The following is a 57,671-nucleotide window of genomic DNA, read 5'->3' as shown; positions in this document are numbered from 1 at the left end:
TGTCAGCAGATACTCATTGAGGCTGCGCACCAGGGCCTCACTATTGGTCAGACAGATATCGCGATACATCTCGGGGCTACCGGCAGCCAGGCGCGTCATGTCGCGGAAGCCGCTGGAAGCTAGCAAGGCGGCATCGCCCCAGGATGGAGCCTCGGCGGCGGTTGTCATGAGAGCGATGGCGGCCACAAAAGGCAGATGGCTGACATAGGCGACCTGGCCATCGTGCTCCGCCGGTTCAAGGAAACGAATGCGGGCTCCCAAGGCTTCCACGAAGCTGGCGACCTTGTTGACAGCACTCGGGCGGGTCCGCGCCGTTGGCGTTAGACAATAGATACGTCCCTGGAAGAGGCCAGCATCGGCAGCCTCGACTCCGCTAACCTCTTTACCAGTCATCGGGTGCCCACCAACGAACGAGACATTCTCTGGCAAGAACTCCTCCGCCCAGCTAATGACCTGGGCCTTCGTGCTCGCCACATCAGTAATGACGGTTCCGGGAGTCACGCAGCTGGCCAACTGCTGCAGGAGGGCCCGCATCGCCCCCACGGGGGTCGCCAGCACTACCAGCTCGGCGCCGCGCACGGCATCGGCCAGCGAGTCATAGGCTTGATCAATGGCTCCCACCTTGCGGGCTTGCTCACAAACCCCACGCCCCAGGTCATAACCGGTCACCTCTTGGGCCGCTTTTGCCCGATGGAGAGCCAGACCGATCGAGCCGCCGATCAATCCTAATCCGACAATTGCTACGCGCTGAAACATGGAGTATCCTCACATTAGTGCAGCCAATGATAACGATCGATGAGTACACAAAGCCAAAGCTACGGGAGCGACGGCGAAGTCGACAGGAGAGCCGCTCGACGGGCCTGCTCGTCCGCTCGCCAAACTAAAAGTAGGGCAAGCTCTCCAGCCAGGCCACTCCATCCGGGCCAATAGCGGCCCCCAACATGGCAGTGACCTCATCGCTGAGTAAAGCGCGCTGCTCCTTCCGATACTCGCGCAGAAAGCGCGGCAAGACCTCGGGGCCAGCGCGCTTCAGGAGGTCGAGGGCAAAGCGCTCTAGCAGTAGATCAAAGCACAGATAATCTTCAGCCGAGGTCTCCTCATCCCAGCTGAAACTGCGAATGGTGACCGGCGTCTTCCCATCTTCTTCCGCCAGGAAAATCTCTGCATACAGCTCATGCAGATCACGATTAACCACGTCGTGCTGACCGTCGAGGCGATGGGAGAGCCAGAGGGCAGCAAACTGCAGTTGCCATTCATCAGCCCAGAGCGGATAGTCCTCCGGCCAGGGACGCGGGTCCTGCTCCAAAAAAGCATAGGCCAGCTCGTGGTACAGGAGGAAGGTCAGCTTCTCGGCTGCCGGCTCGCCAATGATGGGGTCAAGCTGCGTCGGCACGACCAATGAGGGCGGCTCTGTCGCATTGGTAAAATAGGGCAGCCGGGTCTGCGCTTTCCCCAGATCCTCATCATGAGGCACCTTCTCCCAGTCAGCCGGCGCGACCAGGATGATCTCCAGCTCCGGCAGCGGCAGTTTAAGCAAACGGCCTAGCTCTTCCGCTGCCTGATTGAGTTTCAGCAGGAGATGCTGCGCTTGCTGCTCATACCCCCGCGGATAGTAGAGCAGAAAGCTATCCAGCAGTGTCCGATAACGCTCATAGGGGAACGACATGATCTTCTTTCTTCTCGTTGTAGTCTCATACCAGGCCAGGGACCCTGTGGTTTCAGGCTCCTGGTTAGACCAGCCAGCAGAATGCTACAACTGCTGCCCCGCTGCCGTGAGATAAGTGTGGCCGACCAAGAGCGGGCAGAGCGCTCTCTCCTTCCTACTCTACTCGCTCCGACCTGGCTCGGGTCCCGCCCCGGAGGGCGCTGGCTCTATCCCTCCCGGCAAAAGCCGCTCATCTCTTTCTTCGCGGGCAGAGCGCTGCAGCTCCTCAATAGTCCTCTCTTGACGGAAGCGCCGATAGAACCAACGGTAGAGCTGTTGGAGACGCCGGGGCGTGAGCTGCTTGCCGCTGTCATAGTACTCCAGCGCTACCTGACCAATGGCCCATGTTCCAGCAGCCGCAATAGCACCAGCTACCAGGTCCCCCCCCACAGGCACCGCTTTGGCCACCTGCTCTGCCAGGTAGCGCAGACCCGCCCCCCCTACCATTGTCAGGATCAGCTCGCGCGCATGACGCATCGCTTCGCTGGAGGAGATCGGTTCCCCATAGAGAGCGGCCAGGCGCAGCACCAGACGCACCTGCGTTCCCAGGATAATGGGAATATCAATGAAAGGCACCGGCTCCAGGCCAGCGGCCAGGCTGAGGAGCGTGGCGTTGCGAATAATGCGCTGGGCCGCACTGCGTCGAAAAGCTGGTAGCTCTCGCCCAATAACCAGGGCGGCCTCGGGACTGGCCTCGATGATGGCCGGAATCAGCTCTTCAGCAATATTCTGGCCGTTCTGGGCCGAGATCGGAATAACCCCAGCTACACCCAGACGTACGGCAATCTCAGTCGCCAGGCGATCGCCATCTAAGCCAGCCGGTAAGGCATCAATCTTGTTCACTGCGATGACCGCGGGCTTGTTTAAAGCTTTCACTTCGTTGTATAGCTCACGGTCCTCTGCCTGAAGCCCCCGTACGCCATCCAGCAAGAGCACAATCACGCTTGCCTGCTCCAGCGCCCCCCTGGTAATCTCGGGAAGATGGCCGGGAGTATCGATGAGGGTGAACGGACCAAATTCGGCAGGCACCAGCGCGCGAGTGGTCCCGGCATCGGGAGATACCAGGGAAATGTTCTTCCCCATGATCTTGTTGAAGAGGGTGCTTTTGCCAGAGTTGGGCCGCCCGACAATGACCACTGTGTTGCTGAGACCGGCCATCACTTCCTCATGAGCCTGCTTCCAATTGACTGCTCGCATGAAAGCTTGCATGAGCGCCAGATTGGCTGGCAGATTTTTGAGAACGCTGAGGCCTAGCTCGCGCACGCTCTTCGGGCGCTCGCTTTTGCGAAAGGCTCGCGGGAGCAATTGCTCCACAATATTCTTTTTGGTCGTTTCCTCACTCGCTGAGGAGATGGGCTTTTTCTGGGCCACGCGCGTCGTCCTTCCCTGTGCTATTTGTGCCTCGATGAAAGAAAAACTGCGACCTCAACAATGCCGCTTTTCGTAACCATTATAGCTCTTGTGCTCAGGTGAGGCAACCGCCAGGCCCCACACAGACCACAGTTATTAGCTCAGCCGATCCGCCAATTGTCTCGCTTCAGCGTCTGCTCGCTTGCTCAGCGCGGCCTGGCGATCCTCGCTCCCCTTCAGCTGTGGCATCCTCCGCGCCATACCCCTCTACCTTCCCGCCTCTTCTCTTACTACCACGCAGATGGCAGAGATAGAGAGACGATCGCTGGCCCACCCCCGCCTTCAGTTAGCTGCTACCTTCTGACCTTTCCGTCCCCCGTCCCGTATCCTCCAGCAGATCGTTCCCTCTGCTAAGGGAACAGCTACCAGGGCCAGCTGTCAGGTCGGAGGGCGAGGCGGAAAAGGCTAGTAAGAACTTTCACTCTCCTGTTTCGACCTGCCACTCTTCCGCGGCTTCGGCTTCCTCTTGGAGCGGAAGTACGACCTCCTCGGCCAGGCGCGCGACGATGTCCGGGGGATAGGGAGGGCGCAGATTGAGAATCAGGTGCGTGGCCCCAGCCTCGACGAAGGTTCGGGCAGCCGCGCGAAGCGCCGCCAGCGGGCGGGCCGGATCAACAGGGAGCTGGATCGAGCGTTCGATCTCCTGGGGATTGCGCCCGATGGCGGCACAATGCGCATCCAGCACGGCTTGCTTGTGGCGAAATTCGTCTACATCACTGCCGTTATAGTTCCAGATTGAGGCATAGCGCGCGACAACGCGTAGCGTCAAGCGCTCGCCGCTGCCGCCAATGACAAAGGGCGGATGGGGCTTCTGCTGCGGTTTCGGCTCACACGGAGCCTCATGCAAGCGGTAGTAGTTGCCCTCGAAGGTAACGCGCGGCTCTGTCCAGAGGCGCTTGATCACCTCACAGGCCTCGCCCAGGCGCCGAATACGCTCGCCCGTGGAGTAGAAAGGCAGGCCATAGGCCCGGTGCTCGCGCTCAAACCAGGCGGCTCCCAGGCCAAAGTCAAGCCGTCCCCCCGAGATCAGATCAAGCGTCGCTCCCATCTTGGCCAGCACGGCGGGATGGCGGTAGGTGTTGCCGGCTACCATCAGGCCAAGGCGCAATCGCTGCGTCTGCGCCGCCAGGGCCGCCAGTACAGTCCAGCCCTCCAGGATGGGACCTTGACTCTGCTCCTCCGACCCTAGTGGAATAAAATGATCGAAGAGCCAGGCATGCTCAAAGGCCGGTTGTGCATCCGCTTCCTGCCAGACCCGTCGGATCTCTTCATAGCTCACAAACTGCTGCGCCGTTTTGAGGCCAAAGCGCAGCCGTGCCCTTCTTGCTGCCATTGCTGTCTGCTTCTTTCTACCTCGCGCTTGCTTGATGTGCGCTTACTCTGCGGCTCAGACGCGCTCCAGTGGAATAAAGCCGAGTGTGCGCAGAGCATTATTCATTACCTGCGCCGTGGTGCGCACAATCCAGGCGCGGAAGGCCTTGACGCGCTGGTCCTCCTCCTTGACGATGGGAGGCGTATGCTCATAGAAATCACTGAAGTGAGCGGCCAGGTCATAGGCATAGGCGGCCAGCAGATTGGGCGCCAGATGGCTGGTCGCCTCCGCCAGGCGACGCGGATAGGCATCGATATGGCGCAACAACTCCCACTCGCTCTGCTCCAGGACCGGCGGCAACTCCTCCAGGCGCTCAGGGACCTCGTAGCCGCTCTCTTGCAGGCGGCGCAGAATGCTATTGGCGCGCGCATAGGCATACTGGAGATAGACCCCGGTGTCTCCCGTTGGTCGGAGCGCTTCCTCCATATCAAGGGCGATCACCTGCTGCAGGCTAAAACGGATCATAAAGTAGCGGATCGCCGAGGCCCCTAGAATGGCCGCGGTCTCGTCGGGCAGGTCCGGCTTGACCTCCTTCATACGGGCAATAGCCGCATTGATCAGGTCGTCGGCCTTGATCTCGATGCCCTTGCGCCCCGACATCGGATAGAACTCGCGCCCATCGGAGATGTCCACTCCCAGACTTGCTGCGGTCGCAGCGGAGAGGGTGACAATCTCGTAGGCAAGGTGCGTCGAGTTGCTGGCCTGCTCCTCATAGCCGAGGCGGCGCAGGCTCTCGTAGACTACTTGCTGGGCATAGGACTGGCGTACATCGATGACGTTAATAACGCGCTGGGCATGGCCGAAACGGAGCGGATCGCCCTCCTGACTCGCCTCCCCCTGAAGTCCCGGGGTGCGCATAGTCCAGAGCAGGCGCCCATCGTGCTGGCGCCCCCACGGCACAAAGGTGAAGTGTACATCAAAGGCCGGATCATCGGTCAGGCCAAACTTCCAGAGCTGGTACGCGATATCCTTGGCGGTGTAGGTCGCCGTTCCATCGCTCTTGACCAGCACTTTGTCCAGCGTATGCTCACTCTCCTCGTCCTGCGACTCACCTTCGCCAAACGGCAGAATCCAACAACCGGCCAGCTTGCCGCTCTCAGGGCGCCGCAGCAGGCCGCGGTTTTTCAGGACCTCGAAGGTTCTCTTCCAGAGGCCACTATGGAGAATGGCCGACTCCCAGGTGAGCAGGTCATAGGAGATATTCAGTCGGGACATGGTCTTGAGGTGAGCCTGCACAATGCGCTGGGAGAGATCGGCGGCCAGGGCTGCGTAATCCGCTCCCTCCTCTGGCCGACCGGCCTCGGCCTCACTGCCGTGCTCAATAGCCCGCAGCACTGCACGACGCCGCTCCAGTAGCTCCGGCTGCTCGTCGTAAGCTTTGCCCACAGCAACGTAGACCCGGGAGCAGTAGTAGTCAAACGGCTCGCCTGGCAAAGGCTCATCACCCTCAGGGAGATGGAGCCGACCTTCCTTGAGGAGGGTGAAGCCGACAACGACGTCGGCCACCTGAACTCCGGTATCGTCGATGTAGTTCTGGGCTTCAACCTGGTAGCCCTGGGTCCGCAGCATACGTACCAGGGTATCTCCTAAGCATGAGTTCCGCAGGTGGCCAACGTGGGCCGCTTTGTTGCTGTTGATATTCGTATGCTCGACCACTACCTTGGTGCCCACCCCTGTCTCGCTCTGCCCAAAGTCAGGGCCAGCCTCTAGCACACGTACCATGATGTCACGACTCACCAACGGGCGGTTCAGACGAAAGTTGAGATAGCCCGGGCGCGTGGCCGTGACCTCCTGCAGCGTCGGCAGGTTCAGCGAACGCAGATAGTCGGCCAGGGCCTCGGCGATGACCAGCGGTGGCCGCCCCAGGCGATTCTTCGCGGCCCATGACATGAGTGGAACGGAGTAGTCCCCAAAGCTGGCCTGGGCGGAGAAGCCCAGGTCGATGGGGAGTTCCTCAACAGGATAATCGATTTGCTCACGGGCCAGGTAGCTCCTCGCCGCTTCTCTAACCAGTGCGCTGAGATACTCATGGAGATCTCTCGGTGCCGCTTCGGCGGTTTCCTGTGCCTCTGTGCTTGTTGTCATACGGCCTCACTAAACAATCCGCAACACGGACGAATGCAGTTGAGTGATTCTAGAGTGAAACGTTTGCGTTACACTATAGCGTAGCTCTCTCGCCCGGTCAAGGCCCGGGGGACCAGTCCACCTTCTTCTGCCTTGCCCTTCCAAAGACAGGCAGAGAGTGTAACCAAGAGGGGGGACAAGGAACACGAGTAGACTGCACTGCCCAGGAAGAGGGGGAAGAAGGGGAGACGGCCAGGGAGTACCCCGTTTGGGCCAGAAACAAAGGGGCGTGACAGGTGGCTGGCCTGTCACGCCGCTACCACTCTTGTCTCTGCTGCGGCGATGAGATGAACCTTGCCTTATAAGCCCTCTATCATTAACGAGTTAGCCAGCTCAGGCCATTGGCCCAACCGGCAGGCGGAACGGCCCCTGACCGCTCTCCAGAATCCCTGCCCAGGAGCGATACCAGGCCAGCAGAGCGGTCACGATGCCAAGCCAGCCAGCAACGTTGGTGATCACCGAGTTGCCGCTGAACTCAGCAATGCCCAGTACCACAAAGGTCAGGAAGAGGAAGAAGAGAACGGCCATCAGGGCTATATCGGTGCGCAGGGCGCTCAGGAAGAAGAGCAGGGTGATCAACCCCCAGGCCAGCATGAACCAGCCCAGGATCGGACCAGTCACCAGCAGCTTCTGCCAGACGGTAAAGCCAAAGGCCAACCAGAAAGCACCGTAGGTCGAGAAGGCCGTGGCTCCAAGGGTGTTGCGGTTGCGGAATTCCCACATGCCCGCTAGCAACTGCGCCAGGCCACCATAGAAGAATGCCAGACCAAGAACATCATTGATACCATTGCTGGAGACAAGACCGGCATTGACAACACTAAGGACAAATGTGGTCAAGGCAAATGCGGCCAGGCCAAGTGGAGCGGGATTGGCAACTGCGGCGGCAGCGGGTTCGCTGCGCTCTGCTGCAATCTGGGCCATTGACGTTCCCACCTTTCTGTCGAGATATTAATGATCAGGCACGGTGTGCCTCGCTTACCGGCTCGGGCACTCAGCTCTCTGCTAGCTTCGCTGCCCGGACCTGCACTCTCCACAGGCGACTCTGCCTGCTACCTACCAGGTAGGAGGTCGCCACCACCAGATGTCGCAAACACCTTCTATCTGCCCTCGCACCCGCTCAGGTGCGCCCTCACCCACAGCTTCCATAACAAGGCATATGCCTATTTATGGATGAGATTGGCGCCCAGCACCTCCCTTTCTGCAGTTGGCTATTGCTCAGTAATTATGACCGCATCAGAGGAGTGGTGTACGTGATTATTATAACACATTTCGCGGGCTGTCGGAATGTGGTTCTACGGCTTTCTAAGGGCCAAACTGGCTCTAGCAGGCTCCTTTACAGGCTCGCCCTCGCAACAAGGGTCAGGAGCATGCCACGCAAGGAGAGACAAATAGAGGAAGTCGCCCGCCAGGCTCGCCCAGGTCGTTGGCCAGAGCAATCACCTCACTCGCCTGGCCTTCTACTTCCAGGGAAACTGTCCGCCTGGGCACTCGCCTGCCAATGTGGTACACTGGCAACAGAACGCGCGCCAGGGCAGGCTCTCTCTTCGACCGCGGCCTGCGCCTCTGTCGCCATCGCATGCTAGTGCATATATGTTGCTTTCCTTTCACCATCAAAGATGAGGTGATTCGATGCCGCAAGATATCTTTATTATCGCAGGAGCACGCACACCGGTCGGTGTTTTGCAAGGCTCCCTCTCGGAGATCAGCGCTATCGATCTGGGCGTGGTCGCCGCCAAAGAGGCGTTGCGACGGAGCAAGGTCGAGCCGGCACTGGTCGACCAGGTAGTGATGGGCAACGTGCTGCAGACAAGCAAGGACGCTATCTATTTTGCCCGTCATATCGCTTTGAAGGCTGGCCTCCCGATCGAGGTGCCAGCTTTGACGGTCAATCGCTTGTGCGGTTCGGGTCTGCAGGCTATCGTGAGTGCGGCTCAGCTCCTCCTGCTTGGCGAGGGACAGATCGCACTGGCCGGCGGAGCGGAGAATATGACCCAGGCTCCCCATGTGATTCGCGGCGCCCGCTTTGGGTTTAAGCTGGGTCAGGCCCCGCAGCTGGAAGATAGCTTGTGGGAGGCCTTGATCGATACATATATCGGCTGCGGGATGGCCATTACGGCGGAGAACCTGGCCGAGCGCTATGGGTTGACGCGCGAGGAGGTCGATGCCTACGCGCTGCGCAGTCAGGTGGCTGCACGTCGCGCTCAGCAAGCTGGCTGGCTGGCAGAGGAGATTGTACCGGTGACGGTGCGCGATCGTAAGGGCAATGCGGTGGAGTTCAGCCAGGATGAGGGCATTCGCGATACCTCGCTGGAGGCTCTCGCTAAGCTGCCCGCACGCTTCCGCGAGGGCGGTGTGGTAACTGCTGGCAATGCCAGCGGAATTAACGATGCGGGCGCCTGTGTGGTCCTGGCTACTGAGGAGGCGGTGAGGCGCCACAATCTGCAGCCGATGGCTCGCCTGGTCTCTTGGAGTGTAGTGGGCGTGCCTCCTGAGATTATGGGCATCGGCCCGGCGCCGGCGATTCGTCAGGCGCTCAAGCGGGCAGATCTGCGCCTGGAGGATATGGACCGTATCGAGGTCAATGAGGCTTTTGCCGCCCAGTACCTGGCGGTGGAGAGGGAGCTGGACTTGCCGCGTGAGAAGACCAATGTGAACGGTGGGGGCATTTCAATTGGCCATCCGCTGGCCGCCAGCGGGGCCCGTTTGACAATTACCTTGCTGCATGAGCTGCGTCGCCACCATTTGAAATACGGGGTGGCCTCGCTCTGTATTGGTGGCGGCCAGGGCATTGCCGCTGTTTTCGAGAATGTCGCTTAGCAGTGGGGGAGAGGCGCCCTGGCACGGCATGGCTCTGCACTGCCGCCTTACGCTCTGACACGGGCGAGATGAGATGGAATCAGAGTCTCTGGCTCCCGGCCCCTATGGGAGAGCCAGGAGCCAGAGACAAATCTTTCTTCGTTGGCTTTTTGTAAGAGTGGAGGATGTTCAATAGGCTTCACTCTAGCAAGCCTCCAGCATGGGGGAGAGAGCAGACATGCCCGAGTCTCATCATGGCTTCTTCGCCGACGATTCGTCTTCTGCTGGGACTTCCTGGACTCCTCCTTCGGCAGCTGAGTCACAAGCTGAGGCTGAGCCGGGATCATCTCCTGCAATAGTGGAAGAGCCGCAGCTTGTCCCTCTGCCCGGCGCTTCGCAGGTGCCATTTCCCTGGCTGCGCTGATGGGAAGAGGCTCGCGCTCGCCGTTGGCTGTTGGGCAGCGCCTTGGACCTATTGCTGCTGATACTGCTGCTAGCCGTGCTTCTTCCTCTACTGCGGGCGGCCTTCCTACTTGGAGCGAGCGCTCCGCCCAGCACTGCAACTCTTGAGTCGGCTGCCCTTCTGACGAGCGACCAAAATCTTCTGCTGACAGTCAGCAGCGATACGCTCTACGCCTTCTCCAGTAAGGGCATACTCTCCGTCGTACAGGCCCACGATGGACGTCTCTTTTGGCGCTACACCCTGCCGGTTGCGGCTTCCCAGTTCCTGCCTTCTTCGCCTTTCGTGGCCAATGGAGGGGTCTATATTAGCGACCCCTGCTTTGCTGCTTCGCCAGCAGTGACCCCACGTGCCAGCCTTCCTTGTCTCCCAGGCTCTGGAGAGAGAACAATTGTAGCGGCTATACGTGCCAGCGATGGCCATCTGCTCTGGCAAGGGACAGAGGAAGGTCGCCTTTTCGCGAATACGCTCATTGATGGGAAACGCTATCTGGTCTACTCGTTGACCTCAGCAGCGCTGATCAAGGCCTTGGAGGCCAAGACAGGACAGGTTCTTTTTGCGCTGACTGATGTGGCCAAGACCGCGCCCGGCAATACCTATGGCGGCGCTGTGACTCTCTTCCTGCTATCCTGGCCCAGGAGTACAATGGCATGTTCTATCTAGCTCTGGAGCGTCAGGATCAGCCGCAGGCCCAGCTTATGGCAGTCTCTGTCAGCAATGGTCAACCGCTCTGGCAACAGCGCTACCCTGGCCAGGGGTTGATGAGCGTTCAGCCGAACGGTACGATGTTGTCGGTACGATGTTGTATGCTGCGGTGAATAATAACGCGGTGCTGGCTCTCGATGGCACTACTGGTCAGTTTCGCTGGCAAACCCGTTTTGCTGACACTATCAGAGATCTTGCCCTGGCGCCGACCAATCCACTGCAGCTCTATGTCAGTACTTCTAGCGGACAGCTGGCAGCCCTCGATAGCAGCAGCGGCTACTTGCACTGGTTGCGTTCGCTGGCTGAGTAGCATCTGGTCCATAGGGAGAATTGTATGCACTACGGATTAGCATTACCTTTATCCGGTATCAATGGCTCTATTGAGCGCCTGGTTGACTACGCCTGTGCCGCCGAGGCTGCCGGCTGGGACGGCGTCTTTTTGGAGGATTACCTGGTCTACTGGGAGAGAGCACAGGTAACGTTTGATCCCTGGCTGGTACTGACAGCGATCGCTATGCACACCAGTCGGATACGCCTGGGAATCACGGTGGTGCCGCTCCCAGTGCGCCAGCCTTGGAAAGTGGCTCGCGAGGCGGTGACGCTCGATCATCTCTCCCAGGGCCGGCTGATCCTGGGCTGCGGATTGGGCGACCTGCAAGATTCCTATTTTGGAGAGAACAGCGATCTGAAGCAGCGAGGGGCTATGTTGGACGAAGGGCTGACGGTTCTGGCGGGCCTGCTCAGCGGACAGCCTTTCTCTTACCAGGGGACTTACTACCAGGTGCGCCCTCTTACTTTTAGACCAGCTCCATTCCAGCAACCACACATCCCGATCTGGATCGGCGGTTTCTGGCCACGCCGCGCCCCAGCCCGCCGAGCTGCGCGCTGGGACGGTTTCTGTCCAGCTAAGTTGGCTGGCGATGGAGAGGATGGCCTGCTGACGCCAGGCGATGTCACGGCCATCCGGCGTTTCTTGCTCGCTGAACGTGGCAGCCTGGAAGGGTTCGACCTCGTGGTAGGTGGCAGCAGCCCCCAGAACCCAGTAGCGGCCCGGCGGCAGGTCCTGCAGTTTGCCGAGGCCGGGGCAACCTGGTGGGTAGAATTCATCTTGCCTTCAGCGAAGGAGGCAGCAGAGACCTTGCATCGCATTCAACAAGGGCCACCACGCTGAACCCCCCGTCACTGCCAGCACCCTGCTCCGCCTCTGAGGCTGCTAGTCGCCGGAGCGCAGGCATGGCGGGATAGAAGCCTAGTCAGCCCGTCGGGGCTGAACCGGTCGCCAGACTCTCCTTCAGAAATGCGTGAAGCCTCGCACAAGCAGGGCCAGCACCAGCAAGAGCGCTGCGAGCAGATTGCTGCTCATGTTCTGAGCCATGAGAGCAAGATACTGCTTCAGCTCGCCCTGGGCGCGGCGTAGGGCCAGGTAGACAGGCATGACTGTGAGAGCGGCGAGTACGCCATACCAGGGGAAGACCCCAAGGAGAATGTCGATGACAATGAGGAGGGCCGTGAGACCCAGCAATGCCGCTCCCAGCTGCCGCGCTCTGGCCTCGCCCAGCAGCACCACTGGTGTTTTTTTGTCCACTTCGCGATCAGCTCGCCAATGGAGAAAGTGATGGAAGTAGAGTACAAGAGTGGTGTAGAGTCCAACAGGCAGAGCAGCGAGGATAGCAGAGAGATTGATACTTCCTGCTTGAACATAGTAGGCACCCACCAGTGGCAGTAGACCGAATGAGAGGAAGATGTCTAGCTCTCCAAGGCCTCGGCCAATATAAGCGAGCCGTAGAGGAGGAGCGACATAAAAGAAAGCTAGCAAAAAGCCGGCCCCAGCCAGGGCAAGGACCCAGGGACGCCAGAGACTGAGGATGAGACCACACAGCAAGGCTATGGCGAAGAGGATCACCCAGAGCCGACGATAGTCGGCCAGCGAGGCTCTGCCGCTGAAGAGGGCCTGTGAGCCAGTGGTGAGTGCTTCGCCCTGGCTCTGTAGCTGGAGCGCCCGGGCATCAGCTCCTGCCGTGAAATCAAAGACATCGTTAACGACGTTGGCACCGAGATGGGCCGCAAGCGCTCCTACCAGGGTGAGCAGGAAGAGACCCCACTGGAAGCTGTAGCCCTCCTGCCAGGCCAGAACAGCCCCCAGGACCACCGGGGCAACCATAACAGGCAGCGTACGTGCCCGTGTCACCGTTGCCCAGATACGTACCTTTTCCATAAGCCAACGATAGCACCTCCTTTTGAGATTTGCTTTCTCTTGTTCCTTACTTCTCCCCGGCGTCGCTCCCCGCTCGGCTCAGCGCCCTCCATCCAGCTGCCGCCTCGCTCGTTCCTGGCTGCCAGCAACGCTAGTATTATAGAACACGCTACCAGGCCACGGGCAGAGATAAGGATGAGTTCCTTTCCCTTCCATCGCAGACCGCTTCTTCTCCTGTTGCCAAATGGTACACAAGAATACCCATAGGTTGACATAAAAATCTGATTAAATATTCTTGTATAATATTCCTTTCTATATTGATAAGACAAAGAGAGAAATATATAATATCATTGTGTCGAGAAATCACCGCAAGCGAGAGGCGTTGGACGGTGACAGGTGGTGCCCCGTCCCTTCCAGGAAAGGAGTAGAGAGAACAGAAGATTGAGAGACGACCAGGCTGACTATCAATGCTTTTTGCAGGACCATCCCCCCGGTCGAGGGAGGTCAACACAGGAGAAAAAAGGATATGCTTCTTGTAATACTCTAAAAACATGACTATAGTCACGCTTCACGAGAAGCGCGTTTTCAAGAGCTGTCCTGTGGAGAAGCCAGCGAAGGAGCAGACGAGCAGCAAGGCCCGGGAGGAAGCGGGAGCAAGGGCGCTCCTTCTGGCTCAGCGCCTGGGTTCCACAGTGATTAGGGCAGAGCAAAGCGCCAGGGTCAGGAGCGCTGATCGACTGCTGTACTGCCTGCAAGCCGGCTGGAGATGACTCTTGCCACTTCTGTCAAGGGCAGGAGCGGCACGCTTCCTGCACAAGTTGCCTGGGGACAGAGAGCGCGTGAGGCAAGACAAGGCAGGTTAGGGCAGAGCGAGCCATACCTGCCATGAGGTTCTGTCTGGAGGAAGGTGTATTATGCAAGGGTTAATCGTTGTGACGTGGGAGCGGTATCTCTATGAGCGCTTCGGTAAAGAATTTTTAGAGGTTTACCGCAAAGCCATTGGCATACAGAGCCACATCGTACCTTTGGCAAGTCGCATCTACAAAGATGAGCAGTGGCTCATCGGCGTCGAGGCCGCCAGCAAGCTGACGAAGCTGAGTCCAGATACGCTCCTCCGCGAGTACGGACGTTACTTCTTGCTCAATGGCCTCACAGGGCACTTCTGCGCCTACCTGCTCAGCCAGGTACGTAGCGGGCGCGCGCTCCTCTTGGCCATGCGTGATGCCCATGCGCAGATGCGGCGCGCCTCATCTCAGCTCATCCCTCCCATCTTTCGCTACGAGAGCATTTCCAGCAATCCCAATGAGTTGTTGCTCATCTACGACAGCCCCCGCCATCTCTGTTCTCTGCTGTGGGGCACCATTGAAGGGGCCGCTGAACGGTACGGAGAAGCTGTTCGTATTATCGAGGTAGCTTGCATGAAGCATGGTGCTCCCGAGTGCAGACTGGAAGTGCAGTTTCTCCCAGGCAAGGGGCAGCCTGCTGAAACGCCTGCCCAGACTACCCAACGGCTCGCGCGGCTGCGCCTGGCCCATCTGGTCTTGCTCGCTCTGCCCGAGCGCGAGGGCATCACACTTTCTGAGCTAGCTGATCGGCTGCGCCAGCGCCAGGTCGAGACCGAGCAACTGCGTCCTCGCTTTTTGTTAGAGGCATTGGAGCATCTGCAGTTCGCCGGGCTGGTGAAGAGTAATGCCAGTCAGGGAAACGAGCTGTTCCGTCGACGTTACTGGCGCGCCCCTACCTCGGGGAAGTAGTTCCCCGGCAAAGCAGTAGGGCACCTTCCATTTTCCTTTCGATGGCTGGCTGGCCACCCGGTCAATGCGCGCTCAATGACGAGTTTCGGCCAGCCTCCGTCACCAGTGGTCGTGCCCTCATTATCTCCCTTCCAGAGGATGTTGTTAGGACCCAGTAATAGTAACATATGTTACCTATTATGTGCTCCGTCCCTCTGATACTCGTTTCTGGCAGTAGTCCGCGCAGCCGAGGCACGATCGGTCTCGGCGTCCTTCCTTTTTGCTCCAGCAAGGGATCAGCCTCCATCACCAGAAAGGGTCACATGGTTACCATACGATTTTTCTACCGCAGAGCAAAGCCCTATCAGGGCAATGATCAGTATCGCCTCAACTCTTCCCCTTCCCTTACTGGTTCTCATCACGCTCTCGCCGACTCAGACCAGAGCCAGCTCCAGCCTCTCTTCCTTCTCTCTAGCATTTGCTTTGTCCGCTTGCCTGTGGGCAACAGTGGCTTTCTCCGCGATACCAATTGGTGGCAGGTCTCTGTTCTGATGGCCAGAGGGCTGGATAAGACAAGGCTCGCCGAGGACGGTCTGGCCACAACCTGGTTGAGCGGAATTCATCCACGCCCTTGGCCGGGCCCCAGGATAGGCCGCCGCAGCCCACAGGCCGCTCGCCAGGTACTCGGCAGTCATCTTCTGGCCCAAGGGCCGCCTCCCTGACCCCCTCAGAAAGAGGCCAGCCAGCATGGCACCAGGCTGCGCAACCCAGCCTTTCTTTAAGCGGGGAGTCCGGGCTTCTATTCTAAGTGAGCCAAGCATTCGGCGCCTTGCTGCCCCGGATGTGCCCTATCTCTCCTCGTGCTTGACTTCTTCTCCCTCCATCGAGTAAGATAGCAAATGCCAGTAACATATGTTACCGGCATTTCCTCCGGGGGGTTAGCCTATGTCTGAGCGCAGTGGTATGCGCTGGTTGCAACTGACGTATAAAGTTCCAAGTGAGCCTTCACAAAAGCGGGTCTGGGTCTGGCGCCGTCTGCAACATCTTGGGGCCTACCCTCTCCAGCATTCGGTCTATGTTCTACCTTTTACTGAGGAGGTTGAAAAGCAGTTCCGCCAGCTCGCCAGCGAAATACGAGAGATGGGAGGAGAAGCCTGCCTTTTCACCCTTGTCGCCCTTGATCCTGCCGACGAAGAGCGGATGCTGGAGACGCTGCTAGAGGCCCGTCATCGCGAGTATGACCAGGTGATTCAACTGGGCGAGCGTTTCCTGACACACGCCGCCTCCCTGGCAGACATCGAGTGCCAGAGCGAGGTTGTCCAGGCAGAGCTAGGCGACTGCCTGGAGAAGCTGCACGGGCTTTTTCGCAGTGCGCGACGTCATGATCTGCTCGGCTCATTGACCGCCGCCAAACGAGCCACAGCGGCTGAGCTGTTGGCCAGCTGTGAGCAGCTGTTCCGGATTCTGGTAGAAGGGGATTATTCACGGGCCCGTCGGCTGTTAGCTTTCTATGGAGAGAGCTTAGCTGGCACGGTAGAGGAGAGGCAGCAGCTCGCCGATTCCTCGACGGTCGCTGGTTAGCTCTAGGTCGGGAGAGTACATGCACGAGCAAGAGCCTGCAGCCATACAGGCGAGCGGTCAAGTTAGGGAAGAGTTGCCCTCAAGCTCGCGCACCGCGGCTGGCTGCTCCCACCCCCGTCAGCTGGTGCGGGTTTTCCAGCTAAAAGGTTCAGAGACTCCAACTCTGAACTGCTCTTATCCGTATTTACAGTAGGATGAGGAGAGCGTGAGCAAACCAGCTCTCGATGCCTCCTCGCAACTATTGCGCTCGCCGCTTGTGGCGGGAGGAGAGGTTATGCAGCATCAACCTCGAAGGCGCACAACAACAGGTGACGCGAGGGCTGAAACCCTGGCGCTACGGGAGACTTTGCAACGCTATCGCCTGCTCCTGGGCTTGCTTGCAAGCGCGGCATCGGCGCTAGGTACCTATCAGCTGCTCCGGCTGCTCTTACTGAAGTAAGAGATCCAACAAAGCAAGGCTCCAGTAAGATTTAACCTCCGGCAGAGCAGGCAGCACCGGATCGGCCTCCGACCCTGATCCTGCTCGCCCAATTGCTGGAAAGAAAGTAGGTAGACCAGGCAGATCGCTACCGGCCACGAGTGCCTGCAGCGTGCCTCAACGGTGAGGCGGCCCGGCTCCAGTTGCCGTTACTATGCTCAGCCCCTTTAGATCGCTCAGATGGCTTTCCCTAGACTTCCCCTCAGAAGCAGAAAATGAGGCCTTGGCGGTGAGAACAGAGGCAGGGACTAGTGGCGAAGGAGATGATTCCACCGCGAGAGGATACCATAGGGAACGTTGAGCAGTCTCCTTTCCCCGCGCAGCAAGCAAGGGCCAACTTGCTTCTTTCTTTGGTTGCTGTTCCACCACGGCTGCAGCCCCTGGCCTGGGACCAGATGAGAGGCAGTCTGGCTTTGGGCTTGCGTCTCTCAGTGAGAGCAGGTAGAATCAGCTACATATGGCCGGGTCAAAGCTTGCCGCGGACAGGGGGACACAAGGAGAAGAGTGAACACACCGCTCTCAGGGTCAAATTCCTCGATCCCGGCGCGGCCCGTGCGCGACAGCAGCCCCCGCCGTTTAATGGTCACCACCGGTGTGGTGATCTTTGCCATCCGCGATTGGACACTCTGGGTGCTGCTGCGTGAAGGGCCGTGGGGACCGCCTATGCGCCTTGTGCTCAGTAATGAGACCGTGACCGAGGCGGTGCTTCGCACGTTGCAGGCGGTGCTGCTCTGGCCCGATGAGGCCACCTTGCTGCAGCTAAAAGCGGGCTGGGTAGAGCAGCAGGTCTATGTCTGGGGCAGCGCCGAGCAAGGGGCTGCTGTCTCTCTGATTCATAGTGTACTCTTACGCGCTAATCGCGATGAGCTGCGCCCTAACTTGCATCGCCACCCAGTCCCTAGCCTGCGCGTCCAATGGACCCCCGTGGCCGAGGTTGAGTCGGGTCAGCGCCAGCTTGACCCCGAGGCTCGCCCCGTGCTGGAGATGGCGCTTAATACCTTACGCTCGGAGATTCAGCGCAATCCAGAGCTGGTGCTGCGCTACCTGGCCGATATGGCAACTCCGCACCGCGATAGCATCGAGTGGTGGCGCCAGGAAACCCATACCGCTCTCAGTAAGGAGACACGCCCGCTGCGCGCCCTCCGCGAACCTCCCAGCGGCGACGGGACACTGACGCTGGCTGAGGCGACGCTACTCTACCGTGCTTTCTTCCCCCCCGATGAGCAAATCGATCTCTCTAACCTGCGCCGTCGCTTTCTGGCCACAAATACTCTGGAACCTTTGGATGAAGAACGCCCAGTGCGCGGACGCGAGCTAGACTGGCGCCGCGTGAGCCGCGCCTATCGCTACCGCAGCCGCTCCGAAGACCACTGATCTGTGCTATAGTTAGTGAGAGTGAGCCAGGAGCAGAGACCGGCCAGACAGTCTCTGACTGGCAGGCAACCGCAAGAGCACAGGTACATCACGGCTTCGCCTACGCTCTTTTCATAGCTCGCCCGCTATTCGTCTGAGCGTGCTTCAGACGCAGGCTGAAGGCGCCTCCTGCGGCTCAGACTGGTCGAGGCCGAGAGAGCAAGCGAGCGCAAGCGAAAGAGTAAGCAAAGGCAGGCCAACAAGCAAGAGAGGAGAGTGGCTAGCAATGGCCAAAGTGACAACCCACGGAGGCGACACGGGCTATACCGGGCTGCTTGGGGAACAGCGCGTTCCGAAGTACGATCCGCGCCCTGAGACCTTCGGCACGATCGATGAAGCCACATCCGCGCTTGGGCTGGCACGCGCTGTGGCCAGGGATCCACGCGTCAAGGACCTCATCTACCGCCTCCAGCAAGATCTCTACCTGTTAATGGGAGAGCTGGCTACACCCCCAGAAAATTATGAGAAGCTCGGGCTGCGCATCACCGCTGAGCATGTACAGCGCCTGGAGGCAGAGGCCGAGCAGCTGAAGCGTGAGGTAGAGATCCCGAACCGCTTCATTATTCCCGGCGATACTCTCGACGGGGCGGCCCTCGATTTTGCTCGCACCGTGATCCGCCGCGCCGAACGCCTGGCAGTAAAGCTGCTCCACGACGGCGTGATCCATAACGGCGAGGTGATTCGCTATCTGAATCGCCTTTCCGACGTGGTTTTTATCCTTGCGCGCTCTGTTGAGGTACGTTCCTCACTGGCAACGTTGCCAGGAACAGAACCACGTCAGGCACCTGACTCGTCCTCTGCCGAGTAGGCCGCATTCGCCCGTTGGCACTTTTTTTCCTGGCCAGGTCTGGCCAACTGCGACAAAATGGCTCGCCTGTGCATTACCTCCCTGTGAGGGATCCAATTTTGCCTTTCACCTGGTGATGGGGACGTATGAAGACTCTGGAAGATGAGTCTCGGCTGACGATCGAGGCCTGCCACGGCTCAACAGCAGCCTTCGAGGCTCTGGTACTCTATTACGAGCCGCGCATCAGGCGCATGCTCTATAGCTTAACCCACGATATACAATTAACTCAGGATCTCTGCCAGGAAACCTTCCTGGCAGCTTTTCGTGCTTTACCACGCATGAAGGGAGAGGAACTACAGTTCGCCCCCTGGATCTACCGTATTGCCTTGAATCAGCTGCGCAGCGAGTGGCGCCGCCGTCGTCGCATCACCTGGGTTCCCTTCACCAGTCCCACGGGCCAGGTCGATGATTTCTCAGAACCTCCGCCCGAGGAAGCTCTGGTCAGCGATGAGCACTTCGAGGAGCAGGTGATGGAGCGCGACCTAGTGGCTCGTGTGCTGGCTCAGCTCCCCCCGGCTTCCGCAGCTTGCCTGCTCCTGGATGCCGAGGGCTTCTCTTACCGCGAAATTGCCGAGATTATGCAGGATTCGCTGTCAGCCGTGCGCAGCCGCCTGGCCCGCTCACGTCAGGCGTTTCAGCAGGTCTACAAACGGCTTGATCGAGGAGGCCAGTCATGAAGCGAAAAGAGCGACCTGATTCACCATCATGTCCTCTCAGCATCCACTGTCTGCGTCTGCTCGATGAGCTTGATGTGCCAAAGACGCCGGCAAACGCTGAGGGCGAGCCAGAGCCTTCGACCCACCACAGGGACGAGTTTGAGCTACTGAGTCGACTGCGGCGTCATCTCCCTGAATGCCAGATCTGTTCTAGTCTCGTTGCCCAGGCGCGCCATGAGCGTGATCACCAGCGCCAGCTGCTGCGTCAGTTTCTGGAGGACGCAGAGCACCGTACGCCTTCAACCCAGGAGCTGATCATGCAAGCGATCCGCTCTAGTCAGACATCGGCTGAGGCTGAACAGGAGTCGCTGGCGACGCTCAATCACGCCGACCACAGCGGCCAGAACCAGCATCGCCGGCTCCCTTTTGCGGTTCTTAGCCGGCTTCCTGAGCTGACCGCTCAGCAACCTGCCGTTCCTCGCGCCCCTCGGCGCTCGCCGCTGCTGGAAACGCTGGTCCTGGCGGCTGTCATCCTGGTGGTGCTCCTGACAACCGGCAGTCTAGGTTATCTCTTGCTACGTGATACTTCCTCCCAGGCGCCCGCCTCCTCACCCCCAACAGCTATCTCGGTAAATGCCTCCTACCAGAGCCTGGTCTGGAAGGCGATCGCGATGGTCGATCCTTTCCCCGATGGCACTGGCCGCTATCACCTCTATAACTATGATCCTTTCAGCGGCCAGAAGCGTCTCCTGACCAGCACCTGCTGCGACGCTACTTCCGCCGTCGACGGCATCGCTCACAGCGGGCGCGATCTGCTCTATCATGACACGCAGGGAAAGGCGCGTCTCTTCCGGACACTTTCCCATCCTGAGCCGCTCTTCAGCTGCAGCTGTAGCCAGAGCAGCGCCGTCTGGACAACCGATGACAGCCATCTTTTGATCAGCGCTGGTAGCGAGCTTTTCCTGGTCAATCTGTCTGGTAACAGCGAACCAATCTATTCATCAGATTTATTACAAAATAGTACACTCGCATTCTATTACAACGATTTTCTGTTCTTCATACATCAAGAAAAAGAGAAGGAGGTGCTGTATCGTCTCGATCTGGCTAACGGGGAAATACGCTCAATTGCATCCCGGCCCCTGACGACGGATCAAGGTGTGCCCGCTTCCACCTCCAGCAGACGCAATGCGTGGTTGCTTAACCCGACCGGCTCGACCATCTACTACAGTGCGGGCAGTGGCCTGGGAGCAACCCTCTACATGGTCAATAGCGATGGGAGCAATCTGCACTCGCTCAACCGACACGGTATCCCACTCGGCTTCGCCGAGGATAACCGCCTGCTTTTCTTGCAGGAGACGAATGGCGCCTTTGAGGTGCGTAAGCTGGGCGCCACCCCCCAGCAAGACCAGCTCGTGGTAGTCAACGCGGCCCCAGGGGCCAGGAGCGTTCTGACCAACGGGCTGGCCCTCGCTCCCTACGGCTGGGCCTTGCTGACGGAGGCCCTTTATCCCGATCACTCACTGCGTCTCTGGGCCACCAACCTGATGACGCATGCCCAAAAACTGCTCCTCTCCGTGCCAGCGGCCCAGGTCTCTCAGCTAGGTACGCCACAACTGGTCGGTTGGGATCAGCTCCCCGTGAGCAATGAGGCTACTCCCACCCCCTCGACAAACCAGACCCCGGGGAATACCCTCCTGAATGATGATTGGAATGGCCTGTTGCTGGTCTCGGGCGACCAGAGCGGGCAGCTGACTGTCAGCAACTATAACTATGCCAGCGGGCAGCTGCTGCAGCTGCTCTCGGCCTTACCAGCCCAGACGGAGATCGACGGAATCTCGCCCGATGGCAGCTCCCTGGCTTATCACATCCCGAGCACGTCTCAGACGGATTACTACGTTTTGGATCTGCGCATGACGCCGCCACTCATACGCTTCCAATACCACGTCTCCGGCAGCGGTGGCAACGCCATCTGGCTCAATGCTCAAACGCTGCTGCTCAATACACCCACCGCTCTGTTGCGGGTCAATATGCAGCAATTGCAGCCCAAGGCAGTCATGGCCGCGCTGCCAGACACGCGCCTGGCCTTCTACAGCGCGCCGTACTTGTACTTTGTGGGGCGCGTCGGCAGTAACCAGCAAGCGCTTTTCCGCCTGCCCCTCGGGGGAACATTTGACCAGCGGCAGGCAATTACGCCGCCGGTTCAGAGGGCCAGCACCGATTTCTGGCTCAGTCCTGACGGGCGCACTATCTACTATGTCAATTATCATTCTGAGGCTCCGGGTATCTACGCTGTTGACAGCGATGGAGGGAACCGCCATCGTCTGCGTCCTTGGGGAGTCCCCATCGGCTATGCGGAGGATAATTCGCTCATGGTCATGCGCTATCGCCAGGGCAGCTTTGAGGTGGTAAAGCTGGGCCTGACTCCAGCCCAGGACCAGGTGCTGCTCCAGAATGCCGCCCCCGGTGCGAGCACCCTCTGCGCGGGTCGCCCCATCCCAGCTACACCGGTCGATGCCGAGCTGATCTGCTCGAATAATGTAGCCCTGGCCCCCTATGGTCATCACCTGGTCGTGCAAGCCTACTACCCTGACGGGCATTCCACCCTACTGGCCTATAATCTGGATAACGGCCAGCAGCTCTCAGCTCAGGCTGCACCGACGAGCAAGCTGATCGGCTATAACCGCTATCCGCCTGCCTGAGCTAAAGCAAGCGTTGCTGTCTACCTCTCAGGGCGGGCTGACCGCTGATCGACGAGGATCGGGATCAGCCCGCTCACTCAAACGCCGCCAGGGCGACTGACGGCTTCTAGCTCCTCGGGTCCTTTCCGATTCGCGCTCTCTCAGAGGCGATACTCCTCAGCGTTCATATTGCGCCAGATACGAATCCGCTGAATGCCGGCCTCGCGTAGCAGCTGCTCACTGGCCTCGTGGCTGGTGGCCAGGCTCGACGGATAGTGAGCATCTGAGCCGACGCTCACCGGCGTTCCCTGCAAAGCACAGGCTCGTATGAGACGGCGCACTAGCTGGGGATAGGTGGCGACATCGAAGCCATTGATTTCGAGGGCCACATCACAACGTGTGGCCTCGGCAGCAAGTTGCTCCAGCTCCTCATCGATATTGGCGGGCAAGTGCCGATTCTCAACGAACAATCTGACTGGATGACTGACAACACTAAAGAAGCCCGAGCAGACAGCCTGACGCAGCAACTCCATATAGCGCTGCCAGGCTCGTTCTGCCTGGGCCGCTTCCCCCCAGCCTTCCTCGTTCTCCAATTGTTTTCCATCAATCTCATGAACCGAGCCAATGAGAAAATCCCAAGGGTAGCCCTGCAGCAGCTCACGCACTGCCTCAATTTTGTCAGGAATAAAATCGATCTCCAATCCCAGACGGACGTCGAACCGCAGAGACCGCCCTGCCTCCTGCACACTCTCAATATAGTCAACCAGGGCCATCTCTGGCCCCTCCAGCGGCATATGCGCAAGGAGCGGACGTATCTCGCGCATCTGAAAGACATGCTCTGAGAGACCCAGCACGCGCAATCCCCGCTCCCGGGCCTCGCTCACCATCGCTCTGGCTGAACTACGGGAAACATGGCTATGAAAGTCCGTATCAATCGTCATTGCCTCTCCTCTGTTTAAAGCAGCCGCGTCGCAGGCAGCAATCGGCCCTCGCGAAAGCGGTGGAGGCCGAACTGCTCGATATCGAGCATACTGCTTTTGCCGGTGATCAGGTAGTCGATCAGGAGCTGTGCCGCTAGCGGAGCATGCATCAAGCCATGCCCAGAGAAGCCGCAGGCGCAGAGGAAGCCCTCGACCTCGGTTGGACCCAGCACCGGGTGCTCATCCGGCGTCATCTCATAGAGGCCGGCCCAGGCCCTTCGGAGGCGCAGACCCGCTAGCGCCGGAAAGCGGCGGGGGATGACACGCTCTATCTGGGGCCAGACGCCAGGATCAAGCCTCAGGTCAAAAGCCGTCGTCTCCAGAGCACGGCTGGCCGCCTGCTCCGCGGGAGAAGGCTGATGGGGCAAACCCAGGAGCAGGCCACCATCGCGCCAGCGAAAATGGAAGCCTGTTGCCTGGTCTACCACCATCGGCAGCTCAGCTGGCAGCCCAGCGACCGCCTCACAGAGATAGAGCTGACGTCGTAAAGGATAGACTGGGAGATCATTAATCCCGACCAAGCGCGCCGTCAAGGCCGCATAGACACCAGTGGCATTGACGACCAGAGGCGTAGCCAGTGTCCCCTGCGAGGTCTGTACGGCTTGGACGCGCCCCCGAGTCGTCTGAATGGCCAGGACAGGACACTGCTCGTAGACTTCCACGCCCAGCCGACGCGCTGCCCCCATGAGCGCGCGCGTCATGGCGGCGGGGTCCGTGTAGCCGTCGGTCGGGCAGAAGCTGGCGCCGCGCAGATCTTCTGTGATCAGTGACAACCCCGGCCAGCGCGCCACCACCTCCATTGGCGTCAGCAGCTCACTGGGAACGCCAAGCCGCTGCTGGAGGGCAACATAGCCCTGCATAGCCTGCCAGGCTTCATCGTCACTGACCAGGAACAGGTAACCATACTGGTAGAATGGGGGAGGAGGCGGGAAGGCTGGAACCGCTTCGGCCTGCATCTCTGCAATGAACTGACGATAGAAGCGCAGGCCCTCACGGGCGAAGATAATATCCAGCTCGTCGGCGAACTGTTGACGTAGCCCTCCCGTAGCACGTCCAATCGAGCCAGAGGCCACAGTCTCGCGCTCCAGAACAACTACCTCACGCATTCCACGGCGGGCGAGCTGATAGGCCAGGACTGCGCCCATAATGCCACCGCCAATAATGGTGATGGCTGCCGTTTTGGCTGCGCCGCTCGCCACAGCGATCACCCCTCACGCACCAGGGTTACCGTGAACCCGTCGCGATAGCCCTCATCGATATTGAGAGCCAGCGAGAAGAGACGGGGGTCGCTTGTAATGCGCCGACAATACTCGACGATGCCCGCCGTAACCTCGTCCACAGGCTCATGGATGAAGCGCCCATCTCGCAGGCAGTTGTCGGCCACAATGATGGTGCCAGGATGGCTGAGTCGCAAGGCCCAGTCGAGATAGCGCGGATAGGGCGGCTTGTCAGCATCGATAAAGATCAGGTCAAACGGTCCCGCGCCTTCATCGACGAGTGCAGGGAGCAGCTCCAAGGCCCGCCCAAGACGGATCTCTACTCGTTCGCTTACGCCAGCATGCTCAAAGACACGACGCGCAACGCTCGCATGCTGGGGATTCATCTCTAGCGTGATCAGGCGCCCATCCGGTGGCAAGGCGCGCGCCAGCCAGAGACCGCTATAGCCCCCCAGCGTGCCAATCTCCAGGATGGTGTGGGCTTGAGAGACAAGCGCTAGAAACTGCAAGAGCTTGCCCTCGATAGGGGAAATATTGATCTGCGGCAGCCCGGCCTCTGCGCTGGCCTGGAGGGCATACCGCAGCGCTTCGTCCTCCGGGGCAAAGACACGATTAATCTGCTCCTCAAGCTCATGCTGGATCTGCACCAGCCGGCGCAGACTCAGCAACTCTTCCTCAGCCGTTGGCCGTTGCTCACGCATTTCGCTCAAGTTGCTCTGCTCCTTTATCTGGGCATGATCTGCCGCCAGCACCAGGTGAGCCGAAGCGCCAACCACGCCCACCACCATAGCGCCCGGCTCTTGAGAGCAGCATCAGCATCACTGGTAGCCAGCACCGAGGGCACTTCCCAGCCTTGTTGACGCTTTCGCTCCCGACCTGCTCTCATTGTATGGCTGTCGGTCAACCAGTGTCAACCTGACCTCAGCGCCCAAGCCAGCAGGAGACAGCTCAAGGCATAGCCTTGAGAGCAGCGGCCAGAAGAGGCAACGATGGCCAGGTAGCAAGGAGAGTCTCGGCCCATTGGAGATCAATAGCGGCCTGCGCTCGCTCAAAGAGCGTCTGCGCCTCTCTCAGGTAGGAATGGGCCTTAGCCTGCTGCTCGCCCCCGCACTGTCTGGCCCCCAGAAGAGCCAGATGGACTCCATAGCTATGCAGAGTGCGCGCATAATCAAGGGTCAGCTCGCTCTCCTCAAAAATACGGGCTGCCCGCTCAAAGTGAGCAGCTGCAGCCTCGGCCTCTCCCTGGACCGCAAGGAGGCGAGCCAGCAGACGATGGGCATGGCCCAGCGTCAGGCGATTCTCCTGTCGATCGGCGCTGGTCAGCAGATCGAGGGCCACTCGTCTGGCAACCTCCAGGCGATCGAGAAGGAAAGCCACGCTGGCTTGCAGATAGCGCCCCTCTAAAGCTACCTCGGCATCCAATCCTTCGTAGCACAGCGCGCGCTCTAAGGCCCGTTGACCTCGCAGAAGCAGACGGCGATAGAAACAACTCTCGCGGCAGCTATGTTGCTCCGGACGAGAGCCAGCGGTAGCGGGCTGGCGCTGGCGCAGGCATGCCAGGCAGATGGCACTGGCCTGAGCTAGCCGCACCTCGGCCAGCACAATACGAGCATGGGCGATTGTGCGCGCGTGCCCGATGGCCCGGCCAGTCAGCAATGAGCGCTGGATGCAGTGCAGGGCCTCATCAAGCTTGCCCGCACTTTGGAGCGTCTCAGCCAGGGCAATATTACACCAGGCCATGTGTTCGCGCTCCTGGGTCCGCTCGGCCAGCGCGAGGCTCCGCCGGAAGCAGGCTTCGGCCTCGCGCAGATCTCCACAGCGACGGGCCAACTCGCCCAGGTTGCCCGTGACAAAGGCCATATTGGGGAGATCGCCGGTGCGCTCCGTCAACTCCAGCGCCCGCCGCATGTAGGCCCGTGCCGCCTGATGATCGGCTACCAGAGCATGGGCCGCCCCTAGATTGCCGCAAATCTGAGCCATAGCCATCAGGCACTCATGCTGCTCATAGATGGTCAAAGCCGTATGCAGGTGCTGCAACGCTTCACTCGGATGACCCAGCCGCGCGGCGATTACTCCCAGGGTCTCATGGGCATGGCCCAACTCCAGCGGGTCACCCGCTATGGCGCGCTCACTCAGCGTTGGCAGTTCCTGACCCGCAGCCACTGGCGCCGGCCCTTGTCTCATGGCTTCCTCTAGCATGTCCAGCATCTGCTCAACCTGGCGGCGCGCCTCATCATAGTTGCCCTCCAGCGCCGAAAGGTTGCCTTCTTGCAAGAGAAGACAGGCGCTGGCTGGACTCTGCAAGGCGCCGGCCTCGCGCAGCGTGCGCTTCCCCTCTTCAAGGCAGTGACGGGCCTGGGCAAAATCGCCGGTCCTGAGCCAGGCCAGGCTCATCTCACGCCAGATGATGGCCTGAATCTGGGCTTCGTGCTGACGTCGCCTGTGCAGTTGTTCCCCGTCTGGCCGCTCTGGCTGGCGACGCTCCCAGGTCTGTAGCGAGCGCTGGCGCAGAGCCAGAACGCGCGCATAGAGGCGGCGCGCCTCGCTGTAGTTTCCCTGCATCATGCAGCACTCGCAGACATGCTCTAAGAGACGCGCGAAGTGAAGCAGCTCCTCCTCGCCGGCGCTCGGCAGGAGCTGATCGAGCGAGGGAGCGGGATCGGCGTCGGCCTCGGGCGGCAGGTACTCGACGCTTACTACGGCCTGACGTTCCAACGGGGGCGGGGGCGGCGCCCCGGCCAGGGCCAGCAGAGCCAGACGGTAATAGTATTGGGCTTCACCATAAGCAGCCAGTCGATAGGCCCGATTGGCCGCCCGCTCAGCATAGCGCGCAATGCGGCTGCCGTCGCTGGCTCCGCGGATTAAATGGTAGGTCACTGCCGCCGCTACCTCTTCCTCGCGCTGGGGATTGAGCGTCAGCAGGGCCTCAGCCGCCCGACGATGGAGCTGAACGCGGCGCGCCACCGAGAGACTCTGATAGAGATGGCTTTCAATGAGCGGATGCCAGAAGTGGTAGCTCACCTGCCTGCCATTCTCCTCTTCAATCAGAAGACCGGCGCGCAGGGCCTCCTCCAGGAGATCCAGCACCTGCTCCTCCTGGGGATGAGGGAGCTGGCCACTGTCCATGAAGAGCAAATGGCTGAATTCGAAGGGTGCCCCGAAGACCGCCGCCTTACTCAACAGCGTTTGACAGGCCGTGCTGAGCTTGCTGAGACGTCGATCTAGCACGGCGGCGATGGTCGCGGGGAGCGCGAGTCGGCTCTCTCCTGCACCCGCCGCGGCCTGCCCGGCTGAGGCCGCTCCCCCTTCGCTGGCCTCACGCTCCAGATAACGCGCCAGCTCTTCGGCAAAGAAGGGATTCCCGTCCGCCTGCGTCTGAATACTGTGTACGAGACGGGTCGGCAAATGAGAAACGAGCTGCGCAATCTGCGCCGCCGTCAGCGGTTGGACCGGCAGCGTCAGGAGAACCTGCTCACGCTGGAGATCATTGATGAGAGTGCGTAGGGTATGGGTTGGCAACAGCTCCATGTCGCGGCAGGTCCCCAGGAGCAGAATCGGCTGCTCACGCAGATGACGTGCGAGATAGCTGAGCAGATCCAGACTGCTCTCATCGGCCCAATGAAGGTCATCGAGGACTAACAGGAGAGGTGTGCGCCGGCTGAGAGCTGAGAGCAGGCTATGCGTGGCCTCCCAGAGATGGAGACGCTCTTGGTCTACTGGTAAGGCCAGCGGCGCTACCCCGGGTTGCAGCAATTCATGGAATTCGGGCAGTAAGGTGCAGAGACGCTGCAGGTGAGAGGTAGAGAGGCCCAACTCCATCAGGACCTGGGAGGTTGAGAGCGCCTGAGCAGCCAGTCGGTTCTGCAAGAGCGTGCGCAGCAGCTCGACCCAGGGGCAGTAAGGGATAGCCCCTTCCTGCTCATAGGAGCGACTCCAGACTACCTGCCAGCCCTGGCGTCCAGCCTCGTCGCTCAGCTCCTCGGCGAGGCGCGTTTTACCAATACCCGCCTCGCCGGTCAAAAGCAAGAAATGAGGTGACGAGAGCGATGGCTCCGGTGTTGGGATTTGTTGACCGTCCACTGGCTTCGGGACAAGACTGTCCTCTCCGCCCGGGCTTTCACTGGGGCGGGCAGGGCCTAGGATGGATAGCAGTTGCCGCATGATCGCTAATTCACGCTCACGTCCGATCAGCGGCGTCCGTTTATGGCGTCCCGAGGGGAAGTGGGGATTGGTCACGGCTCGCACCGGCACAGTCGGCCCGGCGGGGCGAGTGAGAACTGGAGGCTGCGCAGTATCGAAGTGGGCACCAGCCTGAAGAGCAAGAGCGGCAGGCGAGTGGGACGATGACGAAGCAGCCCCAGGCCCGGTAAGCGCTGGCGAGGCGGCGGCAACGGTCGCTGGCCCCAGTTCCCCGCTGCGCAGGGCTTCATAGAGACGACGCGTCTCGGGCAGCGGCTCGCTGTCATACTCGCGCTCCAGGACCTCGGTCAGGCGTTGATAAGCCTGCAAGGCTTCGACCCGCCGATCCAGGCGCATCAGAACCATCATTAAATGGCGTACCGCTGTCTCATGGGTGGGATCGCTCATCAGTAGCCGGTCCAGTGGCTCAATAGCGCTGGCCAAGGCCCCACGCCGGACTCGTAGCTCGGCAAGCTGCAGCAGCATCCCCATCCAGCGACGGCGCAGCGCTTCCCGTCGAGGCTGAGCCCACTCTGAATAGAGTTCCTCAACCAGAAAGTCGCCGCGGTAGAGGGCCGCCGCCTCCTCTAGTAGCCGCTCAATCTGCAAGGGATCAGCCGACTGCTCAGCCTGCCTGATCTTCTGCTCAAACTCATCGGCATCAACCCAGATAATGCTTCCGTCGGCCAGCTCCAGCACTTCATGCTGAAGGCGCAAGAGCGTCGAGGATGCCGGACGCCGGATCTCTGGCTCTAGCAGCAGGCGCAACTCATGGACGGCGCCGTTGAGACGATTGGCCGCCGTTTCGCTGTCAAGATCAGGATCAGGCCAGAGCGCTTCCATGACCTGCTCCCGTCCCATGCGACGCAGGGGATGACACAACAGGCAGCCTAACAGGGCACGGGCCCGCCGCCGCTGCCAGCGCCGTCCATCATCCTCAACCCAACCGTTACCGCTGCGTCGCTCTACCCGAAACTGACCAAGGACATAAATGCGTAACAGCGGCCTGGTTTCGCCGCGCCCGCTACGGCGCTCGCGCTCCCCTATCACAATGGCCCGACTACCCGCAGCTGCCGGCGCCCGCCGCGCGGAGACAGAGACTGCCGATAGCCGCTGACCTGCCTGCTCCACCTCCGCTGGCAGCTGCGCCCCAATATACTTGCTGACAGTACGCCCGTTCTCGCTCCAATAGGCGTACCAGTAAGGGCCATGTCCTGCTCCCTCCCGGCATTTCCGGCAGCGCTGCTTGCCACAGCGCGTGTACTGCTGACGATAGGTCACCTTGCTCTCCATTGAGTCCTTTCCCTCTGGCCCAGGCCATTGGTCGAGGTCAGTTGCATCGACTCTCTATCCTTGCCGCACTACGAGAAGCAATAGCAGCGTCGCAACAGCTACCAACAAGAAGAAACACGTTCATAGCCTGTTTTACTGATGCATCGGACTTCACAATGAGAGCTATCCCGTCATCAAGAAATATATACGAGTTCATTATAAGACGCCGACCGTTCTCATCAGTATTGGTTCCTTAACCAATAGCCCGATTGGACAGCCAGCGCCGCGGAGGAAACCGTTGCCTCTCCAGACCCCTGCACGCGCCGTTGACAGGGCCACGGCGGCAGGCTAAGATAGAAAAGACACGCACGGTGACACACCCTTGCTCACTCGCCTGCACCACTGCACCATCAGCAAGCAGTTCAGTCGCACGACTCGACCCAGAAGCGCCAGGCATGCCAACACTTGAAGGCTCTATTGAGAGCATCGTTTTTCATAACGAGGAAACGCACTACACCGTTGCACGTTTTCGCCCCAGCACCGGTACTGGCCGCGGCTCGTCCCGCTCGTCGCGCGACGGTCTGCTCACTATCGTTGGTACCCTGCCGGGAGTGCGCGCCGGCGAAGTGCTGACCGTGGAAGGCGTCTGGGAATATGATCCGCGCTACGGCCACCAGCTCCATGTGACGAGCTTTAACCAACGCTTGCCCACGAGCACCGAGGGCATCATTCGCTACCTCAGCTCCGGCCTGATTAAGGGCATCGGCCCTAAAAAAGCCCGCACTCTTGTTGAATACTTCGGCGAGCAGACGCTGGCGATTATTGAGCAGCAGCCCGAGCGCCTGGCCGAGGTGCGCGGCCTCAGCGAGAAGGATCGCACGCGCATCATCGCCGCCTGGACCCAGCAGCAGGAGATGAAGGAGGTGCAGCTTTTTCTGCAGACTCATGAGATTTCACTGCATCTGGCCAGCCGCATCTATCGCCAGTATGGGGCCGAGAGCGTCAGGGTGGTGCGTGAGAATCCCTATCGGTTGGTCCAGGATATCTATGGGATTGGCTTCCGCACAGCGGATGAGATCGCAACCCGGCTGGGACTGCCGCGCGATAGCCTGCCGCGCCTGGTGACGGGTCTGACCTATGTGCTGGCACAGGCAGCCAACGAGGCCGGCCACTGCTATTTGCTGGAGGATGAGTTGCTGCTGCAGGCACAACGTATCTTGCAGGTCCCTCGCTCAGCACTGGAGCAGGCTCTGGAACAGGGGCAGTACGAGGGTGAGCTTTTCATTGAGCCGGCCTCGCCTGACACAGAGAGCAACGAACTGGACCCCGATTGGCCCCTCTCCAAGGATCTCGGATCAGCCTCCAGCGCAGCCGTTCAGGCCGCCACAGACTCGCTCCTGGCCTTGCCAGCTGCTCCAGCCGGAACGGCCCAGCGACGGATCTACTATGGCCCCTTCTGGCACGCCGAACGCGGCTCCGCCCGCCTGCTTAAGCGGCTGCTGCGGGCACCCAGCCGGCTGCCAGCAGTCTCACCAGCGCTCTGGGAACAGGTCTTTCAGCATCTGGAGGTCAAGCGCCAGCTCCAGCTTACAGAGCGACAGCGCGAGGCCGTGCAGACGGCTTTTACGCGGAAGGTGAGTATTCTGACCGGTGGCCCCGGGACAGGCAAGACCACCTCGCTGCGCGCGCTCCTGCTACTCCTGCGCCGTCAACGGGTGGAGGTGGCTCTTACGGCCCCTACCGGACGCGCCGCCAAGCGCCTCAGCGAGGCCACGGGCCTGCCCGCCCAAACGCTTCACCGCTTGCTAGAGTATACCCCTCACGACGGCACCTATCAGCGCCATGAGGAACGCCCCCTGAGCTGCCAGTTCGTCATTGTCGACGAGTGCTCGATGGTCGATATTCTTCTCTTCTACCATCTGCTCAAGGCTCTGCCGCCAGAGGCCCATCTGCTGCTCGTTGGCGATGCCGACCAGCTCCCGTCGGTTGGCCCAGGCAACGTGTTGCGCGATCTCTTGCGCAGTGAGGTCATCCCGACCACTCACCTGACCGAGCTGTTTCGCCAGGCTCGCCAGAGTCGCATCGTGGTCAGCGCCCACCGCGTGAACGCTGGTCTCTTGCCCGTGGTCAAGAACGAGGAGGGCAGCGATTTCCTCTTTCTGCACGAGAGCGATCCGCAGCGGGCCCGCTCCCTGATCCTTGACCTGGTGAAGCGCCTTCTGCCGACTCGCTACCACCTTCATCCGCGCGCCGACATCCAGGTACTCTCGCCCATGTACCGCGGGCCACTCGGTGTGATCAGTCTCAATGAGTTACTGCAGCAGCACCTGAATCCACGCACCGAGGGCGAGCTGCTGCTGGGCAAACACCGCCTGCGCGTCGGCGATAAGGTCATGCAGGTGCGTAACGACTACGATAAGGGGGTCTTCAACGGTGATCTCGGCTGGGTACGCCGTATCGACCACCAGGCCGCAACCGTGACGGTCGAATTTCAGGAAGAGGCCGGTCCCCAGCTGATCGAGTATGAATTTGCTGAATTGGACGCGCTGACTCTGGCCTACGCGGTCACGATTCATAAGAGCCAGGGGAGTGAGTACCCAGCGGTAATTATCCCCCTCGTTTTGCAGCATGCTCCGCTGCTGCAGAGGAATCTCCTCTATACCGCTATCACGCGCGCTCGCCGGCTCTGTGTTCTGGTGGGACAACGCCAGGCCCTGGAACAGGCCATCCGCAACGACCGCGTGGCACAGCGCAATACCGCTCTGGCGGAGCGTCTGAGAGCTTTGCTAGAGTAACATGCCGTTTTCTCGCTGCTCACCTAAAAGCACGCTCGTACTTCAATAGCCCGAACGTGGCTTGCCTTGGGTCCCGCGCTGCGGTAGAATAGAAACTGAATTGACATAGTCAACTACCGCCTGGGTGCGCAGACTGCTCTTCCCAAGAGTGGCGGTAGACGCGCCCCAGGCTGGCTGCTCTCTTGTAGCTGTTATTCTAGAGTATTCCGTACTGGAGTAGGGAGGACGATTCTATGCCAGAGACAGAGGCCACAACGGCGGGCCAGGGTCAGAGCTCGCCCGCTGGTTACGCTCATCCCGAAGTCTTGGTGGAAACCGACTGGGTGGCGGAGCATCTCAACGATCCCAATGTGCGCATCATCGAGGCCGATGAGGATGTGTTACTCTACGAGACTGGCCATATTCCTGGAGCTGTCAAGCTGGACTGGCATGTCGATGTCCAGGACCCGGTGACGCGCGATTTTGTCAACCGCGAGGGCTTCGAGCGTCTGATGCGCCGTTGGGGCATTCGCAACGACACGACGGTGGTGCTCTACGGCGATCGCAATAACTGGTACGCCTGCTATAGCTTCTGGCTGTTCACGATGTATGGCCATAAGCATCTGAAGATTATGAACGGTGGACGCCAGAAGTGGGAGGCCGAGGGGCGACCACTGACGAAGGAGGTGCCCCATTATGAACCAAGCGATTATCAGGCACCGGAACCGGACGAGTCGATTCGCGCCTTCCGCGAGGACGTGCTGGCCACCCTGCACCAGTCCGGCTACGGTCTGGTTGATGTGCGCTCGCCGCAGGAGTATACCGGCGAGCTAATCCATATGGTAAACTATCCCCAGGAAGGGGCCCAGCGCGGTGGACATATTCCGGGGGCAAAAAATATCCCCTGGTCGATGGCCGCCAACCCTGATGGAACCTTTAAGTCCGCGGAGGAGCTGCGGAAGCTCTACGGCGAGCAGGGGATCACGCCCGATAAGGATGTGATTACTTATTGCCGTATTGGTGAGCGCTCCGCCCACACGTGGTTTGTGCTGACACAGCTGCTCGGCTATCCACGCGTGCGCAACTACGATGGCTCCTGGACAGAGTGGGGCAATATGGTGCGCGCGCCGATTGAGAAGCCCTGACTTGGGATGGGATCAGCTGTCCGACATCAGAAGCCGCAGCTGGTCCACTTGCCGCCCCAGCGCTGGCACGGAGAGCCTGTCTGGATAGACAGGCTCCCAGGATGGAACGAGACGGGGCCATCCCCGGGCAGAGGGAGGTAGCGCGCCTAACCTAACCGCGGCTGTCAATTTTTTCGCCAGCGTCGCTTTATCGATGCCGTGGTTGTCTGCCTCTCCGACAACGGTGGAGGCCCCGTTGCTTTGCTGGAAAGTTCCGTGATGCCTTATGGACAGACAAGAAGCAATTGAGTTTCTGCTTGATCATTACGAGAATCCGCGCAACTATGGTCCTCTTGAGGAGGCCGATGTCAGCTTGAAGGGAGGCAATCCGGGTTGCGCTGATGTGATCACCATGTACGGGCGTTTCGATGAACAGGGCCGCCTAGCTCAAGTGCAGTGGGAGGGCGAGGGATGTACTATTAGCCGTGCCGCCGCTTCCTACGTGACCGAGTTGACGCGCGGGATGACGGCGGAAGAGATCGAGAACCTGAGCTTCGAGGATTTGATCGAGGACCTGGGGCGCGAGGTGGTGATGACACGCCCTACCTGCGCGACGCTGGCCCTGGGTACGCTAAAGCGCGGCGTACATGAGTATCGCATGCGCAAGCTCTCGCAGCAAGACGACGCCCCGAAGCAGGCCCACGAACAGCCTCAGCCGCCACAGTCTCCACAGCCGGGATCAGCACAGTAACAGCCCTCGTAAGCGGCAGTCCGGTCGGCTCGTTTCCTGACCTGGCTCACCGCTCTCCCGCGTGTCTCTAGCGAGCAGGGAGTCTGACCACGGCGAGGCCAGTCGCGGCAGGCCGGCGAGGCTGAGGGCTATAGTCCTAGCTCGCGGCGCCAGTCGGCCAGAAGCGCCAGCGCGCGTTGAAGTTGCTCCCGATGCCGGGGTGTATTGAGCCAGCGGCTGACTCCCGAGGGATGAGGTAAAGGGAGCCAGCGTCGGGTGTCCTCTAGGCGCCCTGTCCCGATGATCTCTTCCAGTTTGACTTTGCCCCAGAAGGCTTCAATGGCCATGACGCCTACGAGTAAGACCACGCGTGGACGGAGCAGGGACAGCTCAGCTTCGAGAAAAGGGCGGCACAGGGCCAGCTCCTGGGGCGAGGGACGGCGATCACCTTGCCCACGGGGAGCCGGTCCTGGGTAGCAGCGTGTGAGCGAGCTAAGATATGCATGCTGATGCAGGTAGCCCGGGGGAAAGCCTGCCTGCTCTAGCCAGGATTGCAGGATGCGCCCGCCCGGGCCGCCGAAGGGAATGCCACGCTGCTGCGAACGCAGCCCAGGCGCCTGCCCTATGACCATCAGCCCCCCGATGAGACCCTCGTGCAGCACTGGGCTGACCACGGGCAGGGCCTGCGCCAGATAGCCCTGGTCCTGGCAGCGACGGCACAGGCGCAAAGTCTCCTGGAGTCGCTTCAGCGCTTCAAGCTGCTTGAGGCGCTCCTGTTTCTCTCCTTCTCGCTGCCCTGCTTCCTCGAGCTGGAGCAAAGAGGCTTCATCAGATAACATCGCTCGGCGCAGACAAGGATGAGAGGCTTGGCTGGGCATAATCGTGCGCCAGATGGCGATAGCGGCCCCGGTAGTAGGCCAACGGCTGCTTGCCACCAGGCTGACTAGCCTCCCTGTTGCCGTCCTGGAGCGTTCCCATGCCGGCAACCTGGTGCTCGTTGGCAGTGTTCGCGCTGTCGGACGAGGGCTGATCAGCGGCTCCGAGGGCCACAACCTCACCTAGCAAAATCGCGTGGTCGCCGCCCGGATAATCGGCCACCAGCCGCGCTTCCACAAAACCCAGGGTCCCTTCGAGCAGCGGCGCCCCGGTCACGCCCGGGTGATAGGGTGCATGGCAGAAGTAGCGATAGCGCTCCTCTGAGGGAAGGGCAAAGCAGCGGGCCAGCTCTTCCTGCTCCTCACTCAAGATATTGACCGCAAAAATCTGGCTCTCGCGAATGGCCTGCAAGGTTCGGCTCTTGAGGTCGATGCAGACAAGGACCAGCGGAGGGTCTAGCGAGACAGAACAGAAGGCGTTGACTGTCAGCCCCACCAGGCCGGCGCTGCCCCTCGTTGTCACGACCGTTACTCCTGTGGCGAACTGCCCCAGGACGTGGCGAAAGAGTTCTCTGTCGATAGACATTAACGGCTCGATCCCTCTTCTTCCTTCACCATCAGAAGCCAGCGAGGGAATTATGAGGCCACTTGTGCGCCGCCTCGGGGCAGTGCAGCCCCATCCCGCACACAGGCATCGTTCCCTCGTCTGCTCATTTGTAGTATCCGGGGCCTGTCGGCGCCTGACACTGGCCTTTCGGACAGAACTCCGTAGCAGAATCGTAGCATATGTGCCGCTTCTCTGCCAGCGAGCAGGGTCCAGAACGGTCCTGCTAGCCGCTCTTCCATTGACAGGGGCAGTTCTAGCGCGTATAGTTACAGCGAAAGCGATAAGCAGTAGCCTAGCGACAGCCCCCCGACGGAATGAAGATCGAGAGCAGAACGACCGCAGAATCGCCTGCACCAGCAACGACTACCGCTACGCCCATCGCTGATGCTAAGGCCATGTATGTCAGACGCCACCTGACTCCTCTCATCTTTACGGGTCTCGTTCTCTTGCTGCCGGCCACGCTGTTGGCGGCGGTAAGCAATGGCTCGACAGCTATTCCTTTTACGACTGTCCTGCAGATCCTGCTCAACGGTAGCCATCTCTTTCACTTCCGGCAAGGCTGGGACCCTGCTCTGACCATTATTATCTGGGATCTGCGCCTGCCAGAGGCGCTGGGGGCGGCCCTGGTGGGAGCCGGGCTAGCGGTGGCTGGGGTACTCTTTCAGGGGATGCTGCGCAATCCATTGGCTGATCCGTTCTTGATGGGCACTTCCTCGGGGGCAGCACTAGGTGCCGTCATAGCCTTCATTCTGCCGCTCGATACGACTTACGGTCTCTTCTTCTCCCTGACGCCTTTGCTGGCTTTTAGCGGGGCGTTACTGACAGTGCTGTTGGTCTACGCCATTGCGCGCGTCGGCGGGCGCACGCCGGTGGTGACGCTCTTGCTGGCCGGCGTTGTGATGAATGCCCTGCTGGTGGCCGTCCAGACCCTGATTCTGACGCTGAGTCCCCAGGCGCAGTTTAATCTGCAGGCTCTCTTTAACTGGCTCTCGGGAGGGATTAGCGTCAATAGTTGGTGGCCGGTGGTGATCGTAGGCAGCCTTATCATGGCGGGCATCGGTGGGGCTTTGGTCTTGGGGCAGGTACTGGATGCCTTCGCGCTGGGCGAGGAGGGAGCCGCCCACCTGGGCCTACGGGTCGAGTGGTATAAGTTTTTACTGATTATGCTCGGTTCGCTGTTGACGGCGGCGGCGGTCTCGATTAGCGGCTTGATCGGCTTTGTGGGCCTGGTCACACCGCATATGCTGCGCTTGCTGATTGGTCCGCGCCACCGCCCTTTGATTGCGGCCTCGGCCCTGGGAGGAGCTTCTTTTTTGACGCTGGCCGATTTGCTGGCACGCACGGTGATTGCGCCAGCGGTCTTACCGGTTGGGGTCTTCACAGCCCTGATCGGGGCACCGTTTTTCCTCTATCTGCTGCGTCAGAGTAAGAAGGAGTATCGATGGTCGTGAATCTCAGGCCCGAGAGCAGGAACTTGTCTGCTGCGGGAGGTTTGCCCTTGTTGGAGGTGCGCAATGTGACTTTCGGCTATGGCCTGCAGCCGATCTTTTTTGACGTCTGTCTGAAGCTGGCGGCTGGTGAGATGGTGGGTTTGCTGGGTCCGAATGGCTCGGGTAAGACCACGCTGCTGCGCCTGCTGAGCGGGGTGCTGCGCCCAACCCAGGGGAAGATCTGGCTGCAGGGACGAGAGCTTGGTCGCTGGCGGCGGCGCGAGCTGGCGCGTGTGGTGGCGGTAGTGCCCCAGGAGTTGCACATCCCTTTCGACTTCACGGTCGAGCAGCTGGTGGCGCTGGGCCGCCTGCCTTTTGTCGGTTTGCTGGGCAGCTACGGGCCGCAGGATCACGCCCGGATCGAGGAGGCAATGCGCGTAACTGGCGTCATGACTCTGGCGGAGCGGCCCTTCAATGAGCTGAGCGGCGGCGAGCGACAGCGCGTGCTGGTGGCGATGGCCCTGGCTCAGCAGCCGCGCCTGTTGTTACTCGATGAGCCGACCGCCCATCTGGACATCAGATATCAGATCGAGGTGCTGGAGCTGGTGCAGCGCCTGAATCGCGAGCACGGGCTGACGGTGCTGGCCGCTATGCACGACTTGAATCTGGCAGCCCGCTATTTTCCACGCCTGGTACTTTTCCAGCGCGGCATCGTGGCAGACGGGACCCCGGCAGCGGTTCTGGAGCCGCGTTTGCTCAGCCGTGTCTATGGGATTGCGGTCCAGGTGGGAATCGTGCGCGGCACGGCGCATTTCAGTGTGGTGCCGCCGGGCAGTCGCGAGGCTCAAGAGACCGAGGAGGAGATGGAGACCCAGGAGCCTCCCCCGCGGGTGTTCGTGATGGCCGGCGGCGGCTCTGGCGAACGGGTGATGCGTGCTCTGGCAGATTGGCATATTCCTTTTCTAGCTGGGGTGCTCAATATTGGTGACAGCGATCATACGCTGGCCCTGCGCCTGGCGAGCCGCGTGCTGACGGAGCAGCCCTATGCTCCTCTCTCTCAGGCGGCGCTAGAGGAGCTGCGGGCGGCTCTGGCAACGGTCGAGACGCTGATTATTTGTCCAATGTACGTCGGACCCGGCAATGTGGCTTTGCTGCGCGAGGCGCTGTCAGTGGCCCGTCAAGGCCGCCAGGTGCTGCTGCTGGCTCCTGAAACAGTTGAGGCGGAACCCTCGGGCGCGATGCCGACGCCCGGCAGCTCGTGCGGTTCGCTGCCAGCTCCAGCTCTCCTGGAGCGGACGGGAATCGCGGCGCGCGATTATACCGGCGGCGAGGCAACCCGGCTGGTTGAGCAGCTCCTGCAGAGTGGGGCGCGTGTGATCAGTCGTCTGACAGAGGTTCTGGCCCTGAGCGCCGCTTGAGCCTGAGCATGCTCCTGATCCGTTGGATGGAGGGCAGAGACGTTGATTGGCGGGATGGAGGGACCTGCGCAGGCCCATGCTTGCAAACGGGGTTTTGTATGTAGTATATTGCTTTGTACAGCATGATAGAGTCTCGGAATGCGAGCCTTGTTCTCGATGAAAAATCGATGCCATCTTCAAAAGGCAGGGTAGACGGCATGGGTGGCACTGAGCAGGCAACTGTGACGCTGCGCTTACCTTCAACGCTGAGCGCCTGCAACGGCGGCAAAAGCCAGATCGTTGTACGGGCCAGCACGGTAGGCGAACTGTTCGAAGCGCTGGAGGCCCACTATCCGCAGGTCTGGCGCTGCCTATGCGATGAGCACGGCTGTGTGCGCGCTCAGATCCAGCTCTTCGTGAGCAACAAGCTGATCACTGGTCCGCATGACCTGCAGACCATCTTGAGGCCCGGCGAGGAGATTATTGTGCTGCCTTCTGCGCGGACCCCCTAGGTCAGCGCCTGCATCGGCTCACTGACCTCTGGCCATTTTATCGGTGGGCTTGCAAATGTGGAGCTATTGCGCCATAATATGGGCTATCTTCTGTTATGTGGAGGAGAGGAGGTTTTTAAGGAGACGGGATGTTGGCGCAGGTTCGAAGTTGTGCTATTGTGGGTCTGGAAGGCGCCCTGGTCGAGGTGGAGGTTGACCTGGCCAATGGTCTGGCGGGCTTTACGATCGTGGGCCTGGCCGATACGGCTATTCAGGAGGCGCGCGAACGGGTGCGCGCCGCTATTAAGAATAGTGGGGCGACTTTTCCTTATAAGCGGATTACGGTGAATCTGGCCCCCGCCGATCTCCGTAAAGAGGGGCCTGTCTACGATCTCCCCATCGCTATCGGTATTCTGCTGGCCTCGGGCCAGCTGGTCCCCGCTGAGCCAATTGCTGATTGTCTCTTCCTCGGTGAGCTGTCCCTCGATGGAAGTGTGCGCCATACCAATGGGATTTTGCCAATGGTGGCCCTGGCACGCGAGCGCGGCCTCCGCGCGGTCTTCGTGCCGGCGGTTGATGCGCGCGAGGCGGCCCTGGTGCGCGATGTGCCGATCTACGCGGTGGAGACCCTCGCCCAGCTGATGGCCCACCTGAGCGGTGAGCAGCGCCTGGCTCCTTTCCCACCAAATTCAGCCCTGCTGCAGGAGGTGAGTCGCCATTGCCCACCTCACGATCTGGCGGCGGTGCGCGGCCAGGACCATGTGAAGCGGGCGCTGGAGGTGGCGGTGAGCGGCGGCCATAATCTGCTGATGAGCGGCCCCCCTGGCACGGGCAAGACGCTGCTGGCCCGGGCGACGCCGTCGATTATGCCCCCGCTCTCGATTGAGGAGGCCCTGGATGTGACGCGCATCTATAGCGTGGGCGGCCTGCTGCCGCCAGAGGTGCCGCTCATTATGGAGCGCCCTTTCCGCGCGCCACACCATACGATCAGTCACGCCGGCCTGGTGGGCGGCGGACGCCAACCACGCCCGGGCGAGATCAGTCTGGCTCACCGCGGGGTGCTCTTTTTGGATGAGTTGCCTGAGTTCAATCAGTACGTGCTGGAGGCCCTCCGACAGCCGTTGGAGGATAAGGTGGTGACGATTTCGCGCGCCCAGGGGTCGGTGACGTTCCCAGCTAATTTTATGCTGATCGCGGCAATGAATCCCTGCCCATGCGGCTATCTGCACGATGTGGCGCGCGAGTGCACGTGTTCGCCAGCGGCGGTGCGCCGCTATCAGAAGCGCGTCAGCGGTCCGCTCCTCGACCGCATCGATATTCAGGTGGAGGTGCCACGTGTGGCTTATGAGAAGCTGGCCGGCGCTCCAGCTCCAGAGCGTACGGAGCGTATTCGGGCCCGCGTCGAGGCCGCCCGCGAGCGCCAGCGCCAGCGCTTTGCGAGGACGCGCCTGACCTGCAACGCGGAGATGGGGCCGGCTGAGGTGCAGGCTTTCTGCCGCGTGGATGAGGCCGGGCAGCGCTTGCTGAAGGCGGCGGTGCAGCAGTTGGCGCTGTCGGCACGCGCTTTTCATCGCCTGTTGAAGCTGGCGCGCACGATCGCCGACCTGGAGGGGGCGGAGTTGATCGGTTCGGCCCACGTGGCGGAGGCGGTGCAGTACCGCCCCCGCATCGCTCCTTGATGGGTGCCCGACTCTCGCCCCGCACTCGGCCTTTGCCCCGCTCAGTTGCCGCTATGGCCCAGCCCTGTGCTCTGGGCTTTGATCCCCCGGATCGCTGCAGGGCCGCTACCCCTATGTTCGTCGCTCGCCAGCTTTCTGGCTGGCCAGCCAGGAATAGGCAGGTCTGGGCCCGGATTTGGACGGTGCTTTTGTGTTCGCCAGTGCCGGCTCTTCTGCTCTCGCTTTTCCTCGCTGGAGGTACTGGCCCGGGCCGGGGATCGGCGAGGTGAGTTTTTCTCTTTGCCCGTACGCGGGTTCTCAAGGCACATGGGTGAGGTGAGGTGTGCTTACCCATGCTGCTCAGTCTGGCTCTTGATCTGCTTCCGCTCCGTCGTCGTTGCGCGACCTGGGCAGGCGCCCGGGGCCGTAGCGATGGGCCTCAAGATAGGCCTCGATGTCGCTGCGTTTGAACCTCCAGGCCGAGGCAATCCGATACCCCGTTATCTCTCCTCGCTCTACCATCCGTACCATCGTTCTTGCCGTGACCCCTATGAGCTTCCCGGCCTCGGTGGTAGTAAGCCACTCTTCGTTCTGGACTCTCCGATCCGTCATGTGTGGCTAACTCCTCTGACGCTGTCTTGCTCTTAGCGCCGCACTGTGTTGCCCTGTTCATCTGCTAGTGAAGCCAGCCAGCAGACGGCAGCGTCCGGCTCGCGCAGCGTGGGGGCTTGCTTAGGAGGACTGTTCAGTCGTCCCCTCAGCAGTCGTGCCCGGCTCTTGCTGTGCATCCCCGTTCCTTTTCCCCTCCTGGCGTGTCCCGAGTGGGCGCTCAGGACCATAGCGGTGCGCCTCAAGATAGGCCTCGATATCATGGCGCTTGAAGCGCCACCTGGAGGCTACACGATACCCCGTTAATTCTCCCCTCTCAACCATTCGCACTACCGTTTTCGGGCCAATCCCTATGAGCTTGCTCACCTCGTTAGTGGTCAGCCACTCATCTCCGTGGTTACTACGCTCTGTCATCTACGCCTGGCACCTCACATGCTGTCTTCTTCTTTGAAATTGTATCAGCTTTGCTTAATTACGTCAAATAGTCTCTATTGACTTAATATTCCATATAGACTCTTAGTTACCATTAGACTATAGAGACTATAGAGACTTGATCTTACGATTAAGCCATGCTATACTCATAGCAAGGCAACAGGCACTGCCCCAAGGCGCCTGTTCCCTCTCTGAGAGCCGCCAGGCTGGTGCTGCCGCTTCCTAGCGGATGCCGGGCCGTCAGCTGGGCCTCAGACCGCTTACCGCCAGAATAGTACGCAGTACAAGGAAGGGAAGGCCGGCTTTGCCCCTTCCCTTCTTTACGGCAGAGGATCAAACGTGCTACAATCCGGGCGCACGACATTTCTGCCGCCTGGAGGCCCTCAATGGAGATCGCTTCTGCCGCTTCACCTTCATCCTCCCCTGCCAACCGCCCGCCCCTCGTTATCCTCAATCCTGCCGCCAACCAGGGTCGTATGCAGCGTCACCGTGCCCTGGTACGCCAGCGCGCCGCTGCCATAGGAGCCGACTACTGCGAAACCGCGCGCCCTGGTGAAGCTGAAGAGCTGGCGCGCGCGGCTGCCCGTCAGGGACGGCCCATCGTCATCGTCGGCGGCGATGGCTCCGTTCACGAGGCTGTGAATGGTATCCTCAGCAGTGGTCAGCGTGTCCCTTTGGGTATCATCGCCGCCGGCTCTGGCAACGACTTCGCCTGCAACACCCTGGGGCTGCCTCGCCGTCCTGAAGCCGCCATTGAGCACGCTTTTGACGGCAAGCCGCGAGCTGTCGACGCCGGTCAGGCTAACGAGCGCTACTTTGCCAACTCCTTCAGCGTCGGTCTCGACGCCGACATCGCCGCTGGTGCTCGCCAGCTCAAAAAGATTCCTTTTATGACCGGTATGCGCCTCTACTACAGCTCCACTGTCAGGCAGCTTCTCCTTGGCTATCGACAGTGCCCCTGGCTGCGCTTTAGCTTGGAGCCTGCCAATCTCGAGGCCCCGCCCGCCGAGACCTTCCGACGCTACGTATTGCTGGCCGTTACTAACGGCCCCACTTATGGCTCAGGCTTCCGCATCAACCCCGAGGCCGACGCCAGCGATGGCCTGCTTGACCTCTGCACCATTCACTACGCCCCCTTGGGGCGCGCTCTCAGACTCTTCCCTGTCGTCAAACGTGGTCAACACGCTTCCCTGCCCGAAGTTCACTTCTACCGCATCCAGCGCCTCACCATCGAAAGTCGCCTGCCGCTCAACGCCCAGATGGACGGCGAAGTTTTCCACGGCCAGCGTTTCGAGGTCACCGTCCTTCCGCAGGCGCTGCTTGTGAGATACTAGCCTGAGCGACCCGGCGCCCGTAGTGTGGGTCCATCTCGCTTCCGGTTATCAAGACTATAAGAATTTCTCCAGTGCGAGCCACAGCATCACTCACCCGTCGCAGCGCCATCGGCCCCCGCCCACGCGGGCCAATCGATCAGGCTGCGACGGGTGTTTGTCCCTATCGCTGAGAATGTCCCTCATGAGGACTGGCGCGCAGCGGTGCGGCGCGAGCGCTTTTTCGTGGCGACTGTCTCCCCATTGGCCTGGAAAGCCGAGGGACAGAGCGGTACCAGTGGGCACTCCTCGCAGCGCGGATCGCGAGCGCGGCAGAGCGCCCGCCCGTGGAAGATCAAGAGATGCGACAGATCCAGCCAATCCTCACGCGGCACAATGCGCATCAAATCGCGCTCAATCTGCTCAGGGTCCTCGCTCTGCGTCCAGCCCAGGCGGCGCGCCAGCCGCTTGACATGCGTATCGACCACGATGCCCTCGACGATGCCAAAGGCATTCCCCAGCACCACATTGGCGGTCTTGCGCGCCACGCCTGGCAGCGTCAGTAGCGCCTCCATGCTGCGCGGCACCTCGCCCCCGTAGTCAGTGATCAGCCGCTGGCAGGTCAGTCGCAGATTGCGCGCCTTATTGCGATAGAAGCCCGTCGGCTTGATATCCTGCTCCAGTTCCTCGGGATTGGCATTCGCGAAATCCTCAACCGTGCGATATTTGCGGAAGAGTTGAGCTGTCACCTCATTGACGCGCTCATCGGTGCACTGGGCCGAGAGCTGGACCGCAATCAGCAATTGCAGTGGATTCTCATAATTCAAAGTGCACTTCGCATCGGGATAAAGGCGCCGCAGCTCGCCAATGACCGCACGCACATGCTCGGGCGAGCCGGGGGCCGGTCCCTGATAGGTCGGTGGCAGATTTGCAGTACTCACGAATCGTCCCCTGCCTTCTTCTGGTCTTCCCCCTTCAATGGTAGGCCCATTATAGCACAGGGCGAACCCGGTCAGTCACGGAGCCAGCTCCAGCCAGCGATGCCAGGTGATATGATGAGAGCAAGGGACAATGGGGACTTGCCAAGGAGGATCACCACATGACAGTACCTCTTGACCTGAGCGCCTACCGTCGCTATTTTCCAGCCCTGCAGCAGGAGATGAACGGTCAGCCCGTCATCTACTGGGATAATCCCGGCGGCACCCAAGTCGCCCAGCAGGTCATCGAGGCTATGACGCGCTACCTGCGCGAGGCCAACGCCAACGCCCACGGGGCCTTTCTCACCAGCCGGCGTACCGACGAGACCATCGCCGCCGCGCGCCAGGCAATGGCCGATTTCCTCAACGCCGCCAGCCCGGCAGAGATCGTCTTTGGTCCCAACATGACCACCCTGACCTTTGCCTTCAGCCGCGCCATCGGCAAAACGTTGCAGCCCGGCGACGAAATCATTGTGACCGTCCTCGACCACGATGCCAACGTCGCCCCCTGGCTGGCCTTGCAAGAGCGCGGCGTGGTTGTGCGCACCGTCGATATTCATCCCGAGCATGTCACGCTTAATCTGGAGGATCTGCAGGCCAAACTCAACGAGCGTACGCGCCTGGTAGCCGTGGGCTATGCTTCCAACGCCGTGGGAACCATCAACGATGTGCGGCGCATTACGGAGCTGGCCCACGCCATCGGCGCCCTGGTGTGGATCGATGCCGTGCAATATGCTCCGCATGGGCCGATCGATGTCCAGGCTCTCGATGCCGATTTTCTGGTCTGCTCGGCCTATAAATTCTTTGGCCCGCACCTGGGCATTCTCTACGGCAAGCGCGAACACCTGGAGCGCTTCCCAGCCTACAAGGTGCGCCCGGCCAGCAACGCGGTCCCCGATCGCTGGGAGACCGGGACCCAGAACCATGAGGGACTGGCCGGTTTGCTGGGAGTCATCGACTACCTGACGCTGCTCGGAGAGGAGCAGGCCGCCCATTATGGCAACGATCCCGCGCTGCAGCCCTACGCCGGGCGGCGACGCACACTGAAGGTAGCGATGCGCGCCATCAGCGACTACGAGCGCCAGCTTGCGGCCCAGTTGCTGCGGGGCCTGCGCGAAATTCGGGGCCTGCATCTCTACGGTCTCAGCGGGACCACTCCCGAGGAGCTGGCGCAGCGGGTCCCAACAGTGGCCTGTACCATCGATGGCCGTCACCCGCGCGAGCTGGCTGCCGCCCTGGGTGAGCGCGGTATCTTTGCCTGGGACGGCAACTATTATGCCCTCGGCCTGATGGAGCGCCTCGGCCTTGAAGGACGTGGCGGCGCTCTGCGCCTCGGCCTCTGCCACTATAATACGTCCGCCGAAATCGAGCGCGTCCTGGGCGTCCTGGAAGAGCTGGCCTGAGTTGGCGCACACTGGCTGGCACCAATCGGGACCTGCTGACCAGGAGAAGGCCAATCCGATCCCTTTCCAGTGAGCAGCAGCAGAGCGCGGCGCGAAGAGGAGCACGGCGGCAACCTGACTGAGCTAAGGGCCTGGCGGCGAAGAGGGAGCGGGTACAGTCGCACTTTGCCGCCCAGGCTCCATATGCGGCGAGAATGAGATCTTCCCAGCCGAGTGAGCGCTTGTATTTTTGTCTGCGCTGTTCTACACTAAGGTAGGTAGAGAATACAGGCGTTCGATTTACCTGGCTTCTTCTGGAGAAGCTTGTAGTTTTTTTATTGAACCCGGGCGGAGGCCAGACATGTAAGGAGGTTACTATCTGATGGATCAGCAATGGATCTACGGTCCAGATGATCTGTACGGCATCTCAGCCTACCTGCAGTTGATCCAGCGCTGGGTTGCCACGGCCTTTCCCCAGCCGCGCGACCCGGAGATCGTCGCCAGGCTAGACAGCCTGTGGGCTTCTCTTGGCTGGGCCCTGCAAGGTCGTGCCGTGGCTGAAGAGGCCAGACGCCTGGCAGCCAAGAAGAGGACAAGGGAATTTTCTCAGGAGGACGCAGAGCAGCTGCGTCAACAGCTTCGTGACGTGACTTTTGATGAGGAGCTAAAGAGCCTGGCCACAGCGGGACGGGCGGGTGACCCTCCTGTCCAGGGTCTTGAGCGGCGGCTACGTGCTCTGACAGAAGCTGGTGTCCGCGAGGGCTTCCTGGCCGTGGCGATGCGCGAGGCCACAGAATTCCGCATCGCCAGAAGTCTGCCGGCGGCCCTGGATCAATGGCAGCAACTCGCCGATCAGCTCGTCCCGCGCTCTATGTGGTTTGCCAGCTCCTATCTGGAGATGCTCCCGAACACGACCGCTTACGGGCCGGACAGCTAAAGGGTCCCGCCTGTCCCAAAGAGAGACCTACCCCCTTGGGCCTGTGTCATCCAGGCCCCACGCTTATGGTCTCCCCGGCCTGGTCCTGGACAGAAGTCGGCAGCTTTCCTCACCTCGTGGCCAGGCAGCGCAGCCCTGCACCCGGGCATGGCCCGCTTGACTAGCGGGCGCGGGTCCCTACGGACCGGTATGCTCTCCGTCCTCTCCATCGTGTCGCACTGTGATCGTAAACGGTCCCCACTCACCGATCAGGCCCTGGCCATGCAACGAAACGCTGCGCCCGTCTTCAATGCTCTTCTCCGTCATCAGGCCCAGCGCCAGAATGCAGCCATCCACCTTGCACGGTACCTCGCTGTAGCGGCCCACCTCCTGCCCATTCAGGAAAAAGCGCACCTCATCGCGCGCCTTGCAGTAGCTGATGCCATAGCGATGCCATTGCCAGGGGACCGTCTCTACCGGCAGCTCATTGAAGTCGCAGAAGTACTTTGGCTTGACGGCACGCTCCGGCTCAGGATCGGGCGGCGCTGGCACCCCTGGAAACGGCAGGAGCGCATAGACTGTGGCAATCGTATCGTTAGAGACGAAGAAATCGAAGGCCATACCGGTGGCGAAATCGAGCAGGTGGGCTGACACAAAGCCATCGTAGAGATCATGCGGGCGCGTATTGATGCCACGGGCGCGCATCTCCCATTCGAAGAGAATGGTCCCATCCTCGGGCATCGTGAAGCGCCGCGTCGAGAAAAACATATTTTTGGCGTTATCGAGAATCTGCACCTCGTTATGGAAGCGCGTTAACGGAACCGCCGCCACGCGCAGACGATTGCCCTCGACCACCACCACCGCGTTTGGCTCACGATAGCGCCAGAAGCTACCATCTGGCAGCGGGAAGCCCCCATAGTCCCAATGCCGATCAACGCCGCTGATGATACTATGGTAGCCTGCATAGACGAAACGCTCCTCTTGCTGAGCGCTATCTGTAGCAGCCCGTCGAGACTGCAGGATTTGCTGACTCTGCTCCTGATCGATCTCTTGTCGTGCATCTGTCATTGCTGCGTCGCTCCTTCTCCTCTCCTCACAGACAATCAGCGCTGATACATACATGCATATCTGACCTGTATACGCCCGGCGCACAGACCCATGCATCTGCGCATATGCAGACCTATGCCTGCGACCACCACCCTGGCTGGCCAGCTCTCCGCCACTCTCGCTACGGCTATCCATCCTTCCCCTCCTTACTCGCAAGGCCGTTGCCAGCAGAGGGCCACTTGCTTCATGCTATCACCGCTACCCCTTCCGGGCAAGGCTCACGCGGCCAGCGGCACCAGCTCAGACTCTTCTTGTTGGAAGCCCCTCACAGCTGGCCCACGGTGCCAGTTTTGTGATGTGCCAGTGTCTGTGCACGGTCGACTTCCGTAACAGATAATAGAAGAAGAAACAGTGAGCCAGGCGAGCAATCCGCCGTCCGAGAGAGCCGCAGAAAGGACAGAGCAAGACATGAAAATCCTCGTCTTCAACGCCGGTTCAAGCAGCCAAAAGACCAGACTATACGAAGTGCAGGCCCCTTTACCAGCAGAGGCACCACCACCCATATGGGAAGCCAGCGCCGACTGGTCGCACGAGCCGGGCAAAACCGAACTGGTCATTCGCAGCGCCAGCGGGCAAGAAGAGCGCGAGACCCTTCCTACCAGTGAGCGGCCTGCGGTCCTCAAACACATCCTGCACAGCCTCAGCCACGGCGCAACACACAGCATCGACCGGGGCGAAGAGATCGGAGTCGTAGGGCATCGCGTCGTCCACGGCGGCGCGCACTATAGCGAGCCAGCGCTGATCACCCCAGAACTGAAAGCCACCATCGAGCGCCTGCAGGTACTGGCCCCTTCCCACAACCGCGCCAGCCTCGAAGCAATGGCCGCCGTCGAAGAAGCTTTTCCCCAGGCGAGGCAGATCGCCGTCTTCGACACCGCCTTCCACAGCCACATGCCGTTACCAGCCCAAATCTACCCTGGACCCTACGAATGGTTCGCCCAGGGCCTGCGCCGCTACGGCTTCCACGGTCTCAGCCACCAATACTGCGCGCGCCGGGCCGCCCAGCTCCTGGGGCGCGACCTCGCCAGCCTGCGCCTTATCACCTGCCACCTGGGTAACGGCTGCTCGCTGGCCGCCATTCTGGGAGGCGAAAGCATCGAAACCACAATGGGCTTCACCCCAATGGAAGGGCTGATGATGGGCACGCGCTCCGGCTCCATCGATCCTGGCCTGCTCCTTTACCTCCTGCGCCACAGCGGCTATAGCGCAGACGACCTTGACCGCATTCTCAACCGTGAATCGGGCCTATTGGGCATCTCTGGTCTCTCGGGAGACATGCGCACCATTCTGCAGGCACGCGCCGAAGGGAATCGGCGGGCCAGGCTGGCCTTCAACACCTTCATCCATCGCCTGCGCCTGCAGATCGGCGCCATGCTGGCCGTCCTGGGCGGCGTCGACGCCCTGATCTTCACTGGCGGCATCGGCGAACACGCCCCCGAAGTACGCGCCGCCGCCTGCGAAACGCTGGGCTTCCTCGGCCTCGCCATTGACCCCACTCGTAACGCCGACCCGGGTGGCGACGCCGACATCGCCAGTCCTCACTCAGCCGTGCGCGTGCTGGTCGTGCAGACACAGGAAGACTGGATGATTGCCGAGGCCTGCTGGCACCTGCTCCAACAGCGCGCACGCTCTTGAGCGTTCGCCCTGACCCTGGCCTTGCCGCTCTTCCCGCCGGTCCTATCCCTCCCCAAAAAAGTGCCAGCTCCTTGACCCTCGACGGCATCCAAGAAGCTGGAACAGCCCAAAGATACGGCGGGAGAGCAGACGCCAGCTCGCTCAGCTCTCCATAAAGAAGGAGCGCCGCCCCACTCTAGCTTGCTCAGCTCGGCAGAGCAGGACTTACGGGAGGGCGGCCCCAACCAGTTCGGCAATATTCTCGATGCCGTGCGCTCGCATAAAAGCCTCAATCCCTTCCAGCACGAGCACGCCTGTACGCGGATTCACAAAGTTAGCCGTGCCGATCTGCACAGCGACCGCCCCGGCCATGATGAAAGCCAGCGCGTCCGAGGCTGACGTAATCCCGCCGATGCCAATGACTGCCACCCCCGGCTGCCGCTCGCGTAACTCACAGGCCACCTCGTAGACCATGCGCAAAGCCAGCGGTCTGATGGCTGGCCCGGACAGCCCGCCGGTTCCGTGGGCCGGCAATGGGCGACGGGCCTCGAGATCGATGTCCATTCCTGTCAGCGTATTGATCAAAGAAACCGCATCGGCCCCAGCCTCAGCCGCCGCCAGAGCGGTCGGACGCGCATCGCCAGTATTAGGCGAGAGCTTGACAATCACGGGTAAGGTCGTGCTCTGACGGACTGCCGCCGTGACCGCGGCCACCGCTTCAGGACTCTCGCCGAAGACACGGCCCCCGGCACGCACATTAGGGCAAGAAACATTGACCTCAATACCCGCCACCCCCGGCACCCCCTCCAGCCGCTGCGCCAGCTCGGCAAACTCCTCAACCGTCTCGCCCGCAATGTTGACAATCACCGGCGTCTGCCAGGTGGACCAAATTGGGGCATATCGACGAATCACGGTCTCAATACCAGGATTCTGTAGTCCAATGGCATTGAGCAAGCCCGCCGCGACCTCGCGCGTGCGTGGCTGCGCGTTGCCCCGTCGCGGGCGCAAGGTCGTTCCCTTACTGACAATGGCCCCCAGGCGCTCGATCTCAGCAATCCTGGCATACTCCAGGCCGTAACCACAGGTTCCGGCAGCTAACATCACCGGATTACGCAGCAGCAGACTGCTCTTGCGTCCCGCCGCCAGTTCGACCGTGAGCCGCATCTAGCTCCCTCTTGCCTGGTTAATCGCAGCACGCAGACGCCGCGCCGCCTCGCCCGCTGCCAGCGCGTAGTCGCTTCCTCCATCAGCATAGAGAATAGCCCGCGAGACTGCAATCAGCATCCCCCCACCATGCTCATCCAGGCCGGCTCGTACCGCCGCCTCTAGTTCGCCTCCCTGGGCTCCCACTCCGGGCACCAGCAGCGGCAAGGTCGGGCAGCGCTCTCGAATGGCCGCCAGCTCGCGCGGATAGGTTGCCCCAGCCACCAGCCCACAATTGCCATGACGTTCTTGCCACTGACGCACACGCTCCGCTACCGCCAGATAGAGCGGCCTGGCCTGCGCCTCACCAGAGGCGGACTGCACCAGCAGATCTTGAAAATCACCGGCCCCTGGATTCGAAGTGCGGCAGAGCACAAAGGCCAGCTTCTCATGATAGGCCAGAAAGGGCTGCACGCCATCGTAGCCAAGATAGGGCTGCACCGTCACGGCATCGCAGCCAAGCTGCTCGAAAATGGCCGTAGCATAGGCGCGGGCCGTGTGCCCGATATCACCGCGTTTGGCATCGGCAATCACCGGCACCTGCGGCGGAATGGCCGCCAGTACCTCGCGCAGCAGCGACCACCCCTGCGGTCCCAACGCCTCAAAAAAAGCCAGGTTCGGCTTGTAGGCACAGGCATAAGGTAAAGTCGCCTCTACGATCTCACGGCAGAAACGTACCAGCGCCTCCGGGCCTCTCCCTCGCAGCGGTGCCGGCAAGCGATCCAGCTCGGGATCAAGCCCAACGCATAATAGACTCTGGCGTTCGCTGCTCGCCTGCTGCCACTTCTCCAGAAAGCTCGGCCCGCTCATGATGATCTCCCTCCAGGAGCGTGCAGGCCACGGCTACCAGGCTTCGTCAACGGCAGCCCCTGAGCGCAGAGAGGACAGGCACCTGGCTCATAGGTCCGTGCCGTCACTGTCAGGAGCGCCTGGCAAGGAACAGGCAACTGCTTTGCCGCCACGCCGCCACTACGATCCAGCAGGACTGCAATGCCAACGACCGTCGGCTCATAGACCAGCAGGGCCTGCAGCGTCTCTTGTAGCGACAGCCCTGTCGTCAGGACATCGTCAACCACTAAGACGCGCTCGCCTTGCCGCAGGCTAAAGCCACGGCGCAGCTCACGCCCACCACCGGTAGCCGGCTCTACCACCAGGCAGCGCGTCCCAAGCTGACGCGCTACCTCCTGGGCCAATAACGCCCCACCAGTGGTGGGACCAGCCACGGCCTCGATCTCTTCGAGAGCATAGTGAGCCACCATCTCGGCGCAGAGGCGCTCCGTGACCCGTGGCCACTCCAACAGGCGGAACTTCTCCCAGTACTCGTCACTGTGCCGACCCGAGGTCAGCACAAAGTGCCCTTTCGAGACAACTCCCAGACGCTCAAAGAGCGCCAGCAGCTCTGTTTCATCCATCATTTCCCATCCCTCAGTGGCTTGCGCCGCACTACCGTGTTTGTTAAGGCTGACCGCGGCAGCTTGCCAGCGGCCAGCCGGCGAGGCTGCTCAGGCTACTTCACACTGAGCACGATGACATCGAAGATCAGGTCCGAGTTAGCCGGGATCGAGCCTTGCGCCTGATTGCCGTAGCCGAGCTTCGCCGGAATGTAGAGGCGACGAATCGTCCCCGGCTTGACCCCAACCAGACCCTCATCCCAGCCTTTAATGACCTGGCCCTTGCCCAGCGTGAACGAGAACGGCTGACCGTTGCGATCATAGGAACTATCGAACTTCTTGCAGGTATTGGCCAGCCAGCCGACGTATTCCACCTCCAGGGTAGAACCGTTCTTAGCCGCTGTACCGCTGCCCGTGCGGATGTCAAAATACTTGAGTCCATCGCTCTTGACCACTGGCGTTCCATTGACCGCTGGCGAGGTCGCCGGCCCCGCTGTCGGGGTAGCCGTGGCGCTGTAAATCGAGGGCACCTGCATAGAAGCACTGCTATCGATGAAGCAGTTGCGCGCCAGCGCCGTCGCCGTAGCGTTGGCATGAGCCTTGCTGACGGCGGTCGCTGTGGCCTCGTGTGAGACGGCCTGCTGAGCACTGACACGCTGATACTGCCAAAAGCCCAGCACGGCCAGGGCAATGATGACAAGAGTCACAGTGCTGGTGATAATGAGCTGTTGACGCCTCCGACGCCGCACCTGCCTTCTGATTCGCTCTTGTTGGCGCTGCCCCGGACGGCGCTGTCTCTGCGAACCTCCTTTTTTCCCCTGTGCTGTCTGCGTCATACACTCTCCTCTGTGGATCTGTGATGGATGCCTGCCCCGGTGGTGATGGTGTGCATTGTTACGCTGAGATTAACATGTTTCCTCCACTCTGGCAAGAGCAAGCCTGCGCAGGTTGCCGCCGGTTTTCTTCTAGCGCCCCTATCACCCACACGAGCTTCTCCCCGCACACAAGCTATGCTCCCCACAAGACGCCCGCCCATTCGCTTCCTCTGCCCAGCCTGAGGCTGCGCTGCTGACCACCCACGGTCATTCGTCACTCAGCTAAAACTCGACAATTGAAGCAATCTATGCTAGAATGCTCCTAGTAGCTTCACTAGAGTCTCTCTACTACTGCACAGTAGTATAGCTCATCTCATATAATATGGCCAAGGCGCTAGACGCCATTCTTTTGCCATACAGAGGACTCAGCAGCGATTGATTCCTGACCCAACTAAAGGAGAGAATATGCCTTCCCAGGGATATGTGCGCTTCCCTACGATCTACCACGATCAGATTGTCTTTGTGGCCGAGGACGACCTGTGGCTCGTTTCGAGCGAGGGTGGACGCGCCGAACGCCTGACGGCAGGCATGGGCGCGATCAGCCACCCGCATTTTTCTCCCGATGGCACCCAGCTTGCTTTTGTTGGTCACGAGGAAGGTCCCAGCGAGGTCTTTCTGATGCCAGCGGCAGGGGGACCAGCCCGCCGCCTGACGTATCAAGCCGCCTCCTGTAAGGTCCTGGGCTGGACTCCAACGGGCGACGCCATCCTCTATGCCAGCAGCGCCGGTCAAATGAGCCTGCACTATGAAGTGCTCTACGCTGTCAGTCCCGCCGGCGGTCTACCGCGCCAGCTTCCTTACGGCGCCGCTAATGAGATCTCTTTCGGTCCTCGTGGCGGCATCGTTCTCGGTCGCAACATCCGCGAGGCAGCTTATTGGAAGCGCTATCGCGGTGGCACCGTCGGCCATCTGTGGTGCGACCGCGAAGGGAGCGGGCACTTCGAACGTCTGTTGCGCATCAACGGGAACATCAGCTCTCCCTGTTGGGTGGGCGAGCGCATTTACTTCCTTTCCGATCACGAGGGAATCAGTAACGTCTATTCATGCACTCCCGAAGGGGAGGACCTGCGTCGTCACACGCACCACGAGGATTTCTACGCGCGTAATCTCGCTAGCGATGGCGAGCGCCTGGTCTATCATGCCGGAGCCGATCTGTATCTGTTCGATCCCGAGAGCAACCAGACACGCCGCCTGGAGGTGCTGCTCCCAAGCCAGCGTACACAGCGCAATCGTAAGTTTGTGTCAGCGGCTCACTATCTCGATACCTATGCCCTCCATCCCCAGGGGCATATGATAGCGGTGACAACCCGTGGCAAGGCGTTCTCTTTCGGCAACTGGGAAGGACCGGTCATTCAGTACGGCGAGCCTGATGGTGTGCGCTATCGCTTCTTGCAATGGCTCAACGATGGGCGGCGCCTGGTAGCAGTTTGCGATGCCATCGGACGCGAAGCGCTGGTGGTCTTTGATCCCGAGGACGCTGCTGAGCCTCGTCTCTACGCCGAGATTGAGTTTGGGCGTGCACTGACCGTCGAGGTCTCGCCGGTCGCCGACGAGGTGGCAATCTCGAACCACCGCAATGAGCTGCTAGTGGTCGATCTGGTCGAGGGTCGTGCCCGTCTGCTCGATCGCAGCCCGTTCGGTCAGATCGAACATGTGGCCTGGTCACCCGATGGGCGCTGGTTAGCCTACAGCTTTCCTTCCAGCGCCCAGCAAACGGCCATCAAACTCTGCAATTTGGAGAGTGGCGAACTGGCCCTGGCTACGCGTCCAGTGCTACATGACGTGGCGCCCTCCTTTGATCCCGAGGGGAAGTTTCTCTACTTCCTGGGGTACCGCATCTTCAATCCAGTCTACGATGCTCTGCAGTTCGATTTGAATTTTCCACGCGGAGTGAAGCCCTACGCTATTATGCTGCGCCGTGACCAGCGCTCGCCATTTGTGCCGGAGCCACGGGCGCCACAGCCGAATGGGCGCGAGAAAGAGGAGAAGCGGGCTGGCCCCACGGGAACCGAGGGCGCGCCCAGAGGAGACTCCAAGGAGGAGGGCGAGGAGGAGAACGGCGAAGAGAGCCAGCGCCGTCCTGTCCCCATGACTATCGATCTGGAGGGCATCACAGAGCGGGTGCTACCCTTCCCCGTGCCAGAGGGCCGCTATCGCAAGATCCGCGGTATGAAGGGGAAAGCCCTCTTCCTGAGCTTTCCGGTCGAGGGAGCGCTGCACAGTCAGACTGATGGCCAGACACCGCCGGTCCGTGGTCACATCGAATGCTACGATCTGGAGAACCATAAGTATGAGTGGCTGATCGATGGCGTCGATGATTTTGAGCTGGCGCGCGATGGGCGCATGCTGATCTATCGCTCCGGTCAGCGCCTGCGCGTGGTTAAGGCCGGCGAGAAGGCTCCCAAAGGAGAGAACGGGGAGCGGGCAAGCCGTGAAACGGGTTGGCTGGATCTGGGTCGCGTGAAGGTGTCGGTGCAGCCAGCTGCCGAGTGGCGCCAGATGTTCGATGAGGCCTGGCGTCTGCAACGCGAACAGTTCTGGGATGAGGATATGTCAGGCATCGACTGGGAAGCCATTCATGCCCAATATGCTCCCCTGCTGGAACGTGTGGCTTCGCGTTCAGAACTGTCCGATTTGCTCTGGGAACTACAGGGTGAGCTGGGCACGTCTCACGCTTATGAGATGGGCGGGGAGTATCGCCACGGACCGCAGTATCGACAAGGCTTCCTTGGCGTCGACTGGCTCTACGACGCTGAGCACGAGCGCTACCGCATCGCTCGCATTGTGCGTGGCGATCCCTCCGATAGCCGCGCTACTTCTCCGTTGACCTCGCCCGGGCTCAACGTGGCCGAGGGCGATGCGGTACTGGCGATCAACGGTCAGCGCGTCGGGCCACAGCGCAGTCCCGAGGAGCTGCTAGTTAATCAGGCCCATAATGAGGTGCAGCTGACGATCGAGAGCGCAGCCACCGGCGAGGTGCGCACGATCACCGTGAAGGCTCTGGCCAGCGAGCGCTACGCTCGCTATCGCGATTGGGTCGAAAGCAACCGACGCCTGGTGCATCAGCTCTCGGAGGGACGCGTAGGCTATATCCATATCCCCGATATGGGAGCTGAGGGTTATGCGGAGTTCCATCGCAGCTACCTGAATGAGTATGATCGCCCGGCCCTGTTGATCGATGTGCGCTGGAATGGTGGCGGCCATGTCTCACCGCTGCTGCTGGAGAAGCTGGCGCGCCGCCGCCTCGGCTACGATTTTCCACGCTGGGGACAGCCTGTCCCCTATCCTCCGGAGTCACCGCGCGGCCCAATGGTCGCTTTGACCAATGAGCAGGCTGGCTCGGACGGCGATATCTTTAGCCATTGCTTTAAGCTGATGGGCCTGGGACCGCTGATCGGGAAACGCACCTGGGGCGGCGTGATTGGTATCAGCCCCCGCCATCGCTTGGTCGATGGGACACGGACGACACAGCCGGAGTTTGCGTTCTGGTTCAAAGACGTCGGTTGGAATGTCGAGAATTACGGCACCGATCCCGATATCGAGGTGGATATCGCTCCCCAGGACTACGCTAGCCAGCGCGATCCACAGCTGGAGCGTGCTGTCGCTGAGGCGCTGCGCCTGCTGGAGAGTTATCCGGTCCTGGAGCCTAAACCCGGTGAGCGTCCACGCCGCTCCCGCCCACGCTTGCTGGTTTCTTCACCACCCACTGAACTCGGCTCCAGCAGCCAGGCTCTACCCGACAGCAATGTCGATACACCCGCAGCGGCTGAGTGACTAACCGCGTGCCAGCGAGCGAGAGCCGGTGATTATGGGAAGTGAGGCGCAGGGACTGGTCTACGGCTATGCCACCGCCCCTGCGCTCCATCCAGCCTTCGCGTTAGCCAGACAGTCAACTATCCTGAACAGGGAGAGTAGATCAGGTGGGATATGGCCAGACGCTATTTCTCCGCAGTCGGCTATAGCGAACAGGCGCAACGTAGAATCAGCACAAAACGATCTCACAGCTACAATTTTCCAAAATCATATTCTCAACAATATTAAGATATAATAGGTCAAAAAAAATAGCATAGAAGCCCCTCCACTTCCAGAAGAAGAGAGCGATCAGGCCACAGCCCGGGCCGCCAGAAGGTACAGGCCTGTCAGCAGCCTAATAGCGACGAGATCGATGAGCAGCCAGGCTGCCAGATCACCGCCAAGGCGGCGCTGACCCGACTGAGCTACCACCACAGGCAATCGTCTATAGCTGCCACTCGCGTTCCGGGAGAAGAGGGGCATTCATTTCAGCGGCAATAGACCTGCCTTCCCCCTACCCAGACAGCACTGACAACCTCCGCCGAAGCACCGAAGAAGAGGCTATCGAGCAGACTCTCGACTGTCCAGCCCTGGAGCATGGGATGCTCCAGATCAATGGCCACGAGATCAGCCAGGCGCCCGGGTTCAAGGCGCCCACTTTCGACCCCCAGGGCCGCCGCTCCATGCTCACAGCCACAGGCCAGGAGATAGGCCCCGGGCGAGGCCTCTGATTCAGCCACGAGCACGCGCCGCTCGCCATAGCGCAGACGCGCCGTGTACTCTGCCCAGCGCAGTTCTTCGAATGGATCAAGGCGTGTATTGCTATCGGAGCCGATGGCCAGGGGGATGCCCTGCGCCAGGAAGTCACGGTACGGCGGAATGCCATCGCCCAGGTCGCCTTCGGTCGTCGGGCAAAGGCAAACGCTGGCCTGAGAGCTGGCCAGGAGAGCCAGCTCCTGCTGATTGGCATGCGTGGCATGAACGACAGTGGTCAGCGGCCCAAGCACCTCGCAGCGTGCCAGCAGCTCCAGCGGGCGGCAACCACAAGCCGCCAGACAGCTCTCGATCTCTGCCAGTTGCTCATCGGCATGGATATGCAACGGCAGCCGCTCCTGCCGGCTGTAGGCGGCAATGGCGCGCAGCCAGTCCTCGGGAACCGCTCGCACCGAGTGCGGCG

At 60.7% G+C, this 57,671-nt stretch carries 46 protein-coding genes (2 of these 46 only partly in view); 24 read left to right on the top strand and 22 right to left on the bottom strand.

Annotated features, from left to right (window positions below; genetic code table 11):
• From KTAU_RS19220 to KTAU_RS19195, 6 genes are all read right to left on the bottom strand, one after another.
• Nucleotides 1-756, bottom strand: partial view of a prephenate dehydrogenase gene (locus tag KTAU_RS19220; protein WP_151729893.1) — the 5' portion only. It extends 165 nt beyond the left edge of the window; only the first 756 of its 921 coding nucleotides appear in the window; it begins with the start codon at nucleotides 754-756; its stop codon lies off the left edge, out of view.
• A 124-nt stretch (nucleotides 757-880) separates the two neighbouring features.
• Complete coding sequence (locus tag KTAU_RS19215; protein ID WP_112427091.1) at nucleotides 881-1,666, bottom strand: hypothetical protein; 786 nt, start codon at nucleotides 1,664-1,666, stop codon at nucleotides 881-883.
• Between the two features lie 159 nt (nucleotides 1,667-1,825).
• Nucleotides 1,826-3,076, bottom strand: coding sequence for a GTPase (locus KTAU_RS19210; protein WP_151729892.1), 1,251 nt, complete (start codon nucleotides 3,074-3,076; stop codon nucleotides 1,826-1,828).
• Nucleotides 3,077-3,533: 457 nt separating this feature from the next.
• Complete coding sequence (locus KTAU_RS19205) at nucleotides 3,534-4,448, bottom strand: TIGR03560 family F420-dependent LLM class oxidoreductase (protein WP_151729891.1); 915 nt, start codon at nucleotides 4,446-4,448, stop codon at nucleotides 3,534-3,536.
• 54 nt (nucleotides 4,449-4,502) lie between these two features.
• The gene (locus KTAU_RS19200) at nucleotides 4,503-6,572 is read right to left on the bottom strand and encodes an arginine--tRNA ligase (RefSeq protein WP_151729890.1); all 2,070 of its coding nucleotides are present in this window, start codon (nucleotides 6,570-6,572) and stop codon (nucleotides 4,503-4,505) included.
• A gap of 372 nt (nucleotides 6,573-6,944) precedes the next feature.
• The gene (locus KTAU_RS19195; RefSeq protein ID WP_112427099.1) at nucleotides 6,945-7,532 is read right to left on the bottom strand and encodes an acetate uptake transporter; all 588 of its coding nucleotides are present in this window, start codon (nucleotides 7,530-7,532) and stop codon (nucleotides 6,945-6,947) included.
• Nucleotides 7,533-8,240: 708 nt separating this feature from the next.
• Between KTAU_RS19195 and KTAU_RS19190 the strand changes: the two genes are divergently transcribed.
• The 5 genes from KTAU_RS19190 (at nucleotide 8,241) to KTAU_RS19175 (ending at nucleotide 11,743) form a co-directional block, all read left to right on the top strand.
• Nucleotides 8,241-9,428, top strand: coding sequence for an acetyl-CoA C-acetyltransferase (locus KTAU_RS19190; protein ID WP_151729889.1), 1,188 nt, complete (start codon nucleotides 8,241-8,243; stop codon nucleotides 9,426-9,428).
• A gap of 454 nt (nucleotides 9,429-9,882) precedes the next feature.
• Nucleotides 9,883-10,530, top strand: coding sequence for a PQQ-binding-like beta-propeller repeat protein (locus KTAU_RS19185; protein ID WP_151729888.1), 648 nt, complete (start codon nucleotides 9,883-9,885; stop codon nucleotides 10,528-10,530).
• Nucleotides 10,518-10,685, top strand: a complete 168-nt coding sequence (locus KTAU_RS21695) for a hypothetical protein (protein WP_170293435.1) — start codon at nucleotides 10,518-10,520, stop codon at nucleotides 10,683-10,685. Before KTAU_RS19185 ends, KTAU_RS21695 begins: the two co-directional genes overlap by 13 nt.
• Nucleotides 10,667-10,882: a hypothetical protein gene (locus KTAU_RS19180; protein ID WP_151729887.1), complete on the top strand. Its 216-nt coding sequence runs from the start codon at nucleotides 10,667-10,669 to the stop codon at nucleotides 10,880-10,882. Before KTAU_RS21695 ends, KTAU_RS19180 begins: the two co-directional genes overlap by 19 nt.
• A 24-nt stretch (nucleotides 10,883-10,906) precedes the next feature.
• On the top strand, nucleotides 10,907-11,743 hold the full coding sequence (locus KTAU_RS19175) for an LLM class flavin-dependent oxidoreductase (RefSeq protein WP_151729886.1): 837 nt from the start codon (nucleotides 10,907-10,909) through the stop codon (nucleotides 11,741-11,743).
• Between the two features lie 120 nt (nucleotides 11,744-11,863).
• Here KTAU_RS19175 and KTAU_RS19170 read toward each other — a convergent pair whose 3' ends face one another.
• A complete protein-coding gene (locus KTAU_RS19170) occupies nucleotides 11,864-12,787 on the bottom strand; it encodes a prenyltransferase (protein WP_151729885.1) in 924 nt (307 codons plus the stop codon).
• 893 nt (nucleotides 12,788-13,680) lie between these two features.
• Between KTAU_RS19170 and KTAU_RS19165 the strand changes: the two genes are divergently transcribed.
• From KTAU_RS19165 to KTAU_RS19140, 7 genes are all read left to right on the top strand, one after another.
• Complete coding sequence (locus KTAU_RS19165) at nucleotides 13,681-14,520, top strand: heme NO-binding domain-containing protein (RefSeq protein WP_151729884.1); 840 nt, start codon at nucleotides 13,681-13,683, stop codon at nucleotides 14,518-14,520.
• A gap of 924 nt (nucleotides 14,521-15,444) precedes the next feature.
• Nucleotides 15,445-16,080 carry a Chromate resistance protein ChrB gene (locus KTAU_RS19160; RefSeq protein WP_151729883.1) on the top strand — a complete coding sequence of 212 codons (636 nt, stop codon included), beginning with the start codon at nucleotides 15,445-15,447 and terminating at the stop codon, nucleotides 16,078-16,080.
• A 274-nt stretch (nucleotides 16,081-16,354) separates the two neighbouring features.
• Complete coding sequence (locus tag KTAU_RS21690; RefSeq protein WP_170293434.1) at nucleotides 16,355-16,519, top strand: hypothetical protein; 165 nt, start codon at nucleotides 16,355-16,357, stop codon at nucleotides 16,517-16,519.
• Between the two features lie 543 nt (nucleotides 16,520-17,062).
• The gene (locus KTAU_RS19155) at nucleotides 17,063-17,932 is read left to right on the top strand and encodes a hypothetical protein (RefSeq protein ID WP_151729882.1); all 870 of its coding nucleotides are present in this window, start codon (nucleotides 17,063-17,065) and stop codon (nucleotides 17,930-17,932) included.
• 265 nt (nucleotides 17,933-18,197) lie between these two features.
• Nucleotides 18,198-18,779 (top strand): cob(I)yrinic acid a,c-diamide adenosyltransferase, encoded by a 582-nt coding sequence (locus tag KTAU_RS19150; RefSeq protein ID WP_151729881.1) that lies wholly within the window; start codon nucleotides 18,198-18,200, stop codon nucleotides 18,777-18,779.
• A 125-nt stretch (nucleotides 18,780-18,904) separates the two neighbouring features.
• Nucleotides 18,905-19,495 (top strand): RNA polymerase sigma factor, encoded by a 591-nt coding sequence (locus tag KTAU_RS19145; protein ID WP_112427123.1) that lies wholly within the window; start codon nucleotides 18,905-18,907, stop codon nucleotides 19,493-19,495.
• The gene (locus tag KTAU_RS19140; protein WP_151729880.1) at nucleotides 19,492-22,173 is read left to right on the top strand and encodes a hypothetical protein; all 2,682 of its coding nucleotides are present in this window, start codon (nucleotides 19,492-19,494) and stop codon (nucleotides 22,171-22,173) included. Before KTAU_RS19145 ends, KTAU_RS19140 begins: the two co-directional genes overlap by 4 nt.
• Nucleotides 22,174-22,313: 140 nt before the next feature.
• On the opposite strand, the gene KTAU_RS19135 is transcribed toward KTAU_RS19140, so the two are convergent.
• The 4 genes from KTAU_RS19135 to KTAU_RS19120 all read right to left on the bottom strand — a co-directional run bounded on the left by KTAU_RS19135 (nucleotide 22,314) and on the right by KTAU_RS19120 (nucleotide 29,821).
• Nucleotides 22,314-23,093 (bottom strand): PHP domain-containing protein, encoded by a 780-nt coding sequence (locus KTAU_RS19135; RefSeq protein WP_151729879.1) that lies wholly within the window; start codon nucleotides 23,091-23,093, stop codon nucleotides 22,314-22,316.
• A gap of 14 nt (nucleotides 23,094-23,107) precedes the next feature.
• Nucleotides 23,108-24,331, bottom strand: coding sequence for an NAD(P)/FAD-dependent oxidoreductase (locus KTAU_RS19130; protein WP_151729878.1), 1,224 nt, complete (start codon nucleotides 24,329-24,331; stop codon nucleotides 23,108-23,110).
• A gap of 5 nt (nucleotides 24,332-24,336) precedes the next feature.
• Complete coding sequence (locus KTAU_RS19125; RefSeq protein WP_151729908.1) at nucleotides 24,337-25,050, bottom strand: O-methyltransferase; 714 nt, start codon at nucleotides 25,048-25,050, stop codon at nucleotides 24,337-24,339.
• A gap of 247 nt (nucleotides 25,051-25,297) precedes the next feature.
• Nucleotides 25,298-29,821 carry a DUF6788 family protein gene (locus tag KTAU_RS19120; protein ID WP_151729877.1) on the bottom strand — a complete coding sequence of 1,508 codons (4,524 nt, stop codon included), beginning with the start codon at nucleotides 29,819-29,821 and terminating at the stop codon, nucleotides 25,298-25,300.
• Nucleotides 29,822-30,255: 434 nt separating this feature from the next.
• Here KTAU_RS19120 and recD2 point away from each other — a divergent pair, with 434 nt between their 5' ends.
• The 3 genes from recD2 to KTAU_RS19105 all read left to right on the top strand — a co-directional run bounded on the left by recD2 (nucleotide 30,256) and on the right by KTAU_RS19105 (nucleotide 34,449).
• On the top strand, nucleotides 30,256-32,595 hold the full coding sequence (recD2, locus tag KTAU_RS19115; protein WP_151729876.1) for an SF1B family DNA helicase RecD2: 2,340 nt from the start codon (nucleotides 30,256-30,258) through the stop codon (nucleotides 32,593-32,595).
• A gap of 233 nt (nucleotides 32,596-32,828) precedes the next feature.
• Complete coding sequence (locus tag KTAU_RS19110) at nucleotides 32,829-33,719, top strand: sulfurtransferase (protein WP_151729875.1); 891 nt, start codon at nucleotides 32,829-32,831, stop codon at nucleotides 33,717-33,719.
• 265 nt (nucleotides 33,720-33,984) lie between these two features.
• On the top strand, nucleotides 33,985-34,449 hold the full coding sequence (locus tag KTAU_RS19105) for an iron-sulfur cluster assembly scaffold protein (protein WP_151729874.1): 465 nt from the start codon (nucleotides 33,985-33,987) through the stop codon (nucleotides 34,447-34,449).
• 128 nt (nucleotides 34,450-34,577) lie between these two features.
• Here KTAU_RS19105 and KTAU_RS19100 read toward each other — a convergent pair whose 3' ends face one another.
• Nucleotides 34,578-35,246, bottom strand: a complete 669-nt coding sequence (locus KTAU_RS19100; RefSeq protein ID WP_170293433.1) for a uracil-DNA glycosylase family protein — start codon at nucleotides 35,244-35,246, stop codon at nucleotides 34,578-34,580.
• Nucleotides 35,247-35,256: 10 nt separating this feature from the next.
• Nucleotides 35,257-35,889: a flavin reductase family protein gene (locus tag KTAU_RS19095; protein WP_151729872.1), complete on the bottom strand. Its 633-nt coding sequence runs from the start codon at nucleotides 35,887-35,889 to the stop codon at nucleotides 35,257-35,259.
• A 335-nt stretch (nucleotides 35,890-36,224) separates the two neighbouring features.
• Between KTAU_RS19095 and KTAU_RS19090 the strand changes: the two genes are divergently transcribed.
• The 4 genes from KTAU_RS19090 to KTAU_RS19075 all read left to right on the top strand — a co-directional run bounded on the left by KTAU_RS19090 (nucleotide 36,225) and on the right by KTAU_RS19075 (nucleotide 40,907).
• Entirely contained in the window at nucleotides 36,225-37,361 is a 1,137-nt protein-coding gene (locus tag KTAU_RS19090) for a FecCD family ABC transporter permease (protein WP_228026542.1), read from the top strand.
• Complete coding sequence (locus KTAU_RS19085; protein WP_151729871.1) at nucleotides 37,352-38,758, top strand: ABC transporter ATP-binding protein; 1,407 nt, start codon at nucleotides 37,352-37,354, stop codon at nucleotides 38,756-38,758. The genes KTAU_RS19090 and KTAU_RS19085 overlap by 10 nt, the downstream gene beginning before the upstream one ends.
• A 167-nt stretch (nucleotides 38,759-38,925) precedes the next feature.
• On the top strand, nucleotides 38,926-39,249 hold the full coding sequence (locus KTAU_RS19080; protein ID WP_170293432.1) for a MoaD/ThiS family protein: 324 nt from the start codon (nucleotides 38,926-38,928) through the stop codon (nucleotides 39,247-39,249).
• A gap of 128 nt (nucleotides 39,250-39,377) precedes the next feature.
• Complete coding sequence (locus KTAU_RS19075) at nucleotides 39,378-40,907, top strand: YifB family Mg chelatase-like AAA ATPase (protein ID WP_151729869.1); 1,530 nt, start codon at nucleotides 39,378-39,380, stop codon at nucleotides 40,905-40,907.
• Nucleotides 40,908-41,246: 339 nt separating this feature from the next.
• Here KTAU_RS19075 and KTAU_RS19070 read toward each other — a convergent pair whose 3' ends face one another.
• Both KTAU_RS19070 and KTAU_RS19065 read right to left on the bottom strand, forming a co-directional pair.
• Nucleotides 41,247-41,498 (bottom strand): helix-turn-helix domain-containing protein, encoded by a 252-nt coding sequence (locus tag KTAU_RS19070; RefSeq protein ID WP_151729868.1) that lies wholly within the window; start codon nucleotides 41,496-41,498, stop codon nucleotides 41,247-41,249.
• Between the two features lie 120 nt (nucleotides 41,499-41,618).
• Complete coding sequence (locus KTAU_RS19065; RefSeq protein ID WP_052888824.1) at nucleotides 41,619-41,909, bottom strand: helix-turn-helix domain-containing protein; 291 nt, start codon at nucleotides 41,907-41,909, stop codon at nucleotides 41,619-41,621.
• A gap of 404 nt (nucleotides 41,910-42,313) precedes the next feature.
• Between KTAU_RS19065 and KTAU_RS19060 the strand changes: the two genes are divergently transcribed.
• A complete protein-coding gene (locus tag KTAU_RS19060; RefSeq protein WP_151729867.1) occupies nucleotides 42,314-43,261 on the top strand; it encodes a diacylglycerol/lipid kinase family protein in 948 nt (315 codons plus the stop codon).
• Nucleotides 43,262-43,440: 179 nt separating this feature from the next.
• Here the strand turns inward: KTAU_RS19060 and nth are convergent, their stop codons facing one another.
• A complete protein-coding gene (gene nth / locus KTAU_RS19055; RefSeq protein ID WP_228026541.1) occupies nucleotides 43,441-44,178 on the bottom strand; it encodes an endonuclease III in 738 nt (245 codons plus the stop codon).
• Nucleotides 44,179-44,336: 158 nt separating this feature from the next.
• Here nth and KTAU_RS19050 point away from each other — a divergent pair, with 158 nt between their 5' ends.
• The gene (locus KTAU_RS19050) at nucleotides 44,337-45,617 is read left to right on the top strand and encodes a cysteine desulfurase-like protein (protein WP_151729866.1); all 1,281 of its coding nucleotides are present in this window, start codon (nucleotides 44,337-44,339) and stop codon (nucleotides 45,615-45,617) included.
• A gap of 361 nt (nucleotides 45,618-45,978) precedes the next feature.
• Nucleotides 45,979-46,533 (top strand): hypothetical protein, encoded by a 555-nt coding sequence (locus tag KTAU_RS19045; RefSeq protein ID WP_151729865.1) that lies wholly within the window; start codon nucleotides 45,979-45,981, stop codon nucleotides 46,531-46,533.
• A gap of 177 nt (nucleotides 46,534-46,710) precedes the next feature.
• Here KTAU_RS19045 and KTAU_RS19040 read toward each other — a convergent pair whose 3' ends face one another.
• Complete coding sequence (locus KTAU_RS19040; RefSeq protein ID WP_228026540.1) at nucleotides 46,711-47,580, bottom strand: DUF6081 family protein; 870 nt, start codon at nucleotides 47,578-47,580, stop codon at nucleotides 46,711-46,713.
• A 447-nt stretch (nucleotides 47,581-48,027) separates the two neighbouring features.
• On the opposite strand from KTAU_RS19040, the gene KTAU_RS19035 reads away from it, so the two are divergent.
• The gene (locus KTAU_RS19035; protein ID WP_151729864.1) at nucleotides 48,028-49,254 is read left to right on the top strand and encodes an acetate/propionate family kinase; all 1,227 of its coding nucleotides are present in this window, start codon (nucleotides 48,028-48,030) and stop codon (nucleotides 49,252-49,254) included.
• A gap of 204 nt (nucleotides 49,255-49,458) precedes the next feature.
• Here KTAU_RS19035 and KTAU_RS19030 read toward each other — a convergent pair whose 3' ends face one another.
• The 4 genes from KTAU_RS19030 to KTAU_RS22075 form a co-directional block, all read right to left on the bottom strand.
• Nucleotides 49,459-50,397, bottom strand: coding sequence for a dihydroorotate dehydrogenase (locus KTAU_RS19030; protein WP_151729863.1), 939 nt, complete (start codon nucleotides 50,395-50,397; stop codon nucleotides 49,459-49,461).
• Nucleotides 50,398-51,246 carry an orotidine-5'-phosphate decarboxylase gene (gene pyrF, locus KTAU_RS19025; RefSeq protein ID WP_151729862.1) on the bottom strand — a complete coding sequence of 283 codons (849 nt, stop codon included), beginning with the start codon at nucleotides 51,244-51,246 and terminating at the stop codon, nucleotides 50,398-50,400.
• Nucleotides 51,243-51,851: an orotate phosphoribosyltransferase gene (gene pyrE / locus KTAU_RS19020; protein ID WP_228026539.1), complete on the bottom strand. Its 609-nt coding sequence runs from the start codon at nucleotides 51,849-51,851 to the stop codon at nucleotides 51,243-51,245. The genes pyrF and pyrE overlap by 4 nt, the downstream gene beginning before the upstream one ends.
• Nucleotides 51,852-51,943: 92 nt before the next feature.
• Nucleotides 51,944-52,663: an FKBP-type peptidyl-prolyl cis-trans isomerase gene (locus KTAU_RS22075; protein ID WP_228026538.1), complete on the bottom strand. Its 720-nt coding sequence runs from the start codon at nucleotides 52,661-52,663 to the stop codon at nucleotides 51,944-51,946.
• 444 nt (nucleotides 52,664-53,107) lie between these two features.
• Between KTAU_RS22075 and KTAU_RS19010 the strand changes: the two genes are divergently transcribed.
• Nucleotides 53,108-56,476: a S41 family peptidase gene (locus tag KTAU_RS19010; protein ID WP_151729861.1), complete on the top strand. Its 3,369-nt coding sequence runs from the start codon at nucleotides 53,108-53,110 to the stop codon at nucleotides 56,474-56,476.
• A gap of 506 nt (nucleotides 56,477-56,982) precedes the next feature.
• On the opposite strand, the gene KTAU_RS19005 is transcribed toward KTAU_RS19010, so the two are convergent.
• Nucleotides 56,983-57,671: the 3' portion of a formimidoylglutamate deiminase gene (locus KTAU_RS19005; RefSeq protein ID WP_151729860.1), read on the bottom strand. 628 nt of this gene lie beyond the right edge of the window; 689 of the gene's 1,317 nt are visible here — the last part of the coding sequence; its start codon lies beyond the right edge, outside the window; it ends in the stop codon at nucleotides 56,983-56,985.

Origin of the sequence: Thermogemmatispora aurantia (genome assembly GCF_008974285.1) — a bacterium.
Taxonomy (GTDB): domain Bacteria; phylum Chloroflexota; class Ktedonobacteria; order Ktedonobacterales; family Ktedonobacteraceae; genus Thermogemmatispora; species Thermogemmatispora aurantia.
The sequence above is the reverse complement of the archived record's forward strand: the minus strand, read 5'-3'. Positions and strand labels throughout refer to the sequence as shown.

Coding starts and splice junctions, on each gene's coding strand:
- KTAU_RS19105 (WP_151729874.1), top strand. CDS start 33,985: ATGGACAGACAAGAAGCAATTGAGTTTCTGCTTGATCATTACGAGAAT.
- pyrE (WP_228026539.1), bottom strand. CDS start 51,851: ATGATGGATGAAACAGAGCTGCTGGCGCTCTTTGAGCGTCTGGGAGTT.
- KTAU_RS19175 (WP_151729886.1), top strand. CDS start 10,907: ATGCACTACGGATTAGCATTACCTTTATCCGGTATCAATGGCTCTATT.
- KTAU_RS19195 (WP_112427099.1), bottom strand. CDS start 7,532: ATGGCCCAGATTGCAGCAGAGCGCAGCGAACCCGCTGCCGCCGCAGTT.
- KTAU_RS21690 (WP_170293434.1), top strand. CDS start 16,355: ATGCAGCATCAACCTCGAAGGCGCACAACAACAGGTGACGCGAGGGCT.
- KTAU_RS19145 (WP_112427123.1), top strand. CDS start 18,905: ATGAAGACTCTGGAAGATGAGTCTCGGCTGACGATCGAGGCCTGCCAC.
- KTAU_RS21695 (WP_170293435.1), top strand. CDS start 10,518: ATGTTCTATCTAGCTCTGGAGCGTCAGGATCAGCCGCAGGCCCAGCTT.
- KTAU_RS19040 (WP_228026540.1), bottom strand. CDS start 47,580: ATGACAGATGCACGACAAGAGATCGATCAGGAGCAGAGTCAGCAAATC.
- KTAU_RS19150 (WP_151729881.1), top strand. CDS start 18,198: ATGGCCAAAGTGACAACCCACGGAGGCGACACGGGCTATACCGGGCTG.
- KTAU_RS19200 (WP_151729890.1), bottom strand. CDS start 6,572: ATGACAACAAGCACAGAGGCACAGGAAACCGCCGAAGCGGCACCGAGA.
- KTAU_RS19180 (WP_151729887.1), top strand. CDS start 10,667: ATGTTGTATGCTGCGGTGAATAATAACGCGGTGCTGGCTCTCGATGGC.
- KTAU_RS19075 (WP_151729869.1), top strand. CDS start 39,378: ATGTTGGCGCAGGTTCGAAGTTGTGCTATTGTGGGTCTGGAAGGCGCC.
- KTAU_RS22075 (WP_228026538.1), bottom strand. CDS start 52,663: ATGACGCAGACAGCACAGGGGAAAAAAGGAGGTTCGCAGAGACAGCGC.
- KTAU_RS19215 (WP_112427091.1), bottom strand. CDS start 1,666: ATGTCGTTCCCCTATGAGCGTTATCGGACACTGCTGGATAGCTTTCTG.
- KTAU_RS19170 (WP_151729885.1), bottom strand. CDS start 12,787: ATGGAAAAGGTACGTATCTGGGCAACGGTGACACGGGCACGTACGCTG.
- KTAU_RS19010 (WP_151729861.1), top strand. CDS start 53,108: ATGCCTTCCCAGGGATATGTGCGCTTCCCTACGATCTACCACGATCAG.
- KTAU_RS19205 (WP_151729891.1), bottom strand. CDS start 4,448: ATGGCAGCAAGAAGGGCACGGCTGCGCTTTGGCCTCAAAACGGCGCAG.
- KTAU_RS19120 (WP_151729877.1), bottom strand. CDS start 29,821: ATGGAGAGCAAGGTGACCTATCGTCAGCAGTACACGCGCTGTGGCAAG.
- KTAU_RS19060 (WP_151729867.1), top strand. CDS start 42,314: ATGGAGATCGCTTCTGCCGCTTCACCTTCATCCTCCCCTGCCAACCGC.
- KTAU_RS19045 (WP_151729865.1), top strand. CDS start 45,979: ATGGATCAGCAATGGATCTACGGTCCAGATGATCTGTACGGCATCTCA.
- KTAU_RS19035 (WP_151729864.1), top strand. CDS start 48,028: ATGAAAATCCTCGTCTTCAACGCCGGTTCAAGCAGCCAAAAGACCAGA.
- KTAU_RS19070 (WP_151729868.1), bottom strand. CDS start 41,498: ATGACGGATCGGAGAGTCCAGAACGAAGAGTGGCTTACTACCACCGAG.
- KTAU_RS19125 (WP_151729908.1), bottom strand. CDS start 25,050: ATGCGTGAGCAACGGCCAACGGCTGAGGAAGAGTTGCTGAGTCTGCGC.
- KTAU_RS19095 (WP_151729872.1), bottom strand. CDS start 35,889: ATGTCTATCGACAGAGAACTCTTTCGCCACGTCCTGGGGCAGTTCGCC.
- KTAU_RS19085 (WP_151729871.1), top strand. CDS start 37,352: ATGGTCGTGAATCTCAGGCCCGAGAGCAGGAACTTGTCTGCTGCGGGA.
- KTAU_RS19135 (WP_151729879.1), bottom strand. CDS start 23,093: ATGACGATTGATACGGACTTTCATAGCCATGTTTCCCGTAGTTCAGCC.
- KTAU_RS19050 (WP_151729866.1), top strand. CDS start 44,337: ATGACAGTACCTCTTGACCTGAGCGCCTACCGTCGCTATTTTCCAGCC.
- KTAU_RS19065 (WP_052888824.1), bottom strand. CDS start 41,909: ATGACAGAGCGTAGTAACCACGGAGATGAGTGGCTGACCACTAACGAG.
- KTAU_RS19110 (WP_151729875.1), top strand. CDS start 32,829: ATGCCAGAGACAGAGGCCACAACGGCGGGCCAGGGTCAGAGCTCGCCC.
- KTAU_RS19030 (WP_151729863.1), bottom strand. CDS start 50,397: ATGCGGCTCACGGTCGAACTGGCGGCGGGACGCAAGAGCAGTCTGCTG.
- KTAU_RS19080 (WP_170293432.1), top strand. CDS start 38,926: ATGCCATCTTCAAAAGGCAGGGTAGACGGCATGGGTGGCACTGAGCAG.
- KTAU_RS19090 (WP_228026542.1), top strand. CDS start 36,225: ATGAAGATCGAGAGCAGAACGACCGCAGAATCGCCTGCACCAGCAACG.
- recD2 (WP_151729876.1), top strand. CDS start 30,256: ATGCCAACACTTGAAGGCTCTATTGAGAGCATCGTTTTTCATAACGAG.
- KTAU_RS19165 (WP_151729884.1), top strand. CDS start 13,681: ATGCAAGGGTTAATCGTTGTGACGTGGGAGCGGTATCTCTATGAGCGC.
- KTAU_RS19140 (WP_151729880.1), top strand. CDS start 19,492: ATGAAGCGAAAAGAGCGACCTGATTCACCATCATGTCCTCTCAGCATC.
- KTAU_RS19190 (WP_151729889.1), top strand. CDS start 8,241: ATGCCGCAAGATATCTTTATTATCGCAGGAGCACGCACACCGGTCGGT.
- pyrF (WP_151729862.1), bottom strand. CDS start 51,246: ATGAGCGGGCCGAGCTTTCTGGAGAAGTGGCAGCAGGCGAGCAGCGAA.
- KTAU_RS19160 (WP_151729883.1), top strand. CDS start 15,445: ATGTCTGAGCGCAGTGGTATGCGCTGGTTGCAACTGACGTATAAAGTT.